The sequence below is a fragment of the Natronotalea proteinilytica genome, from assembly GCF_055379935.1.
The window spans coordinates 2,133,842-2,191,512 of record NZ_AP043947.1; the positions used below are offsets into that span (position 1 = coordinate 2,133,842).

The 57,671-nt window shown below is 57.8% G+C and carries 50 protein-coding genes and 1 tRNA gene (2 of these 51 running past the window's edge); 25 read left to right on the top strand and 26 right to left on the bottom strand.

Annotated elements, in window-relative coordinates; translation table 11 throughout:
- A protein-coding gene (locus tag ACZ5AL_RS08430) for a nuclease-related domain-containing DEAD/DEAH box helicase (RefSeq protein WP_464509928.1) crosses the window boundary here: on the bottom strand, positions 1–993 show its 5' portion. Its footprint begins 750 nt before the window's first position; 993 of the gene's 1,743 nt are visible here — the first part of the coding sequence; it begins with the start codon at positions 991–993; its stop codon lies beyond the left edge, outside the window.
- A gap of 235 nt (positions 994–1,228) precedes the next feature.
- On the opposite strand from ACZ5AL_RS08430, the gene ACZ5AL_RS08435 reads away from it, so the two are divergent.
- From ACZ5AL_RS08435 to ACZ5AL_RS08445, 3 genes are all read left to right on the top strand, one after another.
- Complete coding sequence (locus tag ACZ5AL_RS08435; RefSeq protein ID WP_464509929.1) at positions 1,229–1,954, top strand: CDP-alcohol phosphatidyltransferase family protein; 726 nt, start codon at positions 1,229–1,231, stop codon at positions 1,952–1,954.
- A 60-nt stretch (positions 1,955–2,014) separates the two neighbouring features.
- Positions 2,015–2,764, top strand: coding sequence for a class I SAM-dependent methyltransferase (locus ACZ5AL_RS08440; RefSeq protein WP_464509930.1), 750 nt, complete (start codon positions 2,015–2,017; stop codon positions 2,762–2,764).
- 1,050 nt (positions 2,765–3,814) lie between these two features.
- On the top strand, positions 3,815–4,660 hold the full coding sequence (locus ACZ5AL_RS08445) for an alpha/beta hydrolase (RefSeq protein WP_464509931.1): 846 nt from the start codon (positions 3,815–3,817) through the stop codon (positions 4,658–4,660).
- Between the two features lie 218 nt (positions 4,661–4,878).
- Here the strand turns inward: ACZ5AL_RS08445 and ACZ5AL_RS08450 are convergent, their stop codons facing one another.
- The 3 genes from ACZ5AL_RS08450 to ACZ5AL_RS08460 all read right to left on the bottom strand — a co-directional run bounded on the left by ACZ5AL_RS08450 (position 4,879) and on the right by ACZ5AL_RS08460 (position 7,086).
- Positions 4,879–5,604, bottom strand: coding sequence for an SIMPL domain-containing protein (locus ACZ5AL_RS08450; protein WP_464509932.1), 726 nt, complete (start codon positions 5,602–5,604; stop codon positions 4,879–4,881).
- Between the two features lie 289 nt (positions 5,605–5,893).
- The gene (locus ACZ5AL_RS08455; protein WP_464509933.1) at positions 5,894–6,397 is read right to left on the bottom strand and encodes a plastocyanin/azurin family copper-binding protein; all 504 of its coding nucleotides are present in this window, start codon (positions 6,395–6,397) and stop codon (positions 5,894–5,896) included.
- A 616-nt stretch (positions 6,398–7,013) separates the two neighbouring features.
- Positions 7,014–7,086, bottom strand: a tRNA-Gln gene (locus tag ACZ5AL_RS08460).
- A 379-nt stretch (positions 7,087–7,465) separates the two neighbouring features.
- Between ACZ5AL_RS08460 and ACZ5AL_RS08465 the strand changes: the two genes are divergently transcribed.
- The 5 genes from ACZ5AL_RS08465 (at position 7,466) to ACZ5AL_RS08485 (ending at position 13,609) form a co-directional block, all read left to right on the top strand.
- Positions 7,466–8,137 carry a CBS and ACT domain-containing protein gene (locus ACZ5AL_RS08465; RefSeq protein ID WP_464509934.1) on the top strand — a complete coding sequence of 224 codons (672 nt, stop codon included), beginning with the start codon at positions 7,466–7,468 and terminating at the stop codon, positions 8,135–8,137.
- 22 nt (positions 8,138–8,159) lie between these two features.
- On the top strand, positions 8,160–9,293 hold the full coding sequence (locus ACZ5AL_RS08470; protein ID WP_464509935.1) for an acetoin utilization protein AcuC: 1,134 nt from the start codon (positions 8,160–8,162) through the stop codon (positions 9,291–9,293).
- Positions 9,294–9,902: 609 nt separating this feature from the next.
- Positions 9,903–11,519, top strand: coding sequence for a hypothetical protein (locus ACZ5AL_RS08475; protein ID WP_464509936.1), 1,617 nt, complete (start codon positions 9,903–9,905; stop codon positions 11,517–11,519).
- Between the two features lie 519 nt (positions 11,520–12,038).
- The gene (locus ACZ5AL_RS08480; protein ID WP_464509937.1) at positions 12,039–13,010 is read left to right on the top strand and encodes a nucleoside recognition domain-containing protein; all 972 of its coding nucleotides are present in this window, start codon (positions 12,039–12,041) and stop codon (positions 13,008–13,010) included.
- Positions 13,011–13,060: 50 nt separating this feature from the next.
- The gene (locus ACZ5AL_RS08485; RefSeq protein ID WP_464509938.1) at positions 13,061–13,609 is read left to right on the top strand and encodes a spore maturation protein; all 549 of its coding nucleotides are present in this window, start codon (positions 13,061–13,063) and stop codon (positions 13,607–13,609) included.
- A 310-nt stretch (positions 13,610–13,919) separates the two neighbouring features.
- On the opposite strand, the gene ACZ5AL_RS08490 is transcribed toward ACZ5AL_RS08485, so the two are convergent.
- Together ACZ5AL_RS08490 and ACZ5AL_RS08495 are read right to left on the bottom strand one after the other, a co-directional pair.
- A complete protein-coding gene (locus ACZ5AL_RS08490; RefSeq protein WP_464509939.1) occupies positions 13,920–16,364 on the bottom strand; it encodes a zinc-dependent metalloprotease in 2,445 nt (814 codons plus the stop codon).
- A gap of 177 nt (positions 16,365–16,541) precedes the next feature.
- On the bottom strand, positions 16,542–17,225 hold the full coding sequence (locus ACZ5AL_RS08495) for an outer membrane beta-barrel protein (RefSeq protein WP_464509940.1): 684 nt from the start codon (positions 17,223–17,225) through the stop codon (positions 16,542–16,544).
- A gap of 313 nt (positions 17,226–17,538) precedes the next feature.
- Here ACZ5AL_RS08495 and glgB point away from each other — a divergent pair, with 313 nt between their 5' ends.
- Positions 17,539–19,443 carry a 1,4-alpha-glucan branching protein GlgB gene (gene glgB / locus ACZ5AL_RS08500; protein ID WP_464509941.1) on the top strand — a complete coding sequence of 635 codons (1,905 nt, stop codon included), beginning with the start codon at positions 17,539–17,541 and terminating at the stop codon, positions 19,441–19,443.
- Positions 19,444–19,471: 28 nt separating this feature from the next.
- Here glgB and ACZ5AL_RS08505 read toward each other — a convergent pair whose 3' ends face one another.
- The 6 genes from ACZ5AL_RS08505 to ACZ5AL_RS08530 form a co-directional block, all read right to left on the bottom strand.
- Entirely contained in the window at positions 19,472–19,900 is a 429-nt protein-coding gene (locus tag ACZ5AL_RS08505; protein WP_464509942.1) for a secondary thiamine-phosphate synthase enzyme YjbQ, read from the bottom strand.
- A gap of 63 nt (positions 19,901–19,963) precedes the next feature.
- Positions 19,964–21,214: an endonuclease/exonuclease/phosphatase family protein gene (locus ACZ5AL_RS08510; protein ID WP_464509943.1), complete on the bottom strand. Its 1,251-nt coding sequence runs from the start codon at positions 21,212–21,214 to the stop codon at positions 19,964–19,966.
- Positions 21,215–21,280: 66 nt separating this feature from the next.
- The gene (hisS, locus tag ACZ5AL_RS08515) at positions 21,281–22,576 is read right to left on the bottom strand and encodes a histidine--tRNA ligase (RefSeq protein ID WP_464509944.1); all 1,296 of its coding nucleotides are present in this window, start codon (positions 22,574–22,576) and stop codon (positions 21,281–21,283) included.
- A gap of 54 nt (positions 22,577–22,630) precedes the next feature.
- Positions 22,631–23,107, bottom strand: a complete 477-nt coding sequence (locus ACZ5AL_RS08520) for a PTS sugar transporter subunit IIA (protein WP_464509945.1) — start codon at positions 23,105–23,107, stop codon at positions 22,631–22,633.
- Positions 23,108–23,189: 82 nt separating this feature from the next.
- Positions 23,190–24,287, bottom strand: coding sequence for an RluA family pseudouridine synthase (locus ACZ5AL_RS08525; protein ID WP_464509946.1), 1,098 nt, complete (start codon positions 24,285–24,287; stop codon positions 23,190–23,192).
- A complete protein-coding gene (locus ACZ5AL_RS08530) occupies positions 24,280–25,461 on the bottom strand; it encodes an aminotransferase class V-fold PLP-dependent enzyme (RefSeq protein WP_464509947.1) in 1,182 nt (393 codons plus the stop codon). The genes ACZ5AL_RS08525 and ACZ5AL_RS08530 overlap by 8 nt, the downstream gene beginning before the upstream one ends.
- A gap of 172 nt (positions 25,462–25,633) precedes the next feature.
- On the opposite strand from ACZ5AL_RS08530, the gene ACZ5AL_RS08535 reads away from it, so the two are divergent.
- From ACZ5AL_RS08535 to ACZ5AL_RS08550, 4 genes are all read left to right on the top strand, one after another.
- Positions 25,634–26,146, top strand: coding sequence for a Uma2 family endonuclease (locus tag ACZ5AL_RS08535; protein WP_464509948.1), 513 nt, complete (start codon positions 25,634–25,636; stop codon positions 26,144–26,146).
- A 736-nt stretch (positions 26,147–26,882) separates the two neighbouring features.
- Complete coding sequence (locus ACZ5AL_RS08540) at positions 26,883–27,809, top strand: hypothetical protein (RefSeq protein ID WP_464509949.1); 927 nt, start codon at positions 26,883–26,885, stop codon at positions 27,807–27,809.
- 156 nt (positions 27,810–27,965) lie between these two features.
- The gene (locus tag ACZ5AL_RS08545) at positions 27,966–28,568 is read left to right on the top strand and encodes a hypothetical protein (protein ID WP_464509950.1); all 603 of its coding nucleotides are present in this window, start codon (positions 27,966–27,968) and stop codon (positions 28,566–28,568) included.
- A gap of 895 nt (positions 28,569–29,463) precedes the next feature.
- Complete coding sequence (locus ACZ5AL_RS08550) at positions 29,464–29,919, top strand: putative molybdenum carrier protein (RefSeq protein WP_464509951.1); 456 nt, start codon at positions 29,464–29,466, stop codon at positions 29,917–29,919.
- A 24-nt stretch (positions 29,920–29,943) separates the two neighbouring features.
- On the opposite strand, the gene ACZ5AL_RS08555 is transcribed toward ACZ5AL_RS08550, so the two are convergent.
- A complete protein-coding gene (locus ACZ5AL_RS08555) occupies positions 29,944–30,465 on the bottom strand; it encodes a hypothetical protein (protein WP_464509952.1) in 522 nt (173 codons plus the stop codon).
- Positions 30,466–30,624: 159 nt separating this feature from the next.
- Between ACZ5AL_RS08555 and ACZ5AL_RS08560 the strand changes: the two genes are divergently transcribed.
- On the top strand, positions 30,625–30,927 hold the full coding sequence (locus tag ACZ5AL_RS08560) for a GNAT family N-acetyltransferase (RefSeq protein WP_464509953.1): 303 nt from the start codon (positions 30,625–30,627) through the stop codon (positions 30,925–30,927).
- A gap of 346 nt (positions 30,928–31,273) precedes the next feature.
- Here the strand turns inward: ACZ5AL_RS08560 and ACZ5AL_RS08565 are convergent, their stop codons facing one another.
- From ACZ5AL_RS08565 to ACZ5AL_RS08585, 5 genes are all read right to left on the bottom strand, one after another.
- Positions 31,274–32,047, bottom strand: a complete 774-nt coding sequence (locus tag ACZ5AL_RS08565) for a ferredoxin reductase domain-containing protein (protein ID WP_464509954.1) — start codon at positions 32,045–32,047, stop codon at positions 31,274–31,276.
- A 50-nt stretch (positions 32,048–32,097) separates the two neighbouring features.
- Positions 32,098–33,096 carry an AAA family ATPase gene (locus tag ACZ5AL_RS08570; protein WP_464509955.1) on the bottom strand — a complete coding sequence of 333 codons (999 nt, stop codon included), beginning with the start codon at positions 33,094–33,096 and terminating at the stop codon, positions 32,098–32,100.
- 126 nt (positions 33,097–33,222) lie between these two features.
- Positions 33,223–34,593 carry a peptidylprolyl isomerase gene (locus tag ACZ5AL_RS08575; protein WP_464509956.1) on the bottom strand — a complete coding sequence of 457 codons (1,371 nt, stop codon included), beginning with the start codon at positions 34,591–34,593 and terminating at the stop codon, positions 33,223–33,225.
- A 141-nt stretch (positions 34,594–34,734) separates the two neighbouring features.
- Positions 34,735–35,607 (bottom strand): SurA N-terminal domain-containing protein, encoded by an 873-nt coding sequence (locus ACZ5AL_RS08580; protein ID WP_464509957.1) that lies wholly within the window; start codon positions 35,605–35,607, stop codon positions 34,735–34,737.
- A 15-nt stretch (positions 35,608–35,622) separates the two neighbouring features.
- Positions 35,623–37,281: a foldase protein PrsA gene (locus ACZ5AL_RS08585; RefSeq protein WP_464509958.1), complete on the bottom strand. Its 1,659-nt coding sequence runs from the start codon at positions 37,279–37,281 to the stop codon at positions 35,623–35,625.
- Between the two features lie 276 nt (positions 37,282–37,557).
- On the opposite strand from ACZ5AL_RS08585, the gene gltX reads away from it, so the two are divergent.
- The 5 genes from gltX (at position 37,558) to ACZ5AL_RS08610 (ending at position 42,852) form a co-directional block, all read left to right on the top strand.
- Positions 37,558–39,063, top strand: a complete 1,506-nt coding sequence (gltX, locus tag ACZ5AL_RS08590) for a glutamate--tRNA ligase (protein WP_464509959.1) — start codon at positions 37,558–37,560, stop codon at positions 39,061–39,063.
- Between the two features lie 123 nt (positions 39,064–39,186).
- Positions 39,187–40,191: a phosphoribosylformylglycinamidine cyclo-ligase gene (gene purM / locus ACZ5AL_RS08595; protein ID WP_464509960.1), complete on the top strand. Its 1,005-nt coding sequence runs from the start codon at positions 39,187–39,189 to the stop codon at positions 40,189–40,191.
- Between the two features lie 103 nt (positions 40,192–40,294).
- Complete coding sequence (gene plsY, locus ACZ5AL_RS08600; RefSeq protein WP_464509961.1) at positions 40,295–40,972, top strand: glycerol-3-phosphate 1-O-acyltransferase PlsY; 678 nt, start codon at positions 40,295–40,297, stop codon at positions 40,970–40,972.
- A 102-nt stretch (positions 40,973–41,074) separates the two neighbouring features.
- Positions 41,075–42,106, top strand: a complete 1,032-nt coding sequence (locus ACZ5AL_RS08605) for an NAD(P)H-dependent glycerol-3-phosphate dehydrogenase (RefSeq protein WP_464509962.1) — start codon at positions 41,075–41,077, stop codon at positions 42,104–42,106.
- 104 nt (positions 42,107–42,210) lie between these two features.
- Positions 42,211–42,852, top strand: coding sequence for an RNA-binding domain-containing protein (locus ACZ5AL_RS08610; protein WP_464509963.1), 642 nt, complete (start codon positions 42,211–42,213; stop codon positions 42,850–42,852).
- A 349-nt stretch (positions 42,853–43,201) separates the two neighbouring features.
- Here the strand turns inward: ACZ5AL_RS08610 and ACZ5AL_RS08615 are convergent, their stop codons facing one another.
- The 5 genes from ACZ5AL_RS08615 to pgsA all read right to left on the bottom strand — a co-directional run bounded on the left by ACZ5AL_RS08615 (position 43,202) and on the right by pgsA (position 47,775).
- Entirely contained in the window at positions 43,202–43,939 is a 738-nt protein-coding gene (locus ACZ5AL_RS08615; protein WP_464509964.1) for a phosphatase PAP2 family protein, read from the bottom strand.
- A 3-nt stretch (positions 43,940–43,942) separates the two neighbouring features.
- Positions 43,943–44,998, bottom strand: coding sequence for a recombinase RecA (gene recA, locus ACZ5AL_RS08620; RefSeq protein WP_464509965.1), 1,056 nt, complete (start codon positions 44,996–44,998; stop codon positions 43,943–43,945).
- Positions 44,999–45,128: 130 nt separating this feature from the next.
- The gene (locus tag ACZ5AL_RS08625) at positions 45,129–46,421 is read right to left on the bottom strand and encodes a competence/damage-inducible protein A (RefSeq protein ID WP_464509966.1); all 1,293 of its coding nucleotides are present in this window, start codon (positions 46,419–46,421) and stop codon (positions 45,129–45,131) included.
- A 41-nt stretch (positions 46,422–46,462) separates the two neighbouring features.
- On the bottom strand, positions 46,463–47,113 hold the full coding sequence (gene pyrE / locus ACZ5AL_RS08630; protein ID WP_464509967.1) for an orotate phosphoribosyltransferase: 651 nt from the start codon (positions 47,111–47,113) through the stop codon (positions 46,463–46,465).
- A gap of 53 nt (positions 47,114–47,166) precedes the next feature.
- The gene (pgsA, locus tag ACZ5AL_RS08635) at positions 47,167–47,775 is read right to left on the bottom strand and encodes a CDP-diacylglycerol--glycerol-3-phosphate 3-phosphatidyltransferase (protein WP_464509968.1); all 609 of its coding nucleotides are present in this window, start codon (positions 47,773–47,775) and stop codon (positions 47,167–47,169) included.
- A gap of 385 nt (positions 47,776–48,160) precedes the next feature.
- Between pgsA and dnaK the strand changes: the two genes are divergently transcribed.
- The 5 genes from dnaK to ACZ5AL_RS08660 all read left to right on the top strand — a co-directional run bounded on the left by dnaK (position 48,161) and on the right by ACZ5AL_RS08660 (position 52,630).
- Positions 48,161–50,098 (top strand): molecular chaperone DnaK, encoded by a 1,938-nt coding sequence (gene dnaK / locus ACZ5AL_RS08640; RefSeq protein ID WP_464509969.1) that lies wholly within the window; start codon positions 48,161–48,163, stop codon positions 50,096–50,098.
- 235 nt (positions 50,099–50,333) lie between these two features.
- Positions 50,334–50,822, top strand: a complete 489-nt coding sequence (locus tag ACZ5AL_RS08645; RefSeq protein ID WP_464509970.1) for a hypothetical protein — start codon at positions 50,334–50,336, stop codon at positions 50,820–50,822.
- A 47-nt stretch (positions 50,823–50,869) separates the two neighbouring features.
- Positions 50,870–51,262 (top strand): BlaI/MecI/CopY family transcriptional regulator, encoded by a 393-nt coding sequence (locus tag ACZ5AL_RS08650; protein WP_464509971.1) that lies wholly within the window; start codon positions 50,870–50,872, stop codon positions 51,260–51,262.
- Positions 51,255–52,178: a M56 family metallopeptidase gene (locus ACZ5AL_RS08655; RefSeq protein WP_464509972.1), complete on the top strand. Its 924-nt coding sequence runs from the start codon at positions 51,255–51,257 to the stop codon at positions 52,176–52,178. Before ACZ5AL_RS08650 ends, ACZ5AL_RS08655 begins: the two co-directional genes overlap by 8 nt.
- An 8-nt stretch (positions 52,179–52,186) precedes the next feature.
- A complete protein-coding gene (locus tag ACZ5AL_RS08660; RefSeq protein WP_464509973.1) occupies positions 52,187–52,630 on the top strand; it encodes an energy transducer TonB in 444 nt (147 codons plus the stop codon).
- Positions 52,631–52,754: 124 nt separating this feature from the next.
- Here ACZ5AL_RS08660 and ACZ5AL_RS08665 read toward each other — a convergent pair whose 3' ends face one another.
- Positions 52,755–53,195, bottom strand: coding sequence for a PPC domain-containing DNA-binding protein (locus ACZ5AL_RS08665; RefSeq protein ID WP_464509974.1), 441 nt, complete (start codon positions 53,193–53,195; stop codon positions 52,755–52,757).
- Positions 53,196–53,322: 127 nt separating this feature from the next.
- Between ACZ5AL_RS08665 and pbpC the strand changes: the two genes are divergently transcribed.
- Complete coding sequence (gene pbpC / locus ACZ5AL_RS08670) at positions 53,323–55,698, top strand: penicillin-binding protein 1C (protein ID WP_464509975.1); 2,376 nt, start codon at positions 53,323–53,325, stop codon at positions 55,696–55,698.
- A 319-nt stretch (positions 55,699–56,017) separates the two neighbouring features.
- Here pbpC and ACZ5AL_RS08675 read toward each other — a convergent pair whose 3' ends face one another.
- Complete coding sequence (locus ACZ5AL_RS08675) at positions 56,018–57,400, bottom strand: sensor histidine kinase (RefSeq protein WP_464509976.1); 1,383 nt, start codon at positions 57,398–57,400, stop codon at positions 56,018–56,020.
- A 57-nt stretch (positions 57,401–57,457) separates the two neighbouring features.
- On the bottom strand, positions 57,458–57,671 hold the 3' end of the coding sequence (locus ACZ5AL_RS08680; RefSeq protein ID WP_464509977.1) for a uroporphyrinogen-III synthase. 518 nt of this gene lie beyond the right edge of the window; 214 of the gene's 732 nt are visible here — the last part of the coding sequence; its start codon lies off the right edge, out of view — the gene reads right to left on this strand; it ends in the stop codon at positions 57,458–57,460.

Below are 57,671 nucleotides of genomic sequence, written 5' to 3' on the forward strand. Positions count from 1 at the left end.
AACCCAGAACGCGTCATCGGGTCGGGCGGGCATCCGGCGACGGCTGGTATGGATAATATTCTTTTCGATGATCTCGTGGAAGTAGCGGGTATCGAGGTTATCGATGTCTTCCGTTTGCTCAGATAGGTGCTGCGCCAGAAGCTTGTTATAGCACAGCAGCAACGTCTTTTTCCCTTCGCGGGCCAACTGCTTGGCCCGGTTCTCCGCCAGCAGTGTTTTGCCGGTTCCCGCTGGCCCACGCACCAGCACGCGGGGATTTGACTGGAGCGTCTCGTAGTAGAGCGCTGCCTGCTGCTCGGTGAGCTGGTGGTAGAGCTCGCGCCCCTGCTCAATAGTGGCTTTTCGTGTTGATGCCCCCTCAATATCGCCTGCGGGGATCATCCGAAACGTATGCGTGAGCTCGTTCCACACTGTTTGTAGGTTGGCCGTGCGTTTCTGCTGTGATCTGGAGTCAAGCTCTGCAAACGGGGTAGCCACCGCTCGCAATGCGCCCTTCACAGCGCTGTTAAGCTGCTTCATGGCTCGTGCGTCTATACACGTTTCAGGCGGATGCCCGACTGGCATCTCTCCATTTAGCTCCGCATCCGGAAACACGCTGGCAAACGCGTGGGGAATATCGATCTTGCCCTCTCTCATCCGTTCCGTCAGCTCATCTTTGAGCGCATGCATCGCCGACTGAGCCTGCACGAATGGATCTCTGATTGTATTCCACGTCCCGTCGTCATGACGCTGCGACCGCCAGGTGCCATCGGGCTGCTTCTCAATCGAACGCCCCCCCTTCACTTCGAGCACGAGCAGCCCCTGATGCGGATGCCAGACAACAAAGTCGGCTTCTCCGAAGCGCCGATGATTGTTGTGGTTGCGATACGAAAAATCCTGCGAGTAGATGATCTCATAGTCGTCGTCGAGCTGGTTGCGGAGTGCCTTGTACACCTGGCGTTCCGAGCGAGGGGTGATGTTTTTAGGATTGAGAGGAGGGTGTATCGTGGCCATATTCCTATGTGGCGTTGTTGAGAGCGAAGAAAAGCGAGAAGTTTGCTCCATCCACAATGTTGAAAATGCACTAAAAGGACATTGCAGAAGCAAAACTTCGACATACGTTAACATAAAAACGGCAACGGGATGTGTCAAACGTGCCGACCTTGTTGCGTTCGGACCTTGCATTCGATGCTACACATGCAACATGTTATGCAGCAAACCTCTTTTGCCTGTTGAATTCTTGTTTTTCATGGCACCCACCACCACGCAGTTGGATACCCGGCTTGCCCGCTTTGCCGCGTGGCATGCAGCATTCCTGCTTGCCGGAACAGTTGGCAGCCTTGGGCTCGCGTCGATGCTGCCCATCGTAACTGTCGGCGTGCTCTCGTTTGGAGGCATGGTGGCTAGCTTTCGTGCACACTGGACGCCCAACGGATCCTTCGGGGCGGCCAACGCAGTCACGGCCCTGCGGCTGGTCGGAGTGCTGATGCTGGCTCTCTGGCCGTGGTCGCCCGGCGATGCACATCTCGCTCTCGCAGGTCTTGCAGGCGTGCTCTTCTTGCTTGACGGTTTTGATGGTTGGCTCGCCCGCCGCACGGGGCAAGCGTCTGCGTTCGGGGCGTTCTTCGACAAAGAAGTAGATGCATTCGCGTTGCTCGTGCTTTGCCTGCTTGCCATGTTTCTGCAGGGGATGGTTGCGCTGGTTGTGTTGGCCGGCGTGTTACGCTACCTGTTTGCGCTATGCCTGCACCTGGGGAACCCGCCAGACGCCACCGAACCGCGCACCCCAGCCGCCCGCTATCTGTATGGGTTCATGATGGTAGCCATCTTGCTGCCGTTCCTGCCGCTTCCCGATTGGACGCACAGCATCGTGTGGATGGCGGTGGGCGGACTCGTTGCTTCTTTTCTGCCGTACTTTGTGTGGGTCTTGCATGGGCGCGTGCCGGTACTTTCAACGGTGCAGTCGTCTTCGTAGAACTCACTTGAAGCCGGTCTCTGGTGTCCCCGTCTGGCTCGTTCCTAATTTGCAGCTTCTATGCCGCCCACACCCACACCCGTCGAATCCATTGCCGACGTGCGGGCATTCTTCGACCGGTTTGCTCCGCATAACACCGAGCAGCACGGCGTTTCCGATGCACTGCTTCGCTACCGCGTCCGGCTCCTCAAGCATTTTGGCGACATCAATTCCACCCACACGGTGCTCGATCTGGGGTGCGGAGACGGCAACCATCTTCGCATGCTGGCTCCCGACATTCGAAAAGGCATCGGCGTAGATATATCGCCCGGCATGGTGCAGTCAGCGCAGCGCTCCACCCGCACGATGCCACACGGAAACCGCCTCACATTTCAGGTGGATGATGCTCGCATGCTCGCTTCCATCACAGACAATAGCGTAGACCGAGCGATTTGCGTGGGGGCGCTGGAGCACATGCTCAACCCGGCACAGGTACTCAAAAACGCACATCGCGTGCTGCGCCCCGGTGGTCGCTTTGTGGCGCTTACGTTACATGGTGGATACGCCTGGTACCGCTGGATCGCCCCACTGCTGCGTATCCCCACACGTCATCTTGAAACCGACTGTCGTCTTACAGCACGTGAGGGGCGCTGCCACCTAGAAAACGCAGGCTTCACCGCGATCCGGGTGGCGCCGTGGACGTTTGTGCCTGCCGGAGATATGCCCTGGGGATGGGCGTCTGTATGGCGTGTCCTCGACCGTATGGGAGCATGGCTTGGCATATGGATGCTGCGCGGTGGGCTGGTTCTTTCTGGACGCGCCCAGAATTGAAAGAACGACCATCAATGAGGCCCCCTGGCAGGGAGGGATCATCTGTGCACGGGTGTGCAGCCGGGGCGTTCGAGTGCGCTTGTACAGCTCGTCAAGTTCGGCACGTTCCTCGGGAGAAACGTTGCGAACAGCCAGCGGTCGTTGAGGCATGGTTCAAACGGTCGAAGGGGTAGGATGAAAATTTTGGTCAAACTCCAAACCCGCGATTGAGTTCACTTACTGCTGTGTCACAGGTCAATCTTCGGGTTGCAACGCGCCCCGTTTTAAGTGAAGTCACGTGTCAATATTGGAGTTCAAAAGGGAGGGACAGCCTGCCCGATGATAACAACAAAACACCTGCCTCTCGTGGCGATGCACAACAGGCATGACCTTACGGCCCCTCTGCGTCGCCACGCTTGCCGGGACGCTCCAGCGTCCCCAAGTCGCTCTCCCGTTCTTTTCCGCTCCCGACGGTGGGCGCAATCCCTCCCCCTAAATCCCCCTCCTCTGAGGGGGACGTGATGAACGCTTTCCACGGTTCCTTCCTCCTCGGGGAGGAAGGGTAGGATGGAGGGGAAACCAACCGGCAATCCCCAAAACCATTGTTGAGGTTACTTAATGTTGTCATCTTGAGCGGAGTGGCTCCGTCTAGGAGACGCGGAGTCTGACACGAGCGTAGCGACTGACGAACGCAGTGAGTAACAATCTCCCCCGAAATGAGCAGGGCCGCTCGATCGATCAGAGCCTGCTGAACGTCGAGGAGATGGTTCGACGTGCTCCGGGCTGGGTCCGTCGCGTGCACTCTAAAAGCACTTCTTCCCTGCGGTCAGGGCGCTCACCATGACAGGTTTTTGGGGAGGGGGCTGGGATACAGAGTTTCGGACGGTCTCCGTACCCTAACAATCAGGTGTGACACAGCACTACGGAAACAACCGATACCAGTCACTGCCAATCTCACCTATCGAACGTAAGTACCCGTGCCGGGCGCCTTCTGGTTAGGGAACGTCCATTGGCCCCCAGCATGCATATGCGGTGCAGCGCGTTTCTATATTCTACCCAACGGCTCTCTCCATGCTCTTTTCCGCTCAAGGTCCTACAGAAACCGGGACGTTTGTTCTGCCCGATAGTACAGCGCTTTTCACGCAGCGCTGGTCTCCTAAGACGCCGCGTGCGCATGTTTTGCTGGTGCACGGGTACGCCGAACATAGCGGACGCTATGGGCACGTGGCCACAGCACTGATGAAGCGGGACATAGCCGTGCATGCCTACGATCAGCGCGGGTTCGGACGCTCCCCCGGGCGCCGCGCTATTGTGTGGGATTTGCTGACGCTCGCCGACGATCTGCAGGCGTATCTGAGCCATCTGCAACGATCCTACTCCGGACCGTGGTTGGTGCTGGCACATAGCATGGGTGGGCTCATTGCTGTGCACGCGGCGTTGCGCCATGATCTGTCGCTGCGCGGCATGGTACTATCTGGACCGGCTCTGTCCACCGGCGTGGCCGTTCCTAGCGTGCTCTTCCCCATTGCGCGCTGCATCGGTCGATGGATGCCCGGCTTACCTACCGTAGGCGCTGTGGAAAATGGGATCTCGCGCGATCCCGCCGTGGTGGCCGAAGCCGATACCGATCCGCTCAATCATAACGGGCGGGTGCCCGCACGTACCGGTGCTGAAATCATTGAGGCCGCGCGCACGGCTCAACAACAGGCTCCCCACTTCACGCTACCGTACCTCATTGTACATGGCCAGGCCGACACCATTGTACCCACCTCGGGCAGCGCACGCTTCCATGAGCACACGGCTTCGCTCGACAAGCAACGAATTGCGTACGATGGACTTCGCCATGAAGTGCTGAATGAACCCGAACGCGACCTCGTACTTGCTGATATCCAGCAATGGATCGATGAGCGGGTGTAGAGGCCACTAAGTAGACCCACAAAAGTATCTTTGATTATGTCATTGCGAGGAGCGCTAGCGACGCGGCGCTGTGAGCGCAGCGAACGAGTGCCTTTAGGGTGCAATCTTGTGCCATCAAGCCGGGTAGCACCGTCCAGGTCGGGGGTATGAGATCGCCGCGTCAGTCGCAGGCTCCTTCCTCGCGATGACAAGGTGTAAATATATTTCTTTTGAGCTACCTAGTCAACTGGATCCTGCAATCCAAAGATGACAAGCACCCGAGCCTCCACCTCAATTTCACCCGGCGCATACGCCTCTGGGTCGGCAGCCGCCTGCTCATCCATCATCATGCGGGCTCCCACTTCCTGACGCGCAGTTCGCGGAAACGAGAAGTGCTCTTCCCGAATTTGCTGTACAGCCGCCACCGATTCGCCCAGGGCCTCGGCCAACCGATCGGCCTTTGCGCGAGCATTCGAAGCGGCAGCAGCAAGCGCTTCGTTGCGCACCGGCTCCCGGTCGGAGAGTCCGTATTGCACCGATTGGAGCCGGTTCGCCCCCGCTTGCATCACGCGAACCACCAGGTCGGGCACCTGATCGATATCGTGCACCTCTACCTGCACGGCACGCATCGCTTCATACCCCCGCTCCACCTGACGCCGTTGCTCTTGGTCATAGACGCGATGCGGACGCACTTGCAACTGCTCCATTCGAATCTGCTCTTCCGGAATCGTCATATCGCGCACCGCCCGTAGGGCACTGCTCGACGCATCACTGTTCTCGGCGCGGGCCTCCTCGGGCGTGTCGGCTCGGGTTACAACGGCAAAGCGAATGGTGGCCTGATCAGGCGCAGCGCGAACCGTTGCCTCTCCCGAGACCTCAACCGTCCGATCAACGGTCGATTGGGCAGCGAGCGGCGCAACAGTTATCAGGCAGAGAACAAGACCAAGCCATAAAAAACGAGTCATCGAGTCAGGAGGCTAAATGAAGAGGACGCGCATCGCATGTTTGGGTTCTCCTCACTCGCTCAACGCGTGTTCTGTTTCCCGTCTTCGTATTTACGTGGACATATGGGCATCCCGTGTCGATACTCAGCGGCAGTAGATCTCTCGGGATCCTGCAGCAGAGTATTGTTCTTGGCGGCACCCTCCCTCCTACTGCTGTGACACAGTACTACCGACTTCATACAAAAGTGCCCCAACCATCGCATTAGGCGAGGTTGGGGCACAGCAGGTACATCAGAGCATACCGTGGAGGTTACTCAACAACGACCATCGTTCCCACCATAGCCGGGTAGTGTCCGGGGTAGGTGCAGATGTACGTGTATTCGCCTGGCTCATCAGGAGCGGTGAAGGTTACTTCCGTCACCTCTCCCGGTCCGGCTTGAGCTGTGGATGCCAGAACAGCATCGTCGTCTGGAATGTAGTCGGCATCTTCACCGGCATCTAGAGCTGCGTTAGCCACCCGGCTTACCACATCATCATCGTTGGTATTAACAACCAATACGTTGTGCACCATCGCGGGACTCGTGGCAATGTTATCCATTGTGATGGTTACCGATTGCCCGGCACGGACGGTGAACTCCGTTTGCTCAAACTGCATTTGATCACCAACGGGCTGAATGGTCACTTCAGCTTCATCCTGCTGGCTGAAGTCCATTGGGTCGGTGTCATCGGCAGCATCATCGCCATTACCGCCGCATGCCGCGAGGGCCACAGCAAGCACAGCAACGAAGAGGTACAAAGAAATACGTTTCAACATATCTAAAGTAGGGATTTCGAGAAAGCAAGGGCGATTGAAGGCAGTTTATGCCCGTGGTTAACCGCACAAAGCGCCAGCATGCTAGCATAAACCGGCGTGTTTATGGGGTTTCAGTTGGTTTTAGATATTTGGCCACATTTATGTGTGGGCTGTGCAAAGATGAAAGCACGATGTAGAGGCCGCACCCATGAGCTAAGATAGCGTCTAATCCTACAACAGGATATGGCATTACCCTGTTTTATAGAATGCACTGGGAGGGCTGTAGTTGTCGGTCATTATCTGAAATCGCTTAACATTCCCACATCCTCAAACTAAGAGCCCGTTTTCATTTCATACGTTGAACCAAGGTACGTCTGCTCTAACGAGCTTCACTATTGGTCTGTCACACCTGATCTGGTATCTGTCTGCACCCGTGTCAGGACGCCGCACCTGCTAAACGAAGTTGCTCCACTCAAGGGGCCACCATATAAACGACGCATGGTGCAACCCTACCATAGACCTGCCAATCATAGACCTGTGACACAGCGCTACTGAAATGATGCGCTACTGGGATGATCCAGCGTCTCGACTACTCCTTCGCTCGCTCTTGCGAAGAGAAGATCTGTATGAACTGTAGCTGCCCCGGATGGACTCGAACCATCAACCCTCTGGACCAGAACCAGATGCTCTGCCAATTGAGCCACGGGGCAGTATATTACGTAACGCACAGCGGTCTAGTTGTAAATTGCCCGACTGCGTTCACCACATAAGCCTATCCTGTACCCGCCGTTCCCTCAACATCACCTCTCTGCTTAGGTTGACCTATGTTTCATGATTAGCGGCGTTACGAGCGGCTCTAATGGACTGGGACCGAAAAGGTCATGCCCCTGGTGCTGCGAGCCGCTATCGTGGTCCTCGTTTCGCTCCACCGGCCCTTGCTCTTGGCCCCGACCCAACCCCCAAACAGATGCGGTGGTGATTGTCAGAAGCGTCAGGGGGATTAATGAATGCAGGCCAAGCGGAACCCAACAAGAAGATGCGACTGCTAACTGGTGTCAATGACTGTTTGATTAAGTGCTTGTGTCGCTCATGCTTGTACGCGATATTATGAACCATCCGGTCACCACCGTGGCCCCTAGTGCATCGCTCGGCGATGCTTTTGCGCTTATGCACGAGCACAACGTGCGCCATTTGCCCGTTATGGACAACCATGGTCGTGTGGTGGGAATCATCACCGACCGCGACATCCGTTATGCAACTAGTGAGCTGACCGACGTTCCCCTGCCTCGCAAGGCCGAGGTGAGCAAGGCTATGTCGGCCCCCGCCATTACGGCAAGTCCGCTCGATCCGGTTGAAGACGCCGCCCAGCGCCTGCGTACCGAACGCATTGGAGCTCTACCTATCGTCGAAGGGGCCGACCTTGTGGGCATAATTACGGGCACCGACCTGCTCGATGCCGTCGTGCGCCTTACAGGTGTTGAGAAACCCGGCAGTCGCCTGGCTGTCGCTCTCCCCGACAAACCCGGCCAACTGGCTCGCCTCACCGCCCGTGTAGCTGATGCCGGACTCGACATCCGTTCGGTGTTGAGCTATTACACGCCTTCCAGTGATGCCACCGACACGCCCGAAGATCCCGATGACGCGTCGTACCTCCATGTCATCCTACGTGTAGACACCATCCATATTCGCCCGCTGGCGCAGGAGTTGCGCGACGAAGGCTTTAACGTACTTTGGCCTCTTCCTAAACCGACTGCTCAGTAACTCCTTCATATCCTTCATCGCTATGTCGTGCCCGCTTCTATTCGACGAATCGTATCTATCGTACTTCTTCGGTCCCGAGCACCCGTTTAGTCCCGACCGGCAGCGCATGCTCTGTAGCTTGCTGGAGGCGCTTCCAATCGAGGTGTCCTTCACGGCTCCCCCTGCTGCATCGCGGGGCGATATCTGCACTGTGCACGACAACGCATTTGTGGAGGCAGTCGAGCGCTGCTCCACGGGTGATCTGCCCGCCAACGTGCGCGACTTCGGGCTCAATACGTCCGATGTGCCTACGTTCGACGATATGGATGCAGCAGCGCGTGCCCTTTGTGGAGGCACGCTGCACGGAGCCCACCTCATTGCCGATGGAAAAGCATCGCGCGTGTTGCAATTAGGCGGTGGACTGCACCATGCGCATAAGCGTCAGGCATCGGGGTTTTGTGTGTACAATGACTTGTCTATTGCTATTCAAGCGTTGCGCGACGAGGGACTGCGCGTAGCATATATCGACATCGATGTGCATCATGGTGACGGCGTGCAGGCTCTACACTACACCGATCCCGGGGTGCTCACGATCAGTCTGCACGAATCGGGACGCTATCTTTTCCCCGGCACAGGGCACGTAAATGAAATGGGCAAGGGAGCCGGCCAAGGAACTGCCCTGAACATCCCTCTGGAGCCCTTTACCGACGATGAATCGTACCTGGAGACGTTTGAGCGGGTGGTTCCCTTTGCGTTGCAACGGTACGTGCCCGACGTACTCGTCATTCAGTGCGGGGCCGATGCCCACTTTAGCGATCCGCTCGCCGATTTGCTGCTCACCACACACGCCTATGACGCACTCTTCGAACGCTTGTTAGAACTCGCCGAAACGTATACCGACGGACGGGCGCTCTTCACGCTCGGCGGCGGCTATCAGCCGGATGCTACCGTGCGTATTTGGGCGCTCTTGGCCCATCGGGTACGGAATGCTGCGCTGCCCGAGGCGCTTCCCCCGTCATGGCTGGATACGTGGAGCGAGGTCTCCGAGTCGCCGCTTACACCGACCCTACACGATGCCGACCGTTCCTTCGAGATTGAGCGTCGCCCGGCGATTGTCGAGCAGAACCGACAAGTTAGCAAACGCGCCCTGGAGCGTATCGCCCCGATGTGGTATTGACGTTGCGTGCTTTTCGCTTAGTTCGATTTCTTTCTCGAACAGCTAATTCTTTGCGCTGCACCTCCGTCTGCTCGCGCTGCGAGGCAATAAACGCTTGAACGGTCTTCTCATCAAGGGACGTGGGCTGTTTTTCCTGGCGCTCTTCCTGTTCCGACGTGATTATCCTGAAGTTGAGGGGAGACAAATATCGAAGAATGGATGACATCGGACGTCTCCTGAACCAGTGCTAGAAATTCTTCTGATTTCAGGCACTATCGAGTCACGGGAAATGCCTGTATCTCGTTCTGATTCACGTCTTGCTCTACAAAGTCCTTCATGATGTAGGGGCTGTTTGATGAAGGTTACTGACGTGACAACATCAATAAGCTAATATATTTTGTGCTCCCATGTTTCCATAGTGGGAAAGGCTATGCAAAATGATACGGATGGCTATACACGTTCCGCAAAGTCACGCAGGCGAGATCTAGTTGCATCTCCAGAAGAACTCCAGCACCACCATCCATGCCTTCTTAACAAACACAGCCCCGGTCCACCAATTCAGTGTATTCAGTGGTCAAACGTGCCACTGCATCATCCGCTATCCTACGGCAAACACAAAACACTGCAGAGATGAGCAACGCATCTGCGACGGACATAAACCTTGCCCGCATTGGCAGTCGCCTTCTCATTGTAACCCTGCTAGGCGCGGTGATCTGGTGGCTCCGTCCCCTCTTTCATCCGGTCATCTATGGCATTGCCTACAGCCCGAGCACAATTTATGTCGTAGGCATACCACTTTTAACCGGCCTCCTTCTCTATTTGCTTCCACCGTTCAATGTTACGAAGGAGGACGTCTCATCTCGGGATGCGAAAACGGCCCTTTTTAGCCTGAGCGTAATCGCTGGCGTCTTTCTCGCCCTCACACTGGGTAACCTCGGCGGAACGTTTGAAGATCGTCATCTGGCAACCGAGGCCATGGAGCAGGCCACCGCCGAAGCCGAATTCCCTCGGGCCAACGAAGAAAATCCCCGCATCGTGCCGCAGGCCGTCGCCGACATTCAGACGCGAGGTAGTGTTTCGTACCGGCAGCATCAGCTAGGCATCTCTGACATCGCCCGCATGGAGGACGGACGCCTCGCATGGAGCTATCCCATTCAGCCCGACCAATTCCGAAACCGGCTTCAGGGGAACCAGCGGGGGGTGCTGCTCAGCGATATGACGGCCATGGAAGACCGCGAGATGCGGGCGTTTGACGAGCATCCGTTCACGTATGGACAGAACATGATACTGCATCGCTCCGCCGACTGGCAGCTCAAAAAATCAGACTTCTGGGTGCAGTATCGCGACGATCCCATCGAGTTTACGCACGACGGCGAAGCCTATATGGCCTTCCCGAAAACCGGTCACGAATGGCACCTACTTCCCATTCCCCACACCACCCCCACCTGGGAGGGTGTTGCGCTTGTCCACCAGGATGGCACCATCGAGCACTTTACCCCCAATGAAGCCCGCGCCTCCGATGTCCTCGACGGCCAGCGGCTCTTCCCACTCTACAACGCCAGCCGCTACGCAGAATCGCTGAAGTACCGGGGCGGTATTCTCAACGTGATGCCCGCCATTGGTACCTACGAAGGCGTGATCGAGCCTGCCAGCCTACCAGCAGGCGCAGGCAACAGCCAGCCCTTTGTGATTGACCTGCAGGGCGAACGCATGAGCTACGTCTATGCCATGGAGCCTGCCGGTCTCGACACGCGCGGCCTCGACGAAGTCTGGTTCTTCGATAGTCACACCGGCGACATGCAATTCTTCGAAACCGGCACCGAAACCCTGCTTGGCCCCGAACGCGCCATGGGCATCATCCGTGCCGAAGACACCCGTACCGACTGGGACACCGCCCGCTCCTCAGGCCAGTTTAGCGTCGTTGAGCCTATCCCGACGGTTGTGGATGGCGACCTCTGGTGGCACGCCAAAGTCGTTCCCACCGACAACACCGACGTGACCCGCAATGCCTTCGTCAACGCGCACTCCGGCACCGTCGTCGAAATTCGCGAAACCGCAGCTGTCGTCGACTTCCTCTCAGGTGAAGACGCCGACGACATCAGCGATGTAGAGGTGGTGGCCGCCGAAGACGATATCGAAGAGGACGCCCCTGCCTACTACATCATTATCTCTGAAGACGGCGAAGAAGTCGACCGGATTGGCGTAGACGATGTGGAGGACATCGGCATTGAAGTAGAGGCACAGTAGTAAAGCATTCCTTCATCTTGTCCCTAACTCTTAGAGCCTGTTTGGGTTTTGGTTTGAAGGCGAGAGCGAGCGCCGCTGAGGCGAAAAGGACACCACGGTAGCGGTTCGTAGCCGGGGCTACGGGCCGATACCGGGGGATCCTTTGCAGCCCATCGGAGCCGATCGCAGCCCAAATTAAGAAATCAAAACAGGTTCTTAGCCCGGGATCAGAAGCGAAGCGGATATCCCGGGCGGTTATTGGGTATCCATTGCGCATCCATTGCGCATCGAAGCCGACTACCCATGTCATGCTGAACGCAGTGAAGCCTCGCAACACGTGCCTACGGAGGGGAGGCGTTAAAGGCACACAGGGAGCGCCACAACGTGTCGAGTCATGCGGCCGCATCTTCCAGACCGGGAACGATCACGTACAATTTAATCACTACCCATCTTTCAAACACAGTTCGGTAGCACTTGTGGGGATACGTTCCGTATGCTGTGAGCAGTTCGTTCTGCTTCTGCTGTCCTCCTCTGCTGCTCATGCTGAATTACATCTGGGCCGGGTTGATTATTATCAGCCTGGTGTTTGCAGTCTCCACCGATGTCCACGAACTTACCACCGATCGCTATCGCAATGCCGAGGCGTTTGAGGTCACCCTCACCTTTCCCGAGGTATACGATGCCGATGCTCGTCGCCAGGCGGTAACGGTACATATCGACACCACGGCGTTTGCCACGTTTTATCCTGAGGCCGATACACCAGAGCCTCGCTACGAAGGACAATTCGTGCAGACGCAAGACGGCAATCAGGTGGTGTTCGGAAGCGGTATAGCCCTCCCGCAGCCGTGGCAGGACATGCGCGACTTCTATGGCGACGACACCAGCGATCCGATTCGCGCTGAAGCTCGTCTGTCTGATGCCCCGACCGCAGCAATGGCGGGGACGCTGACCTTCGAGCCCGTGCATTTCCGTAAGCTGAACGATATTGCCGGAGCCGCACTTGACTTTGCGGAAACAGCCGCCTCACTGGCTCTTGGACTTATTGGCGTGCTCGCCCTTATGCTCGGCCTGCTTAAAATTGGCGAAAAGGGCGGACTCATTCACACACTTACTCGCTTCGTGCAGCCCGTATTGCGTCCGCTCTTTCCCGATCTTCCCAAAGATCATCCGGCGCTGGGCACCATCTCACTCAACATGCTTGCCAACATGTTTGGGCTAGGCAATGCCGCTACGCCGCTTGGCATCAAAGCCATGGAGCAACTCCAGGAGGAGAACCCCGAGAAAGAAACCGCCACCAACTCCATGGTTATGCTCCTGGCTCTCAACACATCAAGCGTGCAACTGGTGCCCCCCGTATTGCTCGTGGCTATCATGGGGCTTCAGGTCAATGAACTGGTGTTCTCCATTACCATTGCAACGGCGCTTACCACCGTTGCTGGCATTGCTGGAGCTATTTTCTTCAGTCGCATGAAGCGGTTTTCGGATACTGATCCGATGAAGAACGCTTCGTAACACGGCCTGCTTTCCTACCTCTTTTTCTTCCGTCTCCACCTATTACTTCTATGCTTGAGCTGATTCGTACCACCGTTAGCATTCTCTCCTATTTTGTGCTTCCTGCCATTCTGGTAGGCTTTCCCTTGTATGGGCTCATCAAAGGCGTGCGCGTCTACGAGGTCTTTGTGGAAGGCGCCAAAGAAGGCTTCGAGATCGCTGTGATGATTATTCCATATTTGGTGGCTATCCTGTTTGCGATCGGCATGTTTCGGGCCTCTGGAGCCATGGACTTTTTCGTAGATCTGCTGGATCCAGTTCTTGCCATCGTAGGCATACCAGCCGATGTGGTGCCTATGGCGATTATGCGCCCCCTTACGGGCTCTGGCTCGGCGGCTTTGGTGGCTGATATGGTCGAGCAGTTTGGAGAGGATGCCCTGATTGTGAAGATGGTCGCCACTATGTTTGGATCCACCGAAACTACGTTTTACGTGATTGCCGTGTACTTTGGCGCGGTGAACGTACGCCGCACGCGCCACGCCGTACCGGCCGGCCTCTTTGCCGATGGCGTCGGCGTGGTGGCCTCGGTATACGTGGTGCGCCTCCTCTTTGGCGGATGAGCAACTAATGGCTTCGTTGCAACGGCCCGGTAGCGGTAAGATATTAAGTGATTGACATGTGGTTTACATCATCGCAACACGCTCAAACCCCCTCTGTCTTCGACATCTTCCCCTTGGCTAAGGGGGAGAAACCCGTAGGGAGAGGGGGGGTCGAACAAGACAAAACTGCGGTCTCCAACCACCTTATCATTTAGCGTCTATCCACTACCAACGGCCCCATCAAAAAACGGTGCTGCCCCGTCAAAGGGCAGCACCGTGGAGGTAATATATTCGGCGGATGGCTCCAGCCAAACATCAACTACACCGATCATTATCCATCCAGCGTGCTGCTAATGCGGTCAAGCGCATCTTGCAAGTGCAACTGGGTGGCCCGATCGGTAGTGCGACCAATGGCCTGCTCAATCTCTTGCTCCAGGGCGCGAAGCTCGCCGCGCACATAGGGGCGAATGTCAGATTGGGCGACATCTACCGACGTGAGGTCAAAGAAGTCGGCAAGGGCGCCTCCTGGCATATCCGGCTCCTCGTTGAGCAGGTGGTTCATGCGTTCGAGGTAGCCCCGCTGCAACGCCCGGCGATACGAGTTGATCGTTTCGCCCTGGGCCAGTTCGGACCACAAGCCAGATCGCAGGTCTTCGAAGAGATCCAGCGCGGTGTAGACATCATCGGCGCCGTGCATCGCCTCGGCTTCAACCAGACGCGCCAGACGCATCGGGTCGAGCACGTCGTCAACCACGCCAACCTGTACGCTACGCACGCGCTCAATGGCACCGCTGTCTTCGATGCGACGCAGCACGTCCTCATCGAGCAACCAGTCGGGCGTTTCAAACGCATACTCCAGCAGGAAATCCATGGCGCGCTGCTGTTGTTCGGGCGGTACAACTTCGTACACAAGCCCCTCTTCGTCGTACGACTTATGCGTTTCGAAGACGCCACCCAGGTTGGTGGTTACGTGGCCGAGATACCGGTTCCACTGGGTTACGACCTCGCCATACAGCTCATCCACATCATCGTAGAGTTCGCCTTCGCGGTAGGTCCAGTCTACCAGATTGGGCACAATGCGCTGCAAGTTAGCGATGCCTAGCTCACTCGCCTCCATATTATCATCGCCAAGGGCTTCGCGCTGCGAACGCGGATCGGCTCCGAACGGGTTGGAACCGCCGTAAAAGTAGTTGGGATCGTCGGCGCGTTCAGTGATCCACTCGTTCAGCACCTCGTGTTCTTCGTCAGGGTCGTCATAGCCCGGAATAAGCCGATAGCCCCACTCAATTGACCACTTGTCGTACGGCCCTACTTTCGGATCGAAGTTCTCTACGCCATCCTCCGGTTGCGCAATGTAATTGAAGCGCGCATAGTCCATAATGGATGCGGCTGTGCCATGCTCAGCCGTGTAGGTGGGCGACCGAAGCGAATCGACCGGTACAGCGTGCGACGAACCCCAGTTGTGCGGCAGACCAAGCGTGTGGCCAACCTCGTGGGCGGATACAAAGCGAATGAGTTCACCCATTACGTCATCATCAAAATCGACGGTCTGGGCATCCGGATTCGAGGGCGCCGTCTGGATGAAGTACCAGTTGCGCAGCAGGTTCGCTACGTTGTGATACCACCCGATGTGGCTCGACAAAATTTCGCCACTGCGTGGGTCGTGTACGTGTGGACCGTACGCGTTGGGGATCTCAGACGGAAAGTAACGGATGACTGAGTACCGAATGTCTTCGGGACTAAACTCTGGGTCTTCCTCCTCGGTAGGCGGGTCTTTGGCCATGATCGCATCCTTGAAGCCGGCCTCTTCAAAGGCCACCTGCCAATCGTCAACACCTTGCTTCAGGTGCTCGCGGTACCGCTCTGGTGTCGCCGGGTCGATGTAAAACACAATCGGATCGACGGGCTCAACCAGTTCGCCACGCTCGTACGCTTCCGGGTCAGACGGCTCAAGGCGCCAGCGGGTGATGTAGCAGCGCTCAACGGCACGGTGCTCGGGACGCCCGAAATCTACCTGGTTCACACTGAAGTATCCCACGCGATCATCACACACACGCGGCTGCATGGGCTCCTCCGGAAGCAGCACCATGGAGTGGTTCATTTTCAGCGAGATGGAGTTGGTCGACGCGTTCGAGGGCGGCTGTTGCGCGCTGTATGTGAGCACGTTGCGCACCTCAATGTTTTCTGGGTAGCTGGCTGCCCGCTCAAAGAACGTTCGGGTAGCATCCAACTGCCGCACCTGAAACTGCTCGCGCCGGTTTTGCTGCATGCCCAGCGCCGGGACATCAGTCGTAAAGAGCGGGGTTACGTCGATTACTGCAGCAGAGTCATCGTCGTTGCGGGCCTCCACATCAAACGACATGATAATCGGCTCGAAGTTGGCGTTACGCACCGCTTCGTAGATCGGAAGGTCGGGATCCGCCACATTGTCGTAGCTTACACGCCGTAGTAGCACCTTGTCGCCGCGATGCTCCCACCGCAGTACCTGCGTGTTCGCTTTCTCGCCGCCATAGCCGATGTTATCGGCGGTTTGGGCAATGCGCGTTACCATTAGCATTTCGGCCCCGAAGAGCGAGTCCGGGATTTCGTAAAAGAGCTGTTCGTCTTTTACATGCGTGGTAAAGAGCCCGTCATCAGACTCGGCATCAGTGACAATTTCCTCATAGGGCGACGGTGGAGGATCATCATTATCATTAGAAACCGCAGATTCGGATGCTGCACAGCCGGTAAGCACCAGGGCAACAGCCATCACCACGGGAAGAAGTCGGTGAAGCATAAATAGTTACACGAATGAGACAAAAGGAAAAACGTACACCGCCTTGTTGAAGCCAACCGAACATGGAATCGTTTCCGGGCGGGTGCTTTCATGACACCAGCCACGCTTGTATTACATGAATGCATGGCCTTTAAGCGAAGCCGAACGAGACGATATGATCCCCCCTCAAACAGGTGCTTAGCGCAGACTGAAGAGTACGCCTATTTGCATGGAAGCATGGTCCATCATATAGTCATTCACTGATCCAAAACTTGTCGTGGCAACATATCGCGGCTCCACATAGGCGCTTATCGGATCGGCAATACGGTATGCAAGCCCAAAGCCGGCGAATCCCCCCTGTAATGTTCGAGACCCTCCGTTCATGGAAGTGTATGATTGTTCGACGATTATCACCTCAATATCTTGTTCCTCTCGATGATAGGCTCCCACTCCAGCAATGAAATAAGGGGCCCAGCTTCCTTCTATCGCAATCAGGTACTTCAGGCCCAGTTCAGCCGTGTAGATCTGCATCCCCCCGTTAAAGGGGCGTGTTGTAGATCCGGGAGAGAATAACCGATACCCATCTTCATCTAAGTTGAGAGACGTGTAGCTGCCCTTCAACGAAAGCTCCCAGTTTGGCGTTAGCGTAATACCAATCCCCATGGTCCCTCCGTATCCGGCGTGGTAAGGTTGACTGAAGCGCTCAGGCGCATACGGGCTCATCAATGCACCCGCTCCGTATATCTGGATCCGGTTTTCTGAAACGTCTTGAAGCTGTGCATTCGCTGGGACTGCGCCAACGATTACAAAAATACTGAAAAGCGTAGCACAAAAGATGCGCATGGTTACATTAAGTGTAAAAACGTGTAGAATGAATAACATTAAGAACGGGAAGGCAAGATCCAACTTCAACCTGTGACACAGCACTATCGCAACGTCGCCCTTGAATGTTGAAATGTAGCATCAATACCCCCTTGCAAACACTCGGCTCCAAGCAAACGTGAGGTCTAACACCGTTGCAGATTCGTATCCAACACACACAGGTGAGTTGACAATGAATCCATAGTGTGTATCTTAAACGTCCTACCTACAAGCACTTTCGAGTTTGCGCTGGGCACATGCACACGCTGCGCCCTCGAAAGGGCTGTTGATTTGTATCGTTGCTCACTCTGCCGGGCCTTGGTCCCTCCTGCCTATGCCACGTCTTACTGCCGATCAACGCTATCTCTGGAATGAAGGTACCGACTACCAATGTTACACCTGGATGGGTGCGCACGCCAATCCGGCTGGCACCTGGTTTCGGGTGTGGGCACCCAACGCAGATTCGGTATCAGTGATGGGCGATTTCAACGACTGGTCTGCAGATGCGCATCCATTGCGTGATGCCGGCGGCGGACTCTGGGAAGCCTATGTACGTTCTGCCCGAACAGGAGCGCGCTACAAGTATCGCATCAACGCCAATGGCGAGGCGCTCGACCGCACCGATCCGTTTGCATTTGCCCTGGAGCCCCCCGCTGAAAACACATACGAGGGCATTTCGTCGATCATCGTTGACCTGGACGATTACACGTGGGACGACGACGAATGGATGGCGCATCGCCGCGGTCCTGATACGCTCAACGAGCCGGTTTCTATCTACGAAGTGCACATGGGCTCGTGGAAGCACGCGGCCCTCGGCGAATCGTATTCCTATCGCGATATTGCGGAACCGCTCGCCGAGTACGTTACCGACATGGGCTACACCCACGTCGAACTGATGCCGGTGGCTGAACATCCATACTACGGCTCATGGGGCTACCAAACGCTGGGCTACTACGCTCCCACATTCCGCTACGGAAGCCCACAGGACTTCATGCACTTTGTGGATACCATGCATCAGCATGGCATTGGCGTGTTGCTTGACTGGGTGCCCGCCCACTTTGCCACCGATCCCCAAGGACTCACCTACTTCGATGGTACGCACCTCTTCGCGTACGACGACCCTCGTATGCGCAACCATCCCGATTGGGGAACCTATGTGTTCGACTACGGACGCAACGGCGTGCGCAACTTTCTGATAGGAAATGCGCTCTTCTGGCTCGACCGCTATCACATTGACGGACTACGCGTCGATGCGGTAGCTTCTATGCTGTACCGCGACTACTCGCGCGAGGATAACTGGGTGCCAAACGAGCACGGCGGGCGCGAAAACCTGGAGGCCATTCGTCTGCTGCAAGATACCAACAAACAGGTGTACGAGCGCTTCCCCAACGCCATGACCATTGCCGAGGAATCAACGGCATGGCCTGGAGTGACCACCCCAGTGGACCATGGCGGACTCGGATTCCTCTACAAGTGGAATATGGGCTGGATGAACGATACGCTCGAGTACTTCGAGAAAGAACCTGTTCACCGCAAGTACCACCACGGCGATTTTACATGGACGCTCAGCTGGGCGTTCTCCGAACAGTACATGCTGCCCTTCTCGCATGATGAGGTGGTGCATGGCAAGCAATCGATGTGGGCTAAGATGCCCGGCGATGACTGGCAGAAGGCGGCCAACCTGCGCCTACTCTACGCCCATCAATATGGCCACCCCGGTAAAGTGCTATCGTTTATGGGGAACGAGTTTGGGCAGCATCACGAGTGGAATCACGACCACTCGATTGAATGGCACTTGGCTGAGGAGCCGCTCCACGCAGGCATTCAGCAGTGGGTGGCCGACCTCAACACGCTTTATCGGCGTCGCCCAGCCCTCTGGCGCGACAATGAAGACGGGTTCGAATGGATTAGCTATGGCGATCGGGAGCAGAGCGTCTTGGCTTATCTGCGCCGCCACAACGATCAGGTGCTCGTGTTTATCCTGAACATGACGCCTGTGGCGCGCACCGACTACCGCGTAGGCTTACCCCATGCCGGAATGTGGCAAGAACGCCTCAACAGCGATGCCGATGTGTACGGCGGCAGTGGTGTGGGCAATGCAGGGCAGGTGGAAGCTACATCCAACGGCTATCACGGGCAGCCGGCCTCGGCTTCGCTCGTCGTACCTCCGCTTGGTGTGCTCGTCCTTTCCCCCGACTATCAATCGGACTTCGCCCCGTACAATCCGCTCGCACGCTAGGCACACGGTCTGTGCGCTTAGCAACACTTTACCTTTCAGGCCCCATCAACGTGAGCATGAGGGTACGACGCCCGCCGTGGTTGCGGTGCTCACAAAGATAGAGCCCCTGCCAGGTGCCCAGCGCCAACTCGCCATCCGATACCGGGAGCCAGAGCCCCGGTCCAATCAGCACCGCTTTGATGTGTGCGGGCATGTCATCGGAGCCTTCGAGGGTGTGCTCGTAATACGGCTGGTTCTCGGGGACCATCTGGTTGAGGTGCCGTTCCAGGTCGCCTCGCACATCGGGACTGGCGGCCTCGTTCAGCGCAATCGACGCGGAGGTGTGCTGGATGAAGACATGTAGCATGCCTTCCGACACCTGCGCGAGTTCAGGCAGGGCCTCCGTTACAGCGTCGGTGATGAGATGAACGCCGCGTGGATAGGGATCAAGCGTAAGCGTGCGTTGCGTCCAATGCATTGGAAGTTCAGGTAAATTGAGAGCGCAGCGTGTACGTACCTAAAAGCGCATGCATGACAGGGCTCACTCAGCACGGGGCGGATACAGATCGACCCAGACCGGGAAGTGGTCGCTGGCCCACCCGGCATGGTCGCGGTCGAGCGGACGCCAGATGCCGGTATCTTCTACGTCGAGTGTCTGCGACGGCAGCACGTAGTCTACGCGTCGGCCCCACTCGGCGGTGTGATCGGGCTCCAGGTCGGGAAACGCCTGTGTACCGTCCTCAGTAGCCACCGGACGAAGCGCCTGCACGCGGGGGTGCTCAAGAATCTGCTCAATTGCCCCCTCTACACTGCTTCCACCCGACGGATCCGCATTCTGATCGCCCATGATTACAAACGGAGCATCATCGGCAAATCCCCCAGTTTGCGTGGAGTCGTCGTAGATGTAGGCAGCATCGTCGAGATAGTCGGCCCAGAAGCGAATCTCGTCGTGGTTGCGCAAGACGTTTCTTTGCTCGGGGCCATCAAACGCGGGCGGCGTGGGGTGGCTAGCCAATACGTGAAGCACCGCTCCGTTTGGCAGTTCGACTGGCACGTCCCAGTGACTTTTTGAGCTTAAGCGAAACTCGTCCCAGACCTCATCATCGTACCAGGGTTCATCGGTTTCGGGGTCGACGGGGCGACGAGCATCGGGCATATCGCTCCACGCGAACAGCCGAAACGTGCGTATCTCATCTTCCTGGATGTCCAGCCCATCGCGCACGAGCAGGCCCATGGCATACTGTCCAGGAAAGGTGCCAAATCCCCAGGCGTCCTCACCATACGCACGACCCTCATCGTTCTGAGGTGGCGGTTCGGTATCGGATGGGGCTGCGGGAATGTCGGGAACGGTGGTTACTGCCTCGCCATCGCGGTTGAGGTCGTATCCGCTTGCTTCGCCCGTGTTAGTGGGGGCCATAAACGCCTGAAAGGAGAGGGCTTCAAGCGAATCGGCCTGTGGGGTAGCCAGATAGTTTTCGGCGAACCGGCGTGCGTTTTGTCCCTCGGGCTCTCCTTCTTGATAGCCGGGCGCTCCGGGCTGATCGTAGGTCATCTCCTGCACGAGCAGAATATCGGGCTGCAGATATTGTATGATCGCGGCAGCGCGTTGCATCCGGGCATGATCCGTACGACGCAACGCATCTGTACGCATGTCCTCGATGTTGTAGGTCATGACACGAAGCGGTTCCGCAGACGTATCAGACGGATCTTGGGAGGCGTCACATCCCATAAGCCCAAGAAGTCCAATGAGTACCAGGCTCGTACCGAGAAGATGAACAATCCGTTCTGGCATAGATCAAGAAAGGGGGAAACAGAAAGTAAACGCGTGTACGTGCTCAAAACCGGGACGACTGCGATTTTAGGCCGATACCTCTTTCAGATAGGCTGCCAGGTTGTCGAAGTCTACCGCCGTTTGGTCGCCGCTGGCCATGTGCTTAAGCTGGGCAGCGCCGTCGGCGAGTTCGTTGCCGCCAATGATGGCGGTGAACGGGGCATTTTGACGATTGGCCTCGCGCATTTGAGCTTTTAGCGAGCGGCCCTTCAAGTCATGAGCCGCGTGAATGCCTTGGTTGCGAAGCGCATGCACCGTCTTAAAAACCCAGGCCTCGGCTTCTTCGCCCAATGCCGCAAAGAATACGGTGGGGGTCTCCGCATCGGGATAGTCGTAGTCCTGCTCATCCAATGCCAGAAACAGCCGCTCCATGCCTGCCGCAAATCCGCATGCAGGAAGAGGGCCATCGTGGCCAAGCGCCGGGGCCAGCCCGTCGTAGCGTCCGCCCCCGGCCAGGGCGCTCTGCGCGCCAAGCGCATCGTGCTCTAGTTCAAAGGCAGTGTGCGAGTAGTAATCCAGGCCCCGCACAAGCATCGGGTCCTCTTCGTAGGCGATGTCGAGATCGGACAGATGCTGCTTTACGGCATCGTAATGGGCACGGGCGTCTGCATCCACATGATCGAAAAGCGTGGGCGCGTCTTCCAGCAGGCGCTGCTCGTGCTCCACCTTGGTGTCGAGGATGCGCAGTGGATTGGTGGTGAGGCGCCGCTGGCTGGTTTCGGAGAGGTCGTCTTTGTACGGCGTCAGGTAGTCGACGAGTGCATCGCGAAACGCCGCACGGTGGGCAGGCTCCCCCAGGGTGTTCAGGCGGAGGCGCATCCCACTCAGACCAAACGCACGGTAACAGGCCAGCATGAGCGCAATGGTCTCGGCATCGGCACGGGGCGTATCCGCTCCAATGATTTCCGCGCCAAACTGGTGGAACTGCCGGTAGCGCCCTTTTTGTGGCTGCTCAGCCCGAAAACAGGGGCCGATGTAGAACAGCTTTTGCACACCCCCACGCTGCTCCAGGTGGTGCTCTAGAAAGGCCCGCGTGACCGGCGCCGTAATTTCCGGACGCAGCACGTAGTGCGTGCCGCTTCGCTCGAAGGCGAACATTTCCTTGCTTACGATATCGGTATGCTCGCCCACGCCACGCGCTACCAGTTCGGTGGGCTCCAGAATAGGTGTGCGGATTTCCTCTAGGTTGTGACGCGTCATTACAGCACGCAGGGTCGCCTCCACATGATGCCATTCATGCGCCGCGGCAATGCGGGTATCGCCGCTGGTATAGGCGTCGGGCAGAATGTCGAAGGTGCCTTTAATGTGCTGGAAGGTGCTCACAGAGACAGAATGGATGGAGTGAAACGGTATGGACGAACGGCTCGGATCAACGGATTAGGTAAGGAGCCGCGATTCGGCTTCTTTCAACGTATCGAGGATGCCTTCAGGATTCGTGGCGTTGATTAACGCTTCGCGAATCGGCGGGCGGTTCACCAGCCGCGAAATACGTCCCAACACTTTGATATGCAGAGACGTGTTGGCGGTCGGGCCCACAAGCAGCAACATCAACTCGACTGGCGCATCGTCAATCGCGTCGAATGGAATGGGCGGAGCCATCGTGGCAAATGCGGCAATGGTTTCCGTGGCGGCCGGGGTTTTGGCATGCGGAAGGCCCAAGCCTTTACCCACACCTGTGGACATGGTGGCTTCACGCTCAAAAACCGCGTCGCGAACGGTGGCCAGTTCGTTGATTGACGGGTTGCCTTCGAGCAAGTCCACCATCGTGTTGATAGCGTCTTGTTTGGTATCGCACGAAAGGCCCACGCGGATGCGATCGGAATGCAGCAACTGGTTGATTTCGGGAGTAGACACAGGAGCAGAAGTTAATCCGTGAGGAAGGAACACGAACACAACCCCTCGTATGCGTGCCCCGGTTTGCGGTTCGGACGATCCGTCAGGTTGTCGCGTACGTGTTCAACTGCGCCCACACCGTCTGCATATCGTCGGGCAGCGGCGCTTCGAAGGTAAGGCGCTCCTCGGTGGTTGGGTGTGTAAAGCCGAGGTGCGCCGCGTGCAGGGCCGGACGTCCGAGCGTCTCGAACAGCCGATCGAAGAACGTGCGCCGCTTGCCACCCTGCTGTCCATAGCGGATGTGCGCACCGCCATACGTGTCATCAGCCAGAATGGGATGGTTGACGTGCGCCGCGTGCACCCGGATCTGATGCGTACGCCCCGTTTCCAGTGTAAACGCAACGTGCGATACATCGCCCAGACTGCGCTGCACAGTATAATGCGTGGTGGCCGGCTTGCCCTGCTCCGCATCCACCACCGCCATGCGCGTACGGTGATGCGGATCACGGCCAATGGCACCGGTGATCGTGCCCTCGGGCGGACGCGGCGTGCCCCACACCAGCGCCACGTACTGCCGGTCGATGGTGTGTGCCTTGAACTGCTGGGCCAGATGCCGGTGCGCCACATCGTGCTTTGCCACCACCAGCAGCCCCGTCGTGCCCTTATCCAGGCGATGCACAATACCCGGACGAATCACCGGGTGGTCGGGACGGTTTGGCAGCGCGTTCACCACCGAAAGCCCTACATCGTCATCCGACATCTCGGGCGTGTCCTTGCTCATGCGCTCGCCCTGTACGTGGTGCAAGAGCGCATTCACGAGCGTCCCATCGCGGTGACCCGGCGCCGGATGCACCACGCGTCCGGCTGCCTTATTCACCACGAGCAGGTCGTCGTCTTCGTACACGACATCGAGTGGCAGATCCTGGGGCACCGCCTCCATGGGCGGCTTCTCGATCACGCGGCACACAATGCGGTCGCCCGGCTCCACCGGATACGACTTCTTGACGTCCGCGCCGTTCACCTTCGCATGCCCCTGTTTGATGCTGCGCTGGATCTTCGTGCGCGAGGCATCCGGAAAGAACTGCGTCAAGAACTTGTCGATGCGGGGCATCGCGGTAAAGGAATCGGGCACGCGGATTTCAACCACGTCGCCGTCGCTCTTAGTGTGGGCGGTCCAGTCGATAGTCGAAGTGTCAGGCATGGGTGGGAGCGCAGATGCGTTCGAGGGCAGCGAGCGTGTGGTCAATTTCCGCGTCGGTATTGTAGTACGCCGGACTCAGGCGCAGTTTGCCGTTCCGGCACGCCCCGATGATGCGTTCGTCGGCCAGCGCTTCGTATGCGGATTCGGCATCGTCCACGTCAAGCGTCACGATTCCGCTTTCAGGGGGATGCGGCAGGTAGGCATCCAGGCCAAGATCGCGGCATCCCTCCGCCAAACGACGCGCCAGGTGACGGGTACGCTCGGCCGCACGGGCTCCGCCAAAGGCATCGCGCAACGTCAGCGCCGCATGCAGCGCCAGGATGCCCAGCGCGTTCATGGTGCCGGTGCGAAAGCGGCGAGCGTCGTCGTGCAGGGTGAGTTCGTAGGCATCCAGCTCCGTCCAATTCACCGGACCGTGCAGCCATCCGATGGGCGGCGTGAGCTGTTCTTGCAGCGCCCTGCGAACGTAGAACACGGCCAGCCCCTGCGTGCCCATCAGCCACTTGTGCGTGCCCGCTGCGAGGAAATCGATGTGCGCAGCCTCCACATCCAGCGAGAATGCCCCGAGCCCCTGAATGGCATCCACACAGAAGAGGATGTCGCGGTCATGGCAGAGCGCGCCAATCGCCTCCAGATCGGCCCGGAATCCCGACAAGAACTGAATCCACGACACCGATACGAGGCGTGTGTCCGGCGTAAGCGTAGCGGCTACGTCGTCTACGCTAAACGTGCCCCGCTCGGTCGGAATGAAGTCGAGCGTCACACCCTGCGCCTCCAGTTTCTTGAATGGAAAGACGTTGGTCGGAAACTCGCAATCAGGCACCGCAACGCGATCGCCCGGCTGCCAGTCGAGTCCGTCGGCCAGCAGGTTGAGCGCCGCCGAGGTGTTGGGCGCAAAATCGACACGCTCCGTATCCGCCTGAAGCAGATCGGCGACCTGCGTACGCGTAGCCTCGATCACGGCAAGCAGCGAATCGAAGTCATCAATCTGCGCCGTAGGTGTGGATCCCTGTCGCTGCTGCAGGTGGGTCTGCATTGCCTCGGTGGCTGCTCGGCTCAGCGGACTCGTAGCGGCATGGTTCAGGTAGATGCGGTCGTCCGTATGCGGAAAGTGGCGGCGCAGCGCGTCGACATCGCCAGGCGGCACGAGAGGGTTGAGTACAGGTGTAGGCATTGCAGAACATCGGAACGTGTGGCAATTTGGGCTGCTCATCCGTACTGCCACAGCCGGAAGCGGGTTCGGTCGCGACGTCTGGCGATCTGACGTCCGCGCTCCGCAGCGCCAACCTTGGCTGGTAAAGGACGTATGAATCGCTGTTCACTCTTGTACCACATGATTAAATACTATGGCTACCGCGACGCTGACAGAAGTCCAGGCACGCTGGCACGACGTCGTAGAGGACCCCGTGCTGCGCGACCTACCGTACAAAGTAGAAACGAACCATCGAGGCCAGCTGATCTTGAGTCCACATAGGAACCGTCACTCCCAACTTCAAAAGGCCGTTATCTCTCTCATTGATCAGCATGCTCCATCGGGCGAGAGCTTTCCCGAGTACGCCCTTGCCACGCCTGAAGGCGTCAAGGTACCGGACGTCGTCTGGATGAGTCCGGAGCGACTCGCCGAGATGGATGCCACGGGCGACCCCTCAACACTTGCGCCCGAGATCTGCGTGGAGGTACTCAGCGCCTCCAACACGCCGGAAGAGATGGCCGACAAACGCGCCCTATACCGCTCCATCGGCGCCGAAGAAGTGTGGATCGTGACCGATGACGGGCAGATTCGGTTCTACCGTGATGCGGAGATCGATCGGTCTGAGCTTGTGCCAGAGTGTCCGGGTCACATTGACGCAGACAGGTGACTCCAAAGGGGTAAGCTGTCAACGGGCCTCAAGGTGACTGTGACAGTCGTAATTTCTTTCCATTTTATGGGCCAAAATCAAGAATAAGTGTAATGCGATCAGATACAAGTCGCGTAACTGAAAAAGCGTGAGGAAACGTGTCAATTTACTTCCTCACCCTGTATCTCAATTCAAAAACACGTCCAGAATGAATTACAAAATGAAGGAACTGTTAATAGTTTCCTGGGCGTTTGCAATGGGAAGTGACGGTTGATATAGTTTTTGTGTTCGTAAACTTAAAACAATAAAGTTTTTTGGTCATGACTTTTAAAGCTCTCTCTCTCTCTAGCCTTATTCATGGGGTTATTTCTCTCCGTTAGTGACGGGCCTGACATTGGTGATGAGCCCGAAAAAGCTAGTGAAGAAAAGGTCATCCTTGTGGATGTAGACAACCTTGACTCTGTAGTAGGGATAAATTTGTTTTCTGAATCACAAGCCTCCAGTTGCATGAATCATACATGTTCAGATGGCGGTGCATCTTGCCTTCCTATGGACGGGTTTGGTTGTAGATTTATAAGTGAAGGTAATGGATGGCGGTGTTGGCTGACTAATTGTGACTGGGAAATAATCCAGTAGGTCTGTCTGTCCATTGAATATCAACGGGCCTGACAGTCAGACATTTATATTAGTGTGTCTTTAGTGCTGTCAGGCGGTCCATTTTCAACCAAGACTGCCCACGCATCCTTAGTCAGCCACTATGTTTGCATCGCGCTCATACTACGGGCTTGCTCTTCTTTGTATCGTAATTTTGTGTGTCGCAACAGCGGCCAGTTACGGCCCTACGTTGCAATTTACCGATTCCTATGACTGGATCATGGAGGAGCACGAGTCTACCATCGTAATTGGCCATGAGGAGGATCCTGAAGATCGATTCTTTGGCGACTTGGCCGATGTGCTGGTTCATGATGACCAGATCTATACGTTGGACCGTGACAAATACCAACTCGCTGTTGATGCCATGACAGGCGAACGCGTCTATGAGAGCGGGACTCGCGGACAAGGGCCCGGCGAGTTTATGGCGCCATCTCGTCTGTTTACGACGCCGGACGGACGCGTTGGTGTATTGGAGGGAAATGGGCGTCAGTCCTTTTTTACGACTCAGGCTCACGCCTCTGGAGCCTTTGACTTCAACAAGGCAGAACGGCTTTTATCCAGTACAATGGTAAGCGACATATGCTTCTCGGGTGAAACCGTATACGCGTATTTGCGCCCACTGTACGCCTCCGATGATGAAGACATCCAGCATGTGCTTATTCGCAAGGCCCCTCCGTATGATACGCCCGACCACTTTGGAAAAATGCCCGACTACCTGGATGATTTTGATCCGATGTTCCACTCTGTGATGATTGCAGGGCACCTTCACTGCATGGAGGACGGATGGGTGATTGCGGACCATATGTATCTAAACGAGATGGATGTGTACAAAGACGGCCTCCATCAGCGCACCATTTCATTTCCCGATGTAACCCCGACAGAGTTGTCTGTAAAGACTATCGACGGTGGTCCGCATGTTGGCATCGGCGCTCCCGGCACTCATGCCCTTGCGAGTATGATCACCCTGGAGGGAGATGACATACTTGTACAGTACGCATATCGACCCGCCGACTGGAACCCCCCACGGTGAGCATTCACCCATTACGTACGACACGTATGTAGTGAACGTCGAAAATGGTATGGTTGCCTCTTTGGGGACAACCGACCGTGTTTTTCACTTTGTTGACTCCGACGGCTATGTTGCCGAACAACCCGATCCCTTTCCAACCATCCACATTGTAGACCGATGATGCATAACGCCCTTTCGTTTCTCTTTGTAAGTATTTTGCTCCTTGGAGGCAGTGCTCTTCAAACCAACGATACGCCCGATACACCGTCAGCGTTGGCCGAAGCCGACACAACAGATGATCGAACGCCTGTAGGTCTTGAACACCGCAATCGGCTTCCCTCTGAAGACCAGGTGCGTCCGGAGTATGTACTGACATACGTGTCAGCAAGCTCGTGTGTCGTAGCACAATTGGATCGCCATGACAGCATCCGGGCGTTCATTGACGCGCATCGTAAAAAAGCCAAATCACAGGACCGAGTATTCGTTACCCGTGGTGTCGCTCTTGACTGGGATCCGGAAGAAGGCTTTTCTTACTTGCAGTCGATTACCGACTTCCACGAAGTATCAACCGGGCAAAACTGGCTCAACCAGGAGGCTTTGCGTTTTTTTTGGGAGGATAACGACACAAATATAGAGCCCGGGATACCTTTTTTCGTGATTCAAGAAAGAGATATCGTTTCAGACAGCCCAGCTCCTGTAACGGCCTGGCGTGCTGAAGAGGACACTATCGTAGATGTGTACTGGGGGCTGGATGAGATCGAAGCCGCCCTGGATGAGTAGGCGGCGTCTTTGGAGGCTACTACTCTGTCACACCTGAATGGTATCGTTCAAAATTGTCATCGCGAGGAGGGAGCCCTGCGACTGACGCGGCGATCTCATGCCCCCGCCCTGAACGGTGCTGCCCGGCTTGATGGCATAAGATTGCACCCCAGGAGTACTCGGTCGCGGTGCTCCCAGCGCTCCGCTTCTGATCCCGGGCTATGGAACGGCACGATGCGAGTCAAACCCATAGCCAGAGACCGCTTGCGTCTCCGGCGATCTGTGGCATGTCGATAAACACGTACACGCTGTGACGTTACGGGCCCATTCCAGACTGAACGTACGCCTTCCCTATGGCCCTAGTCTATGCACACAACTCGAGATGGTGATAATCGTTGATCACGGGTTGCAATCTGGACTTGTTGTTGACTGGTTGTTGTTGACTGGTTGTTGTTGACTGGATCATCAACGTATTGGCCAAAACGAGGGACGACGCCAGCGGAACCTCGTGCGGCCGATTCCTTTTCTGGATCCTGGATCGCGCTCGCAGGCTCGCTTGCCTGTCCTGAACTCGATTCAGGATCTGGATGACGTTCGGGAGGGAGGTATTTGGGTTGAAAGGGAGCGTTCGTCTCCCAGCACCGTCCCCCCGACACGTCATCCTGAACTTGATTCAGGATCCATTCCCCCGACTATTCCCCTGAGAAGACGCCCAAATGGGTTCTTGTTGTAGGATCCAACAGGCTCTCATTGAACGGGCGGTGGAGGAAACCAACGTTAAGTGAACAACATAGCGAAGAAGTTATGTGTAAGGACTAGCCCTATGGCCAGGGCGCTCACCATGACAAACGAGAAAAACGCGGGGACGATCATCTTTGGAGGAGAATGTTTTTTAATGCCTTACCGCTAACAGACAATGACCATCGAACGGATTATATCGGGTGGGCAGACGGGCGTGGACCGGGCGGCACTAGATGCTGCCTTGGACGTGCAGCTTCCCGTTGGGGGATGGTGTCCCAAAGGGCGTCGGGCGGAAGATGGGACGATTCCTGCTCGCTATCCCCTTAACGAAACCCCAACCCGTCGCTATGCCCAACGGACCGAGTGGAACGTACGCGATAGTGACGGCACGCTCATTCTGTATGAGGGTGAGCTTCGCGGAGGCACTGCCCATACGCAGGAATGCGCCCAAGCGTATGGGCGTCCGGTGCAGGTCGTTCGTATGCAGACCGCTGACACCCTGCCCAGTATACGTCGCTGGTGCGCCGCGCACCACATTGCTGTCTTAAACGTAGCAGGCCCTCGTGAAAGTGAGGCGCCAGGCATCTATGCGGCTGCCTATGGTCTGCTCATGGAGTTGCTTTCAGCATGACGGGGAAGGGCTAAGGCGGTCAAATTACTGCGGGCACACGGCGTGGAGGCGGCCATCCACAAGGGCCTCGTGTTCATTCGGATGGGGCCTGCCAAATCGTCCTGTGGCCGAGAGGGTATCCCCGTGTACGGTAAGCAGGGGCTCTTCCGGACCATCGCGGAGGCTCGTCCAGGCGCCGAGGCCGTACGTGCGTTCTGCGACATGGGTCATCAGATCTCTGTCGCCATCGCGCAGGGTGGCCTCAATGCGATGGATGAGGCTGCCCCGTAAGCGGCTCCGAGTGGCTTCCACATGAAGGGTGGCGCCGGGCGCTTCGTATAGGGCATAGAGGGTAGGGGCTTCGTCGTCGGTCTCCCCTGAAAGCATACACGTCTGCACATCCAATGCAAACGTGTCGCGGTCAAGGTACAGGGTAGCTATGGTGTCGGGCTTTGCCTCGGTTGTATCGACAGACATCATGGTAGTGTCAGACGCGGCATTCAGGCTACACGAGCCGGTCCACAACAAGGCGATCATCAGCACAACGGCGTAGTGAGAAACGTTCATGGTGGTAGTGTGACCAAAAGAGAAAGAAACGCGTTACGGACTCATACCCGATGCGAAAAGATGCCCTCCAACCGGTCACGCAGCGGAGTCTGACGCTGCTGTCAGATGGTTGAGGCCTTCGAAGAAGTTTGTCTTGCTTACGCACGATCACCTAACGCCATGTCTATATCTCGTCCGCTTTCTATTGAGCACGACGCGTCCCGTAACCGATTCATTGCCGTTCTTGATGAGCAAGGGCAAGAGGCGGTTGTCACCTACCGCCAGAAAGACAATCAGCTTGGGATCACCCACACGGGTGTGCCCCCGCAATATCGGCGGCGGGGCATCGCCGGAGAGATGGTGCAGCATGTAATTGACTATGCCCGTGCCAATGACCTGCGCGTGGTGCCGTATTGCTCGTATGTGGTGCATTATCTAAACGAGCATCCAGACCAAAAGGATGTGCTGCAGAACGGCTCGTAGTGCTGTGTCACACCTGAATGTTAGGGTATGGAGTGGACTCGCGTTGAAGCATCTCAAACCAAATGTTCTGTCATGTTGAGCAAGCGAAGGGCCCCCAGGGCCCGAAGCGCGTCGAAACATCTCCTCGGCGCTCAGCAGCTGCTGGCAAACCAACGGCCCTGCCCAGTTCGTGGGAGATTGTTACTCACTGCGTTCGTCAGTCGCTTCGCTCGTGTCAGGACTCCGCATCTGCTAGACGCAGTTGCTCCGCTCAAGATGACATCATTAAGACGGGGGTGTTGCAACCCGAAGATTGACCTGTGACAAAACAGTAGTGCGAGGTGCGCGGCGCCGCCCCAGCGCCCTCTTACGCGGTTGCGCGGCGTTCCACGAAGTACTTTTCCTCGTGGATGCGGTCTTCGTCAAGTCCGGTACGTGCTCCAATTTCCTGAGCTTTGTCGATCATCTGCGGATGGCCACAGGTGTAGAGCGCTGTATCATCCAGCGGAAAGCGGGCTGCATCCCAATGCTTACGCAGCACATCTTCAACGCGCCCCCGTTCCCCGGTCCAGTCGGGGTCGTTCCAGGGGCGGCTTACCGTGGGCACGTAGTCAATGGCTGCATGGGTGGCAGCGTACTCGTTCAGTTCAGTGCGATAGCGGCCTAGCTCCTGAGAAAGGCTGGCGCCATGCAGCACGAGAAAGCGATGCGGTGGGCGCTGGTCGGCGGGCTGGTCGAGCCAGGTGCGCAGTATGCTAAGGTACGGACCAACCCCGGTAACGGTGGCTGCCATGACGTGGTGGGTGACCTCCGTATCCAGGACGAAGCGCCCGACCACTTTGCGACGCATCCAGAGCGTGGCCCCGGGCTCCAGGTTCCACAGCAGCGGGGTGAGGCGGCCCTCATCCACACGCTCCAGGTAGAACTCCAGTTCAGTGGATTCCGGAGTGCCAATCACCGAGTAGGGACGCAACAGCGGGCGCGGCAAATCGTCAACTTCTAGGCCGAGCGTGGCGTACTGGCCCGGTGTAAACGACACGGGCTCGGGAGCTTTGACGTGGAGTACAGCCAGGTCATCGGTAAATTGCTCGCGGCGCTGCAGGGTGAGGCGAAAGTAGCGGTCGGGGTCGGGGACAGCCATAGGTCGGTGAAAAGGAAACGAGAAACGAACAGCTTGTGGTAGAGGATTCGCTACGTATCCAGCAGCCGGTCAATAACGCCGAGGGTGGTAATTCCGTCGGCTTCGGCGTTGAAGTTGGTAACGATACGATGGCGCAATACCGGGCGTGCAATAGCGCGCACATCGTCCTCTAGCGGAGTGGCGCGCCCGTCGAACGCGGCAAGCGCTTTGGCGCCCAAAATGAGATACTGCGATGCGCGTGGCCCGGCGCCGTACTGTAGATAGTCGGATACGTAGTCTGGCGCGCGGTCGCTCTGTGGGCGGGTGCGCGCCACCAGGTCCACCGCATATTCGATTACGTGGTCAGACACAGGCAGCTGGCGCACCACGCGTTGATGACGCAGGACCTCTTCCGCGGTAAGCACCGGCTCGGCTTCCGGGAGCGCGTCGGCGGTGGTGGCACGCACGACATCCACCTCATCCGCAAAGTCAGGATAGTCGAGCCACAGGTTCAGCATGAAGCGGTCGAGCTGAGCCTCGGGCAACGGGTAAGTGCCCTCTTGCTCAATGGGGTTCTGGGTGGCAAGCACGAAGAACGGGGCGTCGAGTGGGCGCGTTTGGCCGCCGGCGGTGACATGGCGCTCTTGCATGGCTTCGAGCAGGGCGGCCTGAGTTTTGGGCGGTGTACGGTTGATCTCATCCGCCAGCACAATGTTGGCAAAGATCGGGCCTTCCACAAACTGAAAGTGGCGGCTACCATCAGCGGCCTCCTGGATGATGTCGGTGCCGGTAATGTCGCTCGGCATCAGATCGGGCGTAAACTGGATGCGGCTAAACGACAGGTTCAGCGCGCGCGACAGGGTGCGTACCAAAAGCGTTTTGGCCAGGCCGGGCACGCCTACGAGTAGCGTGTGTCCCCGCGCAAAGAGACACGCGCATACCTGGGTGACAATGGCGTCTTGCCCTACAATGACGCGCGTCATTTCATCATGGAGGGCGCTGTAGGCGTTGGCCACCGCGTCTACATCGGTGGCGTCTACATCGGCATCAAGGGAGGAGGCGGAAGGCATAGGCACAGAAGAGCAAGGGAGGCGGAGAGCAAGCAAGGAACCGCCGGGCGAGCCGAGGCACGCCCGTAGGCCACTGCATCAAACATCGTGTAGCACGAGACAGACAAGACTGTTGACCGTAGCGCGCTAATTGAGCGCCATCACGTCGCTGGGGTCGTCGATCTTGATTTCGACGAAAACCGATTCGCGCTGATCTTCGATCCACTCTTCCATGACGCGTGCCTGCTTTTCTTGAAGCGCAAACTCGCGAATCCGTTCGTAGTCCATGTCCAGGCTAATCCGGTGTTCAGGCGTGCGGCGGTGCAACTTCACAATGTGAAAGGCACGCTCTCCGTCGAGCAGGCGCACAGGACGCGGCTCACTGATTTCGCCTTCCTCAATGCTATTGATCGTCTCGCGCCAGGCTGATCCCAGTTGCTCCAGAACCAAATCGCGCGTGCCCGACTGCGGATCAATGACGCGTCCGGCCATGTCGGCGCTTCGCGTTTCTTGCGAGTGGCGGCTTGCCATGCGCCCAAACGGCTGTCCCATGTTGACGATGGAGTCGCGCACGGCTTCGAGATACTCGATGGCCTCACTTTCGTCTGCCGAACGACGGTCTACCTGTATAAGGATGTGATTGAGGTCAACCGTGTTGCCGCGCCGTTCGTTAACGCGTACAATGTGATATCCCGTATGCGTTGGATTGTAGAACGGCTCAGAGATTTCGCCCTCGGGAAGTCGCGCAGCCACCGCTGCAAACTCGGGGACAAAATTGTCGATGGTTACGCCAGCAATGCGGCCTCCGTTGCGTGCCGAGCCAGGGTCTTCGGAAAACTGGGAAGCCATGTCTTCAAAGTCGGCTCCGCCCGTTGTAATCGAATCGCGGATGGTGGTGATGATTTCTTCGGCTTCCTCTTTTGCGGCATCGGTAGGCTCAGGGTAGCGTACGATGTGCGACATCCGTACCGACTCGGGTAGAATGGGCAGTTCGGCTTCTGGAATCTGGTTGAACCACTCTTCTACTTCCGTGGGTGTGATGCGTACGCGCTCCATGCGTTGGCGGCGCACCTCGTCGGCTAGCATCTGGGCACGAAACTCATCGCGGAAGTTTTCTTGCAGTTCGGCGATGCTTTGCCCATACATCTCCTCAAGCTCTTGCTCGCCCCCGGCTTGCTGCGCCATTTGTTGGATCTGGCGCTGGAGTTGCGCGTCGATCTGTTCGTCGGGGATAACAATGTTGGTATCCCGCTCGGCAATTTCAGCCATCACGCGCTGATTGATGAGTTCGTGAAGCCCCTGTTCCCACAACTCGGGCGTAACGGTATCAGGGCTTTGCTGCTGCTGTTGCATACTGGCAACCATTTGATCAACCTCTGATTTGAGGATGATATCGGAACCAACTACAGCAACGACCTGGTCAGACACCGTCCGATCTTGGGCGGTGGCTGGCGTGGCCGTTCCGTACGTAAGAAAGCCAACAAGCAGGCTTAGCGTTACAAACAAACGTAGAGTCATGTAGCTACGTAGCGAAACAATGGAAAGAGTAAAAAAGAGGGAGCGCTGCTGTGCTCCTCAACCACGCAGAAGGCGCGTGGAGAGATGGGCTACAAAACGAAGTCCGCTCCCATGTGCCTCGGTCGGCGATCTAGCCCCGGTTCACGGAGCTGTTTCCGACGGTGGGGAGGGGGTAACGGTTGAGATCTCCAAATCATTGCGAGCACGGGCTTCATTTCGTAGGCGTTGAACCTCACGGGCATGCATCTGTTTCCGGGCTCGTGTCTTCAGGCGGCGCCTGATTTCGGGAGCCACCCACTCTATTTCGGGCGCCTCGCCCGCATCGGCCCGGTCGGCTAAGTGTACGATGTGGTAAAGCGTATCGCGTTCAAGGGTGCGCGTTTCGCCCACTTCCATGTCTTCAACAGAAGAGCGCAAGAACGGGGCCACATTGAAGCGACGGTGCTCCGGAAAAAACTGCTGCCCCACCTGGCACGTCTGCTCTGCGTTCACGACATCGTAGGTGCACAACTGCTCCCATGCATTGTCCTCGGCAATGCTATTGCCGATGGTGTCGGCGGTGTCGGCATGAGCGGTGCGCACATGGCGAAGCAGAAGATGCGGCTCGCGCAGTTGCATTCGGTCGCGGTTTTGTTCGAAATACCGGCGGATGTCGCTGTCGCTGGGCTCAATCTCAGCTGCCTCGTAGAGCTGGGTTGTGAGCGCATTAACCAGCACGGCGCGCTCTTGCTCGGCCAGCCGCTCTTGCACAGCTGGATCGTCTTCTAGATTGAGGCGCAGGGCCTCTTGATGCAACAGCGTGCGCGACACCCACTGCTCGATGATTTGGCGGCGCGCCTCAATGGTATCGCCATTAACGGGTACCGACTGCAAGGCACGCGACACCTCCTCTTCGGTCAAATGGAAATCTCCTACACGGGCGGCATATGCATCATCCGATGGATCATCGGTGCAACCGGGCAGCACGGTAAGACCGCCCAGGCATAGAGCAAGCACAACCAGACGCGAAGACATAGAGGAAGGCACAGGTTAGGGATGCGAGGCGGCGTCGTAGTATCGACGCAGGCGTTCTGGAAAGAGATCCGCGTTGTACCGGTTTCGCAGGCGCTCGTGGAACGCGCGCTCGGCATCGGCGGCCTCATCGGTTGCAGGGTCGTTGGTAGAGGCGGTCCATACCGAGTCTTGCATCAGTTCGAACACCAGCGCGCCATCGCGAAACTCGCGCAGTTCACGTTGCAGTTCAGGGTCAGATTCGGCATGGGCATCGGCGGCAGCGTTGAGCACATGATCGTCGAGCCAGCGGTTGAGCGCCTCCTCAAACGGAAGGTCACGCAAGCTCGGGTGCGTGCGCAGATGCAGCGCAAAGTCAGCAGCGGTCAGTGTGTCCTGATCTACGTAGACGGCCGCATGCGCATCCGCCGACTGGGCGCGGGTTCGGTCAGTCGCATGGGCGGGGGTAGTCCAGTCGTCGAGGTCGAACGCTGTGGCGACGCGGTTCGAATCGACGCGCACCGCGTGATGATCGTGCAGGCTCCGCACGTACGCTTGCTTGTGGCGTTCAGTGCGAGGCAACTCCTCTAGCTGATCGCGGAGTTCAGGCTCGGCCTCTTCAAACGAGGGAAGGGGGTCGATAGCACGACGCTGGATCAGGTAATACGTGTTATCGAGGGCCACGACCTCCGAGATCGCTCCGTCTTCGTTCAGCTCGCGAACAGCATCGCGAAACGGCAGGGGTACATGCTGTTCGATGGTAAGCCATCCCAGTTCTCCTCCATTGGCGGCGGTTTGTTCATCAGCCGAGTAGCGCTGTGCGGCATCGGCAAAGGCGGTGCTATCGGGTGGAAGCGTGCTGGCGAGCGAGTCGGCACGAGCGGCGGCTTCGGAATGGCTGGCCGGATGGTTCGGGTCCTCGGGAAACAGCATGATGTAGGCAATCCGCATATCGGGGGTGCGGGGGCGCCGGTCCATCACATCCACCAGATGATACCCAAACGAGGAGCGCACCAGCCGTGGCGGCGCCTCAACCGGATGGCGGTACATGGCATCCTCAAACGGCTCAACCAGTTGCCCAGCGGTCAGATACCCTAAATCGCCTTCAAAGCCGCGCTGTCCGCTTTGCTGCGCCGAAGGGTCGTCGGAGTGCTCACGTGCGAGGTCAGAGAACGCATGGCCCTCTTCCAGTTGTACCTGCAGATCGCGGATGCGCTCGTAGGCGGCTGTGGTGTCTTCGGGCGGTGCGTTTTCATCCACCTCCACCAGCATATGGCGCACATGCACCTCGTACTGCTGCCGGACATACAGTGTGTCGAGCAACGGCTTCGTGACGTTCTCCTCAATCAATGCCGGACGTGCTCGTTCGCGGCGGTATGTAGCCACCTCGTTCTGAAAGTCGGGCGCATCTGCGTATCCTTGCTCAACGGCTTCATGCACCTTCAGGCGATAGTTCAGGTATTGATTCAGAAAGTCAACCAGGGCCGCTGTAGTATCGGTGGTGTCAGACACCGCCTCAACGGGTTGGCGTCCCCAGGCTGCATACACCTCCTCGAACGTGATCTCCTCGTTGGCAAACGTGGCAACGGGAGCGTCTGCATCGTCCGAGGAAAAGGGAAGCGCCGAGCAGGCGCCAACAAATACGACAAGCCCTCCCGCAAGAATGAGAAGGCGGGCGGCAGACCAAGAATGATGCATCCGTAATTTAATTCTACTGAAGGATAATGCCTACAAACGATGCTCGATACATGAGCAAACATGGTTTATCCCATACGAGCGCCCCTTCATTTGATTCCCTGAACCAGAAGGTTTCATGTAGGGCACACGCGGCCCGGTGGGTCTTTTTGTGAGGCGTAGTTGCATTGCAGTCGCGGCACGGAACTGCCCAATGTGTGCAGGGCTATTACCACCGATGCATCCTCAAGAAGTATTTGTTTCGTGTACTGTTCCACTTAACCCGTAGCGGCTGCACTCATGGCTACCTCTGATTCTTCGGTCCGCGTACGTTTCGCCCCGAGCCCCACCGGTCACTTGCACATCGGCGGGCTGCGCACGGCCTTGTACAACTACCTATTTGCTCATCAGCACGATGGGACTTTCATTCTACGCATTGAAGATACCGACCAAACACGTTATGTAGAGGAGGCCGAGCAAGACCTGATGCGGGCGCTGCGTTGGTCTGGGCTTGATTACGACGAGGGCCCCGGTACGGGCGGCCCGCATATGCCGTACTACCAATCGGAGCGTTCGGGGCTCTATCAGCGGTATGCCCAGCAGCTTATCGATAAGGGGGCGGCCTACTACGCCTTCGACACCGAAGAAGAAATCGAAGCGATGCGTGAGGCGCATGCCACCGAAGAAAACCCGTCGCCCGCCTACGATGCGTCCACACGCACCGAGATGCGCAACTCGCTTACGCTCTCTGATGACGAGGTGCAGGAACTGCTCGACGAGGGGGCCACTCATGTGGTGCGCCTAAAGGTGCCCCGCAATCAGACGCTTCAGTTTGACGATGTAGTGCGCGGGGGCATCTCGTTTAGCACCGAAGGCATCGACGATCAGGTGCTTCTGAAGTCGGATGGCCTGCCAACCTACCACCTGGCAAACGTGGTAGACGACCACCACATGCGTATTTCGCACGTCATTCGGGGCGAGGAGTGGTTGCCCTCTACGCCCAAACATGTGCTGTTGTATCAGGCCTTTGGGTGGACGCCCCCCACGTTCGCGCACCTGCCGCTTATCATGAGTCCGGGCGACCAGGGCGGCAAGCTGTCGAAGCGCGACGCCAATGAGTTGGGCATTCCGGTGTTTGTGACGGAGTACCGGGAGCGTGGCTATGAACCAGAGGCGCTCATCAACTTTCTGGCCTTGCTGGGCTGGAATCCGGGTACGGAGCAGGAGCTGTTCAGCCGCGACGAACTGATCGAGGCCTTCTCGCTGGAGCGCGTTGGCAAAAGCGGAGTGCAGTTCGATATCGATAAGCTCGACTGGTACAACGAGCAGCACATCCGCCGTATGGACGCCGAGGCGTTTGCCGATGCTGCCCGGCCCTACATTGTAGAAGAAGAATACCCGATTACCCGTGAGCGCCTGCTTGCTGTCACGGAGCTGGTGCAAGACCGCGTGGCTAAGGTCCGCGAGGTGGTCACCGAGCACCGCTACCTCTTTGAAGATCCCGACACGTACAATCCCGAATGCGTAGAAAAACGCTGGAGTCCACAGTCGGCTAAAATCTTGGAAGCGCTCGCCAAAGCATACAAATCCGCCCCTGCGTTTAATCGCGAGGTGGTGGAGCAAGGCATGCGCGATGTGGCCGATCAGTTTGATGTTGGACTGGGACAGGTCATCCACCCCATGCGCCTTGCCATTAGCGGACGCACCTACGGACCCGGCATCTTTGACTTGGTGACGCTTATGGGACGCGAAACCACGCTGCGCCGTATTAAGGCGGTCATCGAAGCACTTGGCAACGACGCGTAATCGAACCGGCTCCCTTCGCCTCGTATTTACAGCAGGCGTATAGCGAAAGGGGCGGCGGGTGCTGGTTACGCCCCAAGACCAAAGAGCAGATTTCCCCATTAGAATCACGTGTAACCCAATCCAATGGCTACTTATAAGGACGCCGGTGTCGATATCGACGCGGCCGAAGAAAGCGTAGATCGCATCAAAGGGGCTGTGCGCGATACCTTTACCCCCGGCGTGCTGGCCGACATTGGCGCGTTTGGAGCGTTCTTCGAGCCCGATTTGTCAGGGGTTGAAGAGCCTGTGCTGGTGTCGTCTATCGATGGTGTGGGCACAAAGGTACTGGTAGCTCAGCGCGCCAACCGCTTCGATACCGTGGGGCAAGACCTGGTCAACCACTGCGTGAATGATATTGCCGCGTGTGGAGCCACCCCGCTGTTTTTCCTGGATTACTACGCAACCGGACAGCTTCACCCCGACCGTGCCGAGGCGCTCATTGGCGGATTCGCCACGGCGTGCCAGTCCAACGGCTGTGCGCTCATCGGCGGAGAAATTGCGGAGATGCCCGATGTGTACGCCAACGACGATTTTGATCTGGCTGGCACCATTGTAGGCATGGTCGATAAGGCGGATATCATCGACGGATCTGTCATTGAAGATGGCCATGTGCTGCTGGGGTTGCCCTCTACCGGTCTCCACACCAACGGCTTTTCGTTGGCCCGACACACACTGTTTGAAGCGTTTTCGATCAACGAACCGATTGATGCCCTTGGCGGCGATACGCTGGCCGAGGCGCTGCTGGCAGTCCATCGGTCGTACCTGCCCGCTCTTCAGGCCGTGCAGGCTGCCGCTCCGGTGTCAGGGCTAGCCCACATCACCGGCGGCGGACTTCCTGGCAATCTGGCCCGCATCGTCCCTGATGGACTCACCGCAGCCGTCGACTACAGCGCCTGGACGCGTCCGCCCATCTTTTCGCTCATTCAGGAGGTGGGGGATGTCCCCGAAACCGACATGCGCCGCACCTTTAATCTTGGCATCGGTATGGTGGTGGTTGTGCCCCCCAACCAGGCCGACACCGCTGCTGAGGCATTAACCGCTGTCGGGCCAGAGCCCATCCACATCGGCACGATAACCCCGTCTTCTTGAAACCGCTTCCAGAAGGAACAAAACGCCGTTACATAACGGTTATAACACCCCCCCATCGCACACTGCCCTCACGTGATTGCGTGCTCTAGCGCACGCCAGCCTTATGGCTTCTATTGCCGTTATTTTGGTTCTTAGCTACTTAATTGGCTCGGTGCCCTCCAGCGTGTGGCTGGGGAAGATGGTGCACGGAGTGGATGTGCGCGACTACGGCAGCGGTAATGCGGGGGCGACCAATGCCTTTCGTGTACTGGGCTGGAAAGTGGGGTCCAGTGCGCTGCTGTTAGATATGGGCAAAGGCGCATTTGCCGCGGGAGTCATTGCCCAACTCCGCATTGGCACGGTGCCGTCGTTTGGCGCGTGGGAGTTGGATACGGTGATCGCTCTACTGGCCGGGCTCGGGGCTATCGTTGGGCATATGTTTCCGCTGTACCTCGGGTTTGATGGTGGAAAAGGCGTGGCGACCACAGCGGGCGCCCTACTGGCTATTACTCCACTGACTATGCTTATCGTAATGGCACTTTTCCTGGCTGTGCTGCTGCCCTCGGGCTATGTGTCGCTAGCCTCCATGACGAGTGCAGTGGCCTTTCCGGTTGCCGTGGCCGTTCAAATTTTTGTCTTTAATACCGGACTGGATCTAAGCGTGCTGGCTGTAGGCGTGCTTTTGGCTGTGGGAATCGTATTCGCCCATCGCTCTAACATTCGACGTCTGATGAAGGGCGAAGAAAACCAGTTCTCGTCGTTTCGGCCCGCGCAAGGTATGATCGGACGGGGCGAAATATAATCCGGTGGTGCCCCCGAGCACAACGGCGTACCTTTAAGCTACTACCATCCATCCGGCCGTTCACTACTCGCTACGTTCTCCATTTCAAACGCACCTTGACGCATGACTCACGCGGACCTAACGATTTGGGGCGGCGGCAGCTGGGGAACGGCGCTGGCTGTTCACCTCGCACACAACGACCGACGTGTATGCCTCTGGACGCGCTGTCCTGATCATGCGGAGGCAATGCAAACCACCCACCGCAACCCATCGTATCTTCCTGATGTAGTGTTGCCTGAAGGGGTAACCGTTACGTCGGACGTAGACATGGCTGCGAGGTGCGCTCCGATTTGGGCGCTTGCGGTGCCGTCGCACGCTATCCGCGATTTAGCGTCGAAGCTACAGCTCCACATCTCACAGGCCCGCATTGCGGTCTCGCTTGCCAAAGGGGTCGATGAAGAGACCGGCGCGACCATGACGCAAGTGATGGAAACGGTATGGAATGAGGCTGCTCCTCCCTGCGTGGCGCTATCGGGGCCCAGTCATGCTGAAGAGGTAGCCCTTGGAGCCCCAACCACCGTGGTCGCTGCACACAGCCAACAGGCGCATGCTGAAACGGTACAAGATCTGTTCATGACCGACCGCCTGCGTGTGTACACCAATACAGATCGTCTTGGCGTAGAGCTGGCTGGATCCGCCAAAAATGTGTTGGCGCTGGCCGCAGGGGTCTGTGATGGCGTAGGCTATGGTGACAATGCAAAGGCGGCCCTCATCACGCGGGGCCTGGCCGAGTTGCAGCGCCTAGGAGCAGCTGTGGGCGCCACCCCAGAAACATTTTCGGGCTTAGCAGGCATCGGCGATTTGGTGGTGACATGCGTGAGCGGGCATAGCCGCAACCGGCACCTGGGCGAACAGCTGGGGCGAGGCAAGACATTAGATGAGGCGCTCGATGCCATGCACATGGTGGCCGAAGGCGTGCGCACTACGCGCGCTATGCATCGCCTGGCGCAGGAATCCGACGTGGATATGCCCATCACTGCCGCCGTGCATGCCATGCTCTACGAAGACGCCGATCCGCGCGCCCTGGTTGACGATCTGATGGCTCGTGCCCCAAAACCTGAAACGCGGCGGCTCGCATCCGAAGCAGAGTGGTAACGTGTTGTGTACACCTGCGCAGCGTACGAACACGAAAAGGGCTTGTGTTCGTTATACGGTTGCATAACAATCGTTTTTACGCGCCTGCCTGACCCCTTATCCCTATGACTTTGCAAGAGCTGAAGCAGTTAGCCTCGTTGGGGGAGGGGCTCACGCTCGAATTCAAACGTCGCGTTCCAGGTCCGGAGCGTATGGCTAAAGAAGCGGTTGCCCTTGCCAACACCAACGGGGGACGTATTCTGTTGGGCGTAGATGATGATGGTACGTTGACGGGCGTAGACGATGCTGCCGAAGAAGAGTTTATGCTGCGGCAAGCCATCGACCAGTACAGCGATCCGCCGGTTCCCTATGACACGCAGCGAGTGGTTATTGCACCGCGCCGCGATGTGATTGTCGTGCACATACCAGAGAGCGCCGCGAAGCCCCATGTGCTGCACCCTCCCACTGACACTTCAGGCATGGCTTACGTGCGTGTTGAAGACATGAGCGTAGAAGCGAGCCCCGAGTCGGTGCGCCTGATGGAACGCACCGAGGCGTCCAATGGGGTAACCGCTTCGTTTGGAGAAACTGAATCGCTGCTCCTTCGCTACCTCAAAGACTATGGGCGCGTCACCGTCGACCAGTTTGCGCGTGTAGCCGATATCTCTGTCGATGAAGCGTCGGCCATTCTTGTACAGCTCACACGAGCCGACCTGTTGCAGCTCCACACTGACCGCAACGAGGACTTTTTTACGCTATCCTACTAATCAGCAGGTGGGATTCTGTTTATATCTCTCTTGGACAAGTTACTGTTTATACAGATCATGGTTGGCCCCGCGTATCGGACGTGCCGAGCCCGTAGGGCGGGTGCTAAAATCCGTCCGCCTGGCAGCATCAGGATGACTGGCGGACGCGACAACATCCCTACTCTGGTGGCGATGCTCCAGTGAAACGCTCCAGCGTCCTCAAACCATCACCCGAGTTGTTACGTCGGACGCAGAGCGTCCATTCGTCCGTCGCGACGCAGAGGGGCCGAAGGTCATGCCGGTTGTACATCGCGACGAGGACACCATCTTACGCTATCGATTTCCAGTCTCTTCGCCAGCTTATGTTTTTTTAGAGTGGAATGGAGAGATGCACTGCTGGGGCGGCGGCCCCCGTGTCTTCGAACAGCGTTGGGGTGATGGTGTCGCGAAGCAGGTGTACAGCAACTGCACTTCCCCCGCCCACAAGGAGTCCGACGATCACGTCGCTTACGTAATGAACGCCCAGCCCCACGCGGCTCCAACTGCTACCGAGGGCCCATCCAGTGGCTGGGGTAATGACATACCAGCGGGGGTGACTCAGACTCCACGAGGTGGCAAGCGCCGCGGCGAGTGTGGCATGTCCCGAAGGCATGGCTGCACGATCTGAAATCGTCTGGGCATCTGGCGTGACGGGCGTGGCTGCATCGCGGCGAGCAACGAGTCCGCTGGCATACGGACGCGGACGCTGAATGAGGAGCTTGAGACTTTGCGTAAGGGCATACGCCCCGGTCATGGATACGCCCAGCCGGTACGCCTCCGCAAACGCCGGCTGCGACTGCAGATACATCGCGCGTCCTCCTGCCAGCAGCGGGCCGCCCGCAAACACCGGCAGCGCAGTCTGATGAAGTCCGTGCAGCAGGGGGAGAGCAGGGGTGCTGTAGTCATACAGCACTGCCGTAGCGCGTGCATCCCAGTGCGTGGGCGCGCTGCTGGTGGTATCGACAGGTACGGAGGCATATGCTGGAACGCCTGCCGCGCCAACGACAACGCATAGCGCTATGATGCTGACGTACAGGCGCACCGACAGTCCGAAAAAAGCAACGCGCATGAATCAGGAAGATTCTTTTTCGGCTTCCGCATCACTTTCTTCGGCCTCATCCTCGTCGGGTTCGATCATGCCCAGTTCAATGCGCACCTGGTGTTTGATGGCCTCGCGCTCTTCGTCATTTTCCTTCAACCATTCTTTGGTTGCCTCACGGCCTTGCGCGATGGTATCCCCGTTGTACGAGTACCAGGAGCCGCGCTTCTCAATGATATCGGCATCGCTGCCCAGGTCAATGAGTTCGCCCAGCGACGAGATCCCTTCGCCGTAAATGATTTCGAACTCGGCTTCTTTGAACGGGGGGGCCACCTTGTTCTTTTTGACGCGTACGCGTGTCTTGTTGCCGATAACATCGGATCCATCTTTGACGGCGCCGATGCGGCGAATATCGAGGCGAACCGACGAGTAGAACTTCAGTGCACGTCCGCCCGAGGTCGTTTCGGGATTGCCAAACATGACCCCGATCTTCATCCGGATCTGGTTGATGAAGATGAGCGACGTTTTGGTTCGGTTGATGGTCCCAGCCAGCTTGCGTAGGGCCTGACTCATCAGGCGGGCTTGCAGGCCCACGTGCGTATCGCCCATGTCGCCTTCGAGCTCGGCTTGTGGTACGAGCGCCGCTACCGAGTCAATGACGACCACATCCAGCGCGCCGCTACGTACGAGCGTGTCTGCAATGTTGAGAGCCTGCTCGCCGGTGTCAGGCTGCGAAACGAGCAGCTCATCGGTATCCACGCCCAGGTCGCCCGCATAGTTGGGGTCGAAGGCGTGCTCGGCATCGATGAATGCGCAGGCGCCGCCCAGCTTTTGGGCTTCAGCAATGATATGGGTGGCCAGGGTGGTTTTGCCCGACGATTCGGGGCCGTAGATTTCGATAATACGTCCACGGGGTACGCCGCCCACGCCAAGGGCGTTGTCGAGGGTGAGCGACCCGGTGGGAATGGCTTCCACCTCTTTGACCGGCTCATCGCCCAGTCGCATGATAGAGCCTTTGCCATGCTCGCGGTGAATTTGCTTGACAGCCCGGTCGAGAGCTTTGTTCTTTTCGGATCCGTTCTTGGACATAGGTCAGCACAGGAATGAAGAAACAGAGGGTGAGCGCCGATGCTCTGCACATAGGCGTTCTTACGGAACGCACGAGCAGGAGTGCCGCAATCAGCGCTCTTGGTGCAGAGATCGGTACTAAAGAGACTCGCTACGCGGATGATTCGTAACGTGGCGAGGTGGCGTCGTGCCCGGCTCGGCGCTTTAGCTGGCGACGTATCAAATCGAGCGCGGCAGTTGCGAACAGTTCTTTGTTCATCGCGCGGTCGTTCACAAAGCGAATATGAGTAGCGTGGGTACCGTGCGCATCGGCGTATCCAATCCATACAGTGCCTACCGGTTTGGCATCGCTACCGCCCGTTGGACCGGCTATTCCGGTGGTGGCAATACCAATGTCGGTGTTAAGCAAGCGGCGCGCCCCTTCAGCCATGGCCCGCGCCACGGGTCCGCTTACGGCGCCATGGGCAGCCAGCGTCTCGGCATCTACCTGTAGCACCTCTGTCTTTACCGCATTGGCGTACGACACGATGCCGCCTTCAAAGTAAGCAGAAGCCCCCGATGCATTGGTGATGCGGTGAGCAACCAGTCCGCCCGTGGCGCTTTCGGCGGAGGCTACCGTGAGGTTGGCGTCCGTTAGCCGTCGGCCCAGTGCTTCTTCCAGCGAGACATTGCCGATGGCATAGATGTGGGCGTCGGCTTTTGTACGCAGCGCTGCTTCGGCCTCGTCAAGCCGCGCTTTGGCGTCGTCGGGATCGGTAGCGTGGGCGGTGAGCCGAAGCCGCACGCCACTGGTTGACGGCAGGTAGGCTAGACCTACCCGGTCGGGCAACAGTGCATCGGCATCCCCAATCTCGGCTTGCAAATCCGATTCGCCAATGCCGGTGGTTTGCACGGTGCGGTGAAACACCGTGCGTAGATCGGTTCGCTTGGCCAGCAGGGGTTGCACCGAGGCATCGAAGATGGCTTTCATTTCTGCAGGAACGCCCGGCAGCACAATGATGAGCGCGTTGTGCGAGGCCTGGCTCTGAACGCGGAGTCCGGGCGCCGTGCCAATTGGATTGGCCAGTTTAGAGGCGCCTTCGGGCATGTCTGCGATTTGGGCTGCGCGATCTGGGACCGGCCGGTCGCGCTCGGTGTAGTACGTCTGGATCCGTTGCCAAAGCGCCTCATCGCGCACGAGGGGCACCTCCAGAAAATCAGCAAGCGCGGTCTTGGTAATGTCGTCGTGCGTGGGCCCCAGGCCGCCCGTCATGACCACCAGATCAGCGTGCGTGCAGGCTTCGTGCAGCGCCGTTTGAATGCGGGGAGCCGTATCGCGCACAGTTCGCCCTTCGACCACATCTACCCCCATCTGGCTGAGGCGCTCGCCAAGCCATGTTGCGTTGGTGTTGATGGTTTGGCCGATGAGCAGCTCATCGCCAATGGAAAGAAGAATCGCATCCATAGCAGTAAAAGAACAGGTGGAGAGCAGAAGAAACAGGCCTGCTATACCGACGACGCCCAGTCAGCGGGAGCCTGGTGCCAGTCGGCAAGCAGTTGGCGGGCGTCGGCATCTAGACGGCCGCTTGATACAGCGACGTCGGCCACGGTAGGAAATGTGGTGAGCACATGCAACGGACACTGGGCGTCTGCAAAGGCTGTTCGGGTGGCATCAAAGTCATACGCAAAGATAGCAAGCACGCCCAACACATGTCCGCCAGCGTTGCGCACCGCCTGCACAGCATCGAGTGCAGACCCGCCAGTGGCCACAAGGTCTTCGACGACCAGCACCGAGGCGTCATCGGGAATGCGCCCTTCAATGCGGCGCTGCCGGCCGTGCGCTTTTGCTGCACTGCGAACATAAGCCAGCCCGGTGCCCAAGCGATCGGCCAGTGAGGTGGCATGAGGGATGCCCGCGGTTGCTGTGCCTGCCACCACATCCGGCTGCCACGACGCTGCGATGCAGTGCTTCACAAATCCACGCTGCACGGTGTTGCGTGCTGTGGCACTAGACAGGAGGAGGCGGTTGTCGCAGTAGATCGGTGCAACGCGCCCCGAAGACCACGTAAACGGATCGCGCGGGCGCACCTGCACGGCCTGATGATGAAGCAAGAGTTCGGCAATGCGATCAGCGTCGGGCGCGTCGGCAGTGGTCAACGGTATAGCTTAAAAGTCGGGAAAAGGGCGCGAGCAACGATTACGGATGGTGGTTACTTAGACACCGAAGAACTCGGCGGGTTCGACGACACCACCTCTTCACGAGGGGCAAGCGCGTACAGCAGTCCCGTGCCCACAGTAAGCGCCACCACAATGATGAGGGCCCCATACATAATGTGCGATTCCACTAGAAACGCAGCGGCTTGTTGCAGAGCGGGCCCGCTGTGTTCAGCCACGCGTACGCCGAACAGCGCCAGCAGAAACGCCATCTGAGCAGCTGTTTTCGATTTGGCGATGCGGAAGGTGGCCAGCGTGCGCCCTTGCGATTCAGCGTAGCTGCGCAGTGCAGTAACGCCCACATCGCGCAAAGCAATAAGCGCAACGGCCCACCAGGGCACAATGTCGGGCTCAAGCACGGCAAACATGACGAACACTCCCAGGACCAGGACCTTGTCGGCCAACGGATCGAGAAACTGGCCAAAGCGCGACCGCACGTTCCAGGCCCGGGCAAGCTGGCCATCCAGGTAGTCTGAGACCGTAGCTACAATGAAAAGCAGCAGCGCCGACATCTGCCCCCACCATGTAGGAATGGTGAGCAGAAACAGAACCACCGGCGTGAGCACGATGCGTCCAACGGTAAGTGCGTTAGGCAAGTAGCGCATAGTAGCAAGGGGATTGCGTGTGCCCATGTAGTATTAGCAAACCGGCAGGGCAGTTTCCTGCAAAGGCGCGTATACGACATGGAAATGCTGCATAGATGTCGAACAGACTCCGGAACAGACGATGGAACAGACTATGGCCGCCGTGCAGACATGCTGGCTATGCCGTATCAGCCGCTCTGACACGGCGCGCCGCACTGGCATACGCCGGTATGGCACGATGCCGGACTTTACCCGGCCCTAAACATGCCATGCTGTCAATGTGACACGCGTTTCGCACGCAAATCGGATGCGGCATTGTGTTTGAGTATAACACCAAATGCCTATCGCGCGATGCGATAGCACCCACGTTCACGTGTTTCTACGGACTGATACGTACCTTATATCAATGGGTAAGATTATAGGCATAGACTTAGGAACAACCAACTCGGTTGTGGCCGTCATGGAGGGCGATGAGCCGGCGGTGATCGAAAATGCAGAAGGCGCGCGTACCACTCCCTCGGTTGTCGCGTACAAGAAAGACGGCGAGCGACTGGTTGGCGCCCCTGCGAAGCGGCAAGCCATTACGAATCCAGAAAACACCGTTTCCTCGATCAAGCGGTTCATGGGCCGCAAGTATGGCGAGGTCCAAGACGCCATTGAGGATGTGCCGTACAAGGTCATCAAAGGCGATAACAACACCGCCCGCGTGCAACTGGGCGACCGTGAATACACGCCGCAGGAAATTTCGGCGATGACGCTGCAGAAGTTGAAGCAGACAGCCGAAGAGTATCTGGGCGAAGAGGTGACCGAAGCGGTCATTACGGTGCCTGCGTACTTCAACGATGCACAACGCACGGCAACGAAAGAAGCCGGCGAAATTGCCGGACTCACGGTGCGCCGCATTATTAACGAGCCCACTGCAGCCTCGCTGGCCTATGGCCTCGACGACGACAAAGATCAGATCGTTGCGGTCTACGACTTGGGCGGCGGTACTTTCGACGTGTCGATCCTTGAACTTGGAGATGGCGTGTTTGAAGTAAAAGCCACCCGTGGCGACACCCAGCTGGGCGGCGATGACTTCGACCGCGAGCTCATCAACCACATTGCTGATGCGTTCCAGAAAGAGCAAGGCGTAGACCTCCGCCAAGATGCCATGGCGCTGCAGCGTCTGAAAGAGGCTGCCGAAAAAGCTAAGATTGAGCTGTCCAGCTCCACCAGTACTACGGTGAACCTGCCGTTCATTACGGCCACCGATGAGGGACCGAAGCACCTGAACCTCGACATCAACCGGGCCACCTTCGAGAACCTCATCAAGGACCATGTGAACCGCACCATCCCCGAGATGGAGCAGGCGATGAGTGACGCCGGATATAACAAGAGCCAAATCGACGAGGTGCTGCTCGTTGGCGGCTCCACACGGGTCCCCCTCGTGCAGAAGACCGTGGAAGACTTCTTTGGGCGTGCTCCGAACAAGTCGGTCAACCCCGACGAGGTAGTTGCCCTTGGCGCGGCTATTCAAGGTGGTGTGCTTTCGGGCGATGTGGACGATGTGCTACTGCTCGACGTAACGCCGCTTGGGCTGGGCATCGAAACACTGGGCGGTGTCATGACGGAGCTCATTCCGTCGAACACCACCATTCCCACAAAGAAGAGCGAAGTGTTTTCTACTGCTGCCGACAACCAAGAGTCGGTTGAGGTACACGTGCTGCAAGGCGACCGCGAGATGGCCAAAGACAACCGCACCATTGGCCGCTTCCACCTCGATGGCATTCCGCCTGCCCCGCGTGGCACGCCGCAAATCGAAGTTACGTTCGACATTGATGCCAATGGCATCTTGAACGTATCGGCCCAGGACAAGGCCACCGGCAAAGAGCACTCCATTCGTATCGAAGCCTCTAGTGGACTGAGCGAGGCCGAGATCGAGAAGATGAAGTCGGATGCAGAGGCGCACGCCGAAGAAGACAAGAAGCGCAAGGAGCGAGCCGAGAAGATCAACGAGGCCAACTCCATGGTGTATACCACACAGCAAAACCTTGAGCAGTATGGCGATAAGATTCCCGAAGAAAAACGGGCGTCTATCGAAAGCTCGCTCGAGAAGCTGGAGCAAGCGCTTAATAATGCCAGTGCCGATCAAGAGATAACGCAGCTGGAGCAGGCGCTTGAGGAGCTCAACCAAAATTGGCAAGCAGCCAGCCAAGAGATCTACGCCTCGCAACAGGCACAAGGCGGCGCGCAAGGCGCTGCACAAGGTGCCCAGCAGCAACCCGATAACGGCGCTGCCGACGAAGGCGAAGTGCGCGATGCTGACTTTGAGGTCGTGGATGAAGGCGATGAAGCGAAGTAAGCACGCTACGCCACGACTTCCGCGTCTATAGACCGCGCTCTCCACGGTCTATGCCCACACCGCCCCGCGAGCCCATCGGCTCGTGGGGCGCGTGTGTTTGATCCCCCTCTACCATACCCTGAACCCCCACCCCTTGTCATCTCTGTTACATTTCAACTTGATATAGTACTACTTGGTTAGTACTACTGTTATAGATAGTATTCAAGAGAACTCAAAACCGCTCCTTCCGATGCGTATGCACGGTATACATAGCGTCTTTGTCGTTCTGATAGCTGGATTGCTATGGGCGGCAGATGGAGGCGCTCAACAGACGAACGCACAAACGGTAGCGCTCTCCTTTGAGGAGGCCGCAGCCCACAACATCGAACGTGAGACGTTGGACGCTGAGCATAGAGATGCGGCACATGCTGACCCGGAGCAAGCCGTATTTCCTGCCCAACAAGATGCAGTAGTCGATGCCTGGCGAACCCTGTTCGGCGCACTGATGAGCCACTTGCAATCAGCAGACGTAGTGTGGAATGCTGACACGCGCGGTTACTTTCGCGTGTATGCGCATCCTGACGGATCGATACGTCACCTGCTGTTCACGCTGCACGAGGGCGATTTAGGAGAAGCCAATGGTTTTCAGGAGGCCATTAATGAGTTTGCATCCGAATACAACTTCGGATTAGAAACCGACGAGCCTTATGCCCAGTGTGGCACCATCGTCTTACCGGCTCCCTAACGCGTATCGTCATTGTTCTTCCCCTGTACAGTACCCCCCGAATTGCTATGCGCAAACGCTCGCTTACTCCGCTCGGCGAAACAGAAATGGAGGTCTTGCACCACGTATGGGACCTTGGCGAGGCCACCGTGGCCGATGTGCGCGCTCGCATCCTGGATGATCGCGAGGTAGCCTACACCACCATCATGACGGTCTTAAAAAACCTGACGGAGAAAGGCTTCCTGCAGTATCACAAAGAGGGCCGTTCGTACGTGTACTCGCCCGCTCGTCCGCCCGATGAGGTACGACACAGTCTGGTTGGCGAACTCGTCCGAAAGGTGTTCAAAGGCTCGCCCATTTCGCTGATGCAGACGCTGGTTGAGCGCGAGAATCTTTCCGATGACGAACTGGACGACCTCCGCGCTCTCATCGACAAGATAGAGGACAACGACAATGCTTGAACTCCTCGACACACTGGGACGCGCAGCGCTTCCGTCAATCTGGATGCCGACGCTGATATGGACCCTCTGTGCAGCCGCCGTATGGGGTGGACTGCGCGTCGCCAGCACACGCCTCTCCGCACTATCCCATTACTGGATGCGCATGGGACTGCTGCTTAGCCTGCCCTTGGGCATTGTGGCCGCCGTGTGGATGCCGCAATTCAGCACCGAAACGTCAGGCGCTCTTGCCTTGTGGGGCGGTGCGCTCTCCGAAATCACCGTGCAGGCTGCGTCAATAGGTGGCACTGCTACGTCGCCATTGTTTGTGGGGATTGGACTGCTAACGCTTGCAGCAGGAGCCGGAGCCGTGTATGCGATGCTTCATCTTCTGCGCGACGGATATGCACTGCACCGTCTCCGCAACACACTCACGCCCTATGCACCAGATGACGTCCAAGTCGTCGTGGATACACTAGCGCAGCGTATCGGAGTGCAGCGACCGGTGCAGGTACATGTATCTGAGTCCGTTGCCACGCCCATGACGTGCGGCGGGCGGCATCCGCTTCTGCTGCTCCCCCCAGATGTAGCCGACGATGAGCAGGCCCTCCGCCTGGCCGTGCTGCACGAGTTGGTGCACATTCAACGGTGGGATTATCTGCTGGCCCTGGGGATTCGAGTCGTTCGGGCGTGTGCCGTGGCCCATCCCTTTGTGCATCACCTACATCACGAAATAGAACAGTACCGCGAGGTGGCGTGCGACGCGACGGTCTGTGCCCAACCGCAGGTGCAGCGATCGGTCTACGCCCGCTTGCTTCTTCGCCTGGCGCAGCGCTCGGCGGCTCCGTCCCCGGTCCTTCGCCTGGCTCAATCATCTTCTACCCTCAAACCCCGACTACACGCTATGTCTGATTTTTCTCGCTCCACACACCCCGCATAAGCTTACTGATGAGTGGTCTCTTGCTGGTTGCCACCCTTGGCCTCATGGCCTGTACCGACACCACATCGGAAGATCCGCCTGCCGCTAACGAAGACGCGCCCATCATGAACGAGGCGGGTGATGCCTATGTGGTGGTTGATACATCACCAAATTTGGAGGGGGGCATGCAGGCGCTCTACGAGAACATCTCGTATCCCGATGTAGCTCAGGAGCACGGCGTGCAGGGCCGCGTTGTCGTGCAGTTCATTGTAGATGCCGATGGCAACGTGCAAGCACCGACCGTCGTGGAGAGCCCGGAGGTGGGCGACAGTGTGCCCGGAGAAGCTGTGAAGGCTCTTGAAACTGAGGGAATTGAAGCAGTTGAGTCAGTATCGTTCACCCCTGGCCAACAGGATGGGGTACCGGTTGACGTGCAAATGTCGCTCCCGGTGATGTTTCAGCTTTCCGAGTAGCGGCTACTGCTGTAGAACATACCATACACGTAGCACCGCCCGGCGGCCTATACCGCTCAGGCGGTGCTTTTGTGTTGTAGCGCAGAGGAGCAAGTCGGTACAGTACCTCAAACATCACTTTAAGTCAGGCGTCTGATTGCGGGATGAGGGGAAGTCCGATGTCGCTATGGTGTTCGCGCTCAATGCGCGTTGCGTAGGTGTGACACTGCACCTCTAAGGTGGGCCACACAGTGGCTTCCAGCAGATGTCCACCCACCGTAGAGCCGTCGGGATAACTCAACGTGGCATGGGCATGCACACGCACCGCATCCTCAAACCATGTGAGATTGCCCGTCAGATGCAGCACCTCGGCCTGCGTATCTACCGGAATCGGATCGTACGTCTGTGTCTCTCGGTTGAAAAATGCCAGTGTAGCCGACGAGAACGCTCCTATTCCCTGAAAGGTAGCGCTTTGCACCGAATGGGTGTCGGCAAAAGCGAGCAGTTCATCGGTGAGATCTGCGTGCTGGTCGAGCACGAGCAGGTGGGTGGCATCGGGGCGAAGCGAAAGCGCACGGTGCGACATACGATTGGGGAAAGCTGTTGACAAATAGCGGAGGAGGTCAACGAAATGAGCAGTGTGCAGTTGCGTCTGCTGGCTTCATGTAGTACGTTGTCAATCCCCGTTCGCAGGCCAGGAGTACAACGAGGGTATGCCAAACACAGTTACGCATTGGGTACGATACACCGCTCTGGTGCTGATTGGGGGCGGATTGCTCTCGCTGATGTGGCCCTTGCCGGGTCCACCCGATACGGTGCCCCATACGCTGCAGATCACCGATCGCACGGGCACGCCCCTACGCACCCTTACGCCCCAGGGGCACCACACACCGGTCCGGCTATCCGACATTGATACGACGGCGGTGCAGGCGCTCATTGCCACGGAGGATAAGCGATTCTATCAACACTGGGGCGTCGATCTGCGAAGTGTGGCGGCGGCGGCGCATGCCAATTGGAAGGCCGGACGCATTGTGCGGGGCGGCTCTACGCTTACGATGCAGGTGGCACGTACGCTACGGAACCGATCGAACCGAGGCTGGCTCGACAAGCTGGCTGAAACGCATCTGGCGTTGCGGCTGGAGTTGCGCTGGTCGAAAGAGCGTATTCTGGAAACGTGGCTCAATCGTGTTTCTTTCGGGAACCGGGCGCACGGCATCGAAGCGGCAGCTCGGATGTACTTTGGCACCTCCGCCCGTGATCTAACGCCGCACCAGAGCACCTACCTCATCGGATTGCCGCAGAGTCCGAGTCGCCACAACCCCTATCGGCACCCCGATCGTGCTAAAGCCCGACAACAGCAGGTGCTTAGCGCTCTGGTTCAGAACAATGTGCTTGCCCCCGCCGATAGCGCTGAATGGGCCGATGTATCGCTCTCGTTATGGCGTCGCAACCGGGTGATGCAGGCGCCCCACTTTACCGAAGCGCTCCGCACCAACCCACAGGCCGATCCCACCGCTCGCGAGTGGCGCACCACCCTCGACGCCGATCTGCAAACTCGTGTAGAGGCTCGCGTGCGCAGTCGGCTGCGTGCACTGCGCGGGCAACACGTCACCAACGCCGCCGTGATTGTGCTTGACAATGCTACGGGCGCCATCCGAGCGTACGTGGGCAGCAAAGACTTTTGGGATACGCACCATGGCGGCCAGAATGATGGCGTACGCATGCAGCGTCAGCCGGGAAGTACGCTTAAACCGTTTGTATACGGACATGCATTGCAGACCGGACAGTACACGCCGGCCTCTATTCTGCCGGATATTCCACTTCACATTCCCGAGGCTGGTGGCGCCTTTAGCCCTCAGAACTACGATAATCGATTTCGTGGACCGGTGTCTGTTCGCGAGGCGTTGGCAGCCAGCTACAATGTCCCCGCGGTGCATGTAACTCGCAAGGTGGGGCCTTCCACTCTCTTGAGTGTGTTGCACAACGCGGGATTTGAAAGCCTCACCCGATCGGCCTCGCATTACGGCGTGGGATTGGCGCTGGGCAATGGAGAGGTGCCGTTGTTACGGTTGGCGGAGGCGTATGCCGGACTTGCGCGCGGAGGATCGCGCATCGAAGCCCAGTCGTTGGCATGGGTTCGTACTGCCTCTGGCGATACGGTTGCCGTGCCTACTGATCCTCCCAACGCCATGGGATTGCAGCCCGCCACCACGGCCCAACTCACCGATATCCTGTCCGATGACGATGCGCGGACACCCACATTTGGGGCAAGCAGCCCTTTGGAATTGCCGTTTCCGATCGCTGTAAAGACGGGCACCTCAAAAGACTATCGCGACAACTGGACGGTAGGCTACACGCCCGAGCACACGGTAGCCGTGTGGGTCGGCAACTTCGACGGGTCGCCTATGCAGCATGTAAGCGGCGTTACGGGGGCCGGCCCTATCTTTCACGATGTAATGCACGAGTTGGGGCCCGGCGGTTCGTTTGATACGGAAACCGGCCTTGTTGGAGCCGCCGTATGTCCGGAAAGCGGACACAAGCCGGGTGCCCATTGTCCGCTTACACGCACCGAGCACTTTCAGCCCGGCACCGTCCCAACCGATACCTGCACCGTGCATCAACGCATTGCCATCGACAGGCGCACAAACGAGCGCGCCACACCACAAACGCCCGAGACGCATGTTGCAGAGCGTGTGTACACCGTGCATCCCGCCAAATACCACGACTGGATGCGCCGGGAAGGTCACCGGTTGCCCCCTGCACGTCCTGAATCGGCATCGGTTGACATCCAAACGGCCCAGCATGCCGAAGCTCCACAGCGTCCAACGATCACCTATCCCACGCCGGGATCGCGCTATGTGATCGATCCGGTGTTGCGTGCCGAGCATCAACGGTTGCACTTTCGTGGGCATGCTCCAGACAACTGGACCGACATGCAGTGGTTTGTCAATGAGACTCCTACGCGTTCTCCATGGGCACTAACGCCTGGGCAGCATACCATCACACTGTCGGCCCGCGCCCCGGATGGAACGCGTCGCGTTAGTCCGCCTGTATCCGTCACTGTCTATGAGGTGGAAGACACGCCCTGACCCCTATTGACGTGTGACACCTGGATGATTGGGTGTTTTCCCCCCATCCTGCCCTTCCTCCCCGGTACGTGTTTAGCGACTTAAGATCGCCGGGGACGCAAGCGGTCTCCGGCGATGGGTTTTACTCACAGCGTACCGTTCCGTAGCCCGGGATCAGGAGCGGAGCGGATATCCCGGGCGGCCATTGAACCACGCTAAGCAGATACCCTCCCCGAGGAGGAAGGAACCAGAGGGCGCTCTCATGAAGGGGATTCAGGGGGAGGGATTTGTGTGCTCACAGATGCCCCAAGCGTTGACCTGTGATACAGCACCAGAGGAGTTACGCCGGCGGGGTTGCCCGTGGGAGTTCGATACGAAATGTTGACCCTTCATCCACCTGAGAATCAACAAGTTGAAGGGAGCCATCGTGGTAGTTTTGCACAACTCGCTGCGCCAGGCTTAGACCCAGTCCCCAGCCGCGTTGCTTGGTGCTAAATCCGGGTCGAAAGATATTCTTTCGAGCGCTGCGCGGAATCCCGACTCCCGTATCCTGCACATCGATGCGAATGGTAGACTCAGCAGCCTCCGCCTCAATACGAATAGTGCCCGCCCCCTCCAGGGCATCAAGCGCGTTCTTGAGCAGATTCTCAATGACCCAGGCAAAGAGCTCCTCGTTGGCCTGTGCGTAAAGCGCCTCGGGCACGTCCACCCTCAGCGTGACCTGCTGACTACGCTGCGGAATGCGTCGCTCAATGTAGGCGACCGTGGCCCGAATCACCTCCGACACGTTGATGGGCTCAAGCTTAGGCATCGACCCAATATCGGAGAAGCGATTGGCCACCCGCTGCAGCCGGTCGATGTCGTTTTCGATTTCATCGAGCGCTTCTTCGCGATGCTCGTCTGATACATCGGTACGTAGGAGTTGCGTCCATCCCATTAAGCTAGAGATCGGCGTGCCCAACTGGTGAGCCGCTTCGCGAGCCATGCCCACCCATAGGCTGCTCTGCTCGCTACGGCGTACATAGGAGAACCCGACATATCCCACCAGAATGAAGAGCGCTACAAACCCCAGTTGCACGTATGGAAAGATGCGAAGCTCGCGCACCAGCGCCGATTCGTTGTAAAACACGTACTGGGTAAGCTCCAACGTGTCGCTCGTTTCGGGATCGGCGTATTCGGCGGTGACTGGAATAGGCGGAAATGCCTGCTTCATCGCTTCCAGTCGATCATTTAACGTCGCCCGCGCCTGCACCGAATCTTCCGGGCTAAGATTCGACAGATTATCTGGAATGGCTACGTTGCGCCAAAACAGCGGCTCTGTTTGGGTTGAGTCGGTGATGATGGCCGGAATCGCAAATGGGTTCGGCTCCAGGATTTCGTTCAGAATGAAATCCACCTCTCCTGTAGGAGGCATCGAGCGGGCCCAAGAGAGCGCCTGACGCAGTTCAGCTGAATCGGTATCGGGCACCGTGTCGAGCGTGATTTCTTCATCGACCAGCTGCTCAAGAATGGGCCACTCGGTTTGGTATGGATTCGTAGTGCGGTCTTGCGCCTGGGCAACTTGGGCTTGCGCGTCGGCCCAGAGTTGGATCATTGACTGCTCGCGTTCACGCAGACGATCTACCAGTTGATTGGTGTACCAAAGCGACGCAATAGCGATAACCACCGCGAACACAATAAGTCCGAGCTTAATCCGGACAGACCATCGATAGGTTTGGGCCATGCATATCCACCATAGGTCAACAGATCGGTTTGTGCAGTCGTATACGCGTCGATGGGATTAGGCTTCCATCGCAGCTGTTTCAACAGCTTGCAGCATGCCCTGGGGCGTGGGCGTGTCTGCAACGGCGTCTACCGAGAGGCCTTGGTCGTGCAGAGCCTGGGCTGTTGTGGGGCCAATGGCAGCGCATTGGTAGCGCGACAGGTCGTATCCCGAGGCCTGAACGGCTTTGAGTCCCGACGGACTGAAAAATGCCAGACAGGCAGGCGGATCG

Coding starts and splice junctions, on each gene's coding strand:
- ACZ5AL_RS08435 (WP_464509929.1), top strand. CDS start 1,229: ATGGCACCCACCACCACGCAGTTGGATACCCGGCTTGCCCGCTTTGCC.
- ACZ5AL_RS08440 (WP_464509930.1), top strand. CDS start 2,015: ATGCCGCCCACACCCACACCCGTCGAATCCATTGCCGACGTGCGGGCA.
- ACZ5AL_RS08445 (WP_464509931.1), top strand. CDS start 3,815: ATGCTCTTTTCCGCTCAAGGTCCTACAGAAACCGGGACGTTTGTTCTG.
- ACZ5AL_RS08450 (WP_464509932.1), bottom strand. CDS start 5,604: ATGACTCGTTTTTTATGGCTTGGTCTTGTTCTCTGCCTGATAACTGTT.
- ACZ5AL_RS08455 (WP_464509933.1), bottom strand. CDS start 6,397: ATGTTGAAACGTATTTCTTTGTACCTCTTCGTTGCTGTGCTTGCTGTG.
- ACZ5AL_RS08465 (WP_464509934.1), top strand. CDS start 7,466: ATGCTTGTACGCGATATTATGAACCATCCGGTCACCACCGTGGCCCCT.
- ACZ5AL_RS08470 (WP_464509935.1), top strand. CDS start 8,160: ATGTCGTGCCCGCTTCTATTCGACGAATCGTATCTATCGTACTTCTTC.
- ACZ5AL_RS08475 (WP_464509936.1), top strand. CDS start 9,903: ATGAGCAACGCATCTGCGACGGACATAAACCTTGCCCGCATTGGCAGT.
- ACZ5AL_RS08480 (WP_464509937.1), top strand. CDS start 12,039: ATGCTGAATTACATCTGGGCCGGGTTGATTATTATCAGCCTGGTGTTT.
- ACZ5AL_RS08485 (WP_464509938.1), top strand. CDS start 13,061: ATGCTTGAGCTGATTCGTACCACCGTTAGCATTCTCTCCTATTTTGTG.
- ACZ5AL_RS08490 (WP_464509939.1), bottom strand. CDS start 16,364: ATGCTTCACCGACTTCTTCCCGTGGTGATGGCTGTTGCCCTGGTGCTT.
- ACZ5AL_RS08495 (WP_464509940.1), bottom strand. CDS start 17,225: ATGTTATTCATTCTACACGTTTTTACACTTAATGTAACCATGCGCATC.
- glgB (WP_464509941.1), top strand. CDS start 17,539: ATGCCACGTCTTACTGCCGATCAACGCTATCTCTGGAATGAAGGTACC.
- ACZ5AL_RS08505 (WP_464509942.1), bottom strand. CDS start 19,900: ATGCATTGGACGCAACGCACGCTTACGCTTGATCCCTATCCACGCGGC.
- ACZ5AL_RS08510 (WP_464509943.1), bottom strand. CDS start 21,214: ATGCCAGAACGGATTGTTCATCTTCTCGGTACGAGCCTGGTACTCATT.
- ACZ5AL_RS08525 (WP_464509946.1), bottom strand. CDS start 24,287: ATGCCTGACACTTCGACTATCGACTGGACCGCCCACACTAAGAGCGAC.
- ACZ5AL_RS08530 (WP_464509947.1), bottom strand. CDS start 25,461: ATGCCTACACCTGTACTCAACCCTCTCGTGCCGCCTGGCGATGTCGAC.
- ACZ5AL_RS08535 (WP_464509948.1), top strand. CDS start 25,634: ATGGCTACCGCGACGCTGACAGAAGTCCAGGCACGCTGGCACGACGTC.
- ACZ5AL_RS08540 (WP_464509949.1), top strand. CDS start 26,883: ATGTTTGCATCGCGCTCATACTACGGGCTTGCTCTTCTTTGTATCGTA.
- ACZ5AL_RS08545 (WP_464509950.1), top strand. CDS start 27,966: ATGATGCATAACGCCCTTTCGTTTCTCTTTGTAAGTATTTTGCTCCTT.
- ACZ5AL_RS08550 (WP_464509951.1), top strand. CDS start 29,464: ATGACCATCGAACGGATTATATCGGGTGGGCAGACGGGCGTGGACCGG.
- ACZ5AL_RS08555 (WP_464509952.1), bottom strand. CDS start 30,465: ATGAACGTTTCTCACTACGCCGTTGTGCTGATGATCGCCTTGTTGTGG.
- ACZ5AL_RS08560 (WP_464509953.1), top strand. CDS start 30,625: ATGTCTATATCTCGTCCGCTTTCTATTGAGCACGACGCGTCCCGTAAC.
- ACZ5AL_RS08565 (WP_464509954.1), bottom strand. CDS start 32,047: ATGGCTGTCCCCGACCCCGACCGCTACTTTCGCCTCACCCTGCAGCGC.
- ACZ5AL_RS08570 (WP_464509955.1), bottom strand. CDS start 33,096: ATGCCTTCCGCCTCCTCCCTTGATGCCGATGTAGACGCCACCGATGTA.
- ACZ5AL_RS08575 (WP_464509956.1), bottom strand. CDS start 34,593: ATGACTCTACGTTTGTTTGTAACGCTAAGCCTGCTTGTTGGCTTTCTT.
- ACZ5AL_RS08580 (WP_464509957.1), bottom strand. CDS start 35,607: ATGTCTTCGCGTCTGGTTGTGCTTGCTCTATGCCTGGGCGGTCTTACC.
- ACZ5AL_RS08585 (WP_464509958.1), bottom strand. CDS start 37,281: ATGCATCATTCTTGGTCTGCCGCCCGCCTTCTCATTCTTGCGGGAGGG.
- gltX (WP_464509959.1), top strand. CDS start 37,558: ATGGCTACCTCTGATTCTTCGGTCCGCGTACGTTTCGCCCCGAGCCCC.
- purM (WP_464509960.1), top strand. CDS start 39,187: ATGGCTACTTATAAGGACGCCGGTGTCGATATCGACGCGGCCGAAGAA.
- plsY (WP_464509961.1), top strand. CDS start 40,295: ATGGCTTCTATTGCCGTTATTTTGGTTCTTAGCTACTTAATTGGCTCG.
- ACZ5AL_RS08605 (WP_464509962.1), top strand. CDS start 41,075: ATGACTCACGCGGACCTAACGATTTGGGGCGGCGGCAGCTGGGGAACG.
- ACZ5AL_RS08610 (WP_464509963.1), top strand. CDS start 42,211: ATGACTTTGCAAGAGCTGAAGCAGTTAGCCTCGTTGGGGGAGGGGCTC.
- ACZ5AL_RS08615 (WP_464509964.1), bottom strand. CDS start 43,939: ATGCGCGTTGCTTTTTTCGGACTGTCGGTGCGCCTGTACGTCAGCATC.
- recA (WP_464509965.1), bottom strand. CDS start 44,998: ATGTCCAAGAACGGATCCGAAAAGAACAAAGCTCTCGACCGGGCTGTC.
- ACZ5AL_RS08625 (WP_464509966.1), bottom strand. CDS start 46,421: ATGGATGCGATTCTTCTTTCCATTGGCGATGAGCTGCTCATCGGCCAA.
- pgsA (WP_464509968.1), bottom strand. CDS start 47,775: ATGCGCTACTTGCCTAACGCACTTACCGTTGGACGCATCGTGCTCACG.
- dnaK (WP_464509969.1), top strand. CDS start 48,161: ATGGGTAAGATTATAGGCATAGACTTAGGAACAACCAACTCGGTTGTG.
- ACZ5AL_RS08645 (WP_464509970.1), top strand. CDS start 50,334: ATGCACGGTATACATAGCGTCTTTGTCGTTCTGATAGCTGGATTGCTA.
- ACZ5AL_RS08650 (WP_464509971.1), top strand. CDS start 50,870: ATGCGCAAACGCTCGCTTACTCCGCTCGGCGAAACAGAAATGGAGGTC.
- ACZ5AL_RS08655 (WP_464509972.1), top strand. CDS start 51,255: ATGCTTGAACTCCTCGACACACTGGGACGCGCAGCGCTTCCGTCAATC.
- ACZ5AL_RS08660 (WP_464509973.1), top strand. CDS start 52,187: ATGAGTGGTCTCTTGCTGGTTGCCACCCTTGGCCTCATGGCCTGTACC.
- ACZ5AL_RS08665 (WP_464509974.1), bottom strand. CDS start 53,195: ATGTCGCACCGTGCGCTTTCGCTTCGCCCCGATGCCACCCACCTGCTC.
- pbpC (WP_464509975.1), top strand. CDS start 53,323: ATGCCAAACACAGTTACGCATTGGGTACGATACACCGCTCTGGTGCTG.
- ACZ5AL_RS08675 (WP_464509976.1), bottom strand. CDS start 57,400: ATGGCCCAAACCTATCGATGGTCTGTCCGGATTAAGCTCGGACTTATT.